Below are 55,685 nucleotides of genomic sequence, written 5' to 3'. Positions count from 1 at the left end.
ACATCCAGCGCGCCGACCTCAACGCGATGGAAGAGGCCTCGGGGTATCGGCAGTTGATGGAACGGTTCGGCCACACGCAGGAAAAACTGGCGGAGGCTCTGGGAAAGAGCCGCAGCCACATCGCCAACCTGCTGCGTTTGCTGACCTTGCCCGAGGATGTGCAGGACCTGGTCAAGTCCGGCGATCTGTCGGCGGGCCATGCACGGGCGTTGATCACCTCGGAAAACCCATCGACCCTGGCCAAGGCGGTTGTGCGGGACGGGCTTTCGGTCCGGGCGACCGAGGCGCTGGCCAAGAAACAGCAGGGGGGGGAGGGCGACGCCCCCGCACCCAGACCTGCGGCCAAAAAGGCGATGGAAAAGGATGCCGATACCAAGGCGCTGGAGGGGGATCTTTCGGCGGTGTTGGGCATGAAGGTGACGATCGACCACAAGCCGGGCGGCGAGGCGGGCGTCATCTCGATCCGCTACGATACGCTCGATCAATTGGACGATCTTTGCGGGCGGCTCAGCCGTTAGGGCGGGTCCAGATGAAAATCAGGACACAGCCAAGGATGACCGCCTGAACTCCGAGGATCAGTGGGCGCACCCCAGCGATCAGCGAGATTGCGAAAACGGCGGCGATCGACAGGGTTGCCAGCCGTTTCGCGCGCGGGCGGATGGCGCCGGAGCGGGTCCAATCCTCGATCATCGGGCCGAAATGCCGGTGCGAGACGATCCAGTTGTGCATCCTGGGTGAGGAATTGGCGAACAGAAACGTGGCGAGCAGCAGGAAGGGGACGGTGGGAAGCAGCGGCAGAAAGGCGCCGACAACGCCGAGGGCGACACAGATCGCCCCTAGTCCCGCCCAGATAAACCGCATGTGTCAGCCCGCCAGCAATTCGCGAATGATCGCGTTCAAGATCGGGCGCCCCTGATCGGTGACAGTCAGCCTGTTGTCCGACAGTGCGATCATACCCAGATCCCTTAGATAAGCGATCTTGTCGGCAGGCAAAGGGTATCCGGCGATTTTCTCGAAACGATCAATATCCAGCCCCTCGCTCAGTCGTATCCCCATCATCAGGTATTCAGACGCCTGATCTTGTGGGTCAAGACAGGTTCTGACAGATTCAGCCGCCCCGTGCTCCACGGCCTGAAGCCAGGCGGCGGGATTCCTGGGGGTTTCCGTGGCATATCGTACATTGTCCAGGGTAACGCGCCCATGCGCGCCGGGTCCGATCCCGAGATAGTCGCCATAGCGCCAGTAAATCAGGTTGTGGCGCGATTCCGATCCGGGCCGGGCGTGATTAGACACCTCGTAGGCGGGCAGCCCGTGCCGGGCGCAGATCTCCTGCGTGGCAAAGTACATGTCCGCCGAGAGGTCGTCATCGGGCAGCCCGCGCAGTTTGCCGGCCTTGTAGCGATCGCCAAAGGCGGTGCCGGGTTCGATGGTGAGCTGGTAGAGCGACAGGTGATCGACCGCCATCTCCAGCGCCTCGCTCAGCTCGCTCCGCCAGGCATCGAGGGTTTGACCCTGCCGCGCATAGATCAGGTCGAAGCTCACCCGGTCGAAACAGCTCCGTGCGATGTTGAAAGCCGCGCGCGCCTCAGCCGCCGAGTGAATTCGCCCCAGCCGCCGCAAATCGTCGTCGTTGAGCGCCTGCACCCCGAGCGAGACCCGGTTGACCCCGGCGTCACCGAACCCTGCGAACCGCCCGGCCTCGACCGAGCCGGGGTTGGCCTCCAACGTGATCTCGATGTCATTGGCAAAGGGCCAGTGGGCGCGGGCGGCCTCGATCACCGCCGCAACGGTGTCCGGCGCCATCAGGCTGGGGGTGCCGCCGCCAAAAAAGATCGACCTCAAAACCCGGCCCGATGTGTCGGCGGCGACCCGTTCAATCTCTTTCAAATAGGCTCTAACCCAGGCGGATTGGTCTATTTCACGGGACACATGGCTGTTGAAGTCGCAATAGGGGCACTTGGCCTGACAGAACGGCCAGTGCAGGTAGAGGCCAAAGCCCCCGTTGCGCCAATCCTCATCCAAAGCAGCCGGCAACAAATTTTTCGACCGCGCGGGCGCGGTGGCTGATCTTGTTCTTTTCCCAGCGGTCCATTTCGCCAAAGGTGATGTCATATCCCTCGGGAACAAAGATCGGGTCATAGCCATGGCCCTGTTCCCCCCGCATCGGCCAGACCACCTGACCGGGCATCACCCCCTCGAACACCTCGTCGTGCCCGTCGGGCCAGGCCAGCACCAGCGTGCAGCGGAACTGCGCGAGGCGGGGATTGGGGGCGCCCTTTGCCTCCAACTCCTCATGGGTGCGGGTCATCGCCATGATGAAATCGCGCCCCTGCGGGGTTTCGGCCCAGTCGGCGGTATAGACCCCGGGCGCACCGTCGAGCGCGTCGATGGTGATGCCGGAATCGTCCGACAGCGCCGGCAGCCCGGTGGCCCGCGCGGCGGCATGCGCCTTGATCCGGGCGTTGCCGACGAAAGTATCCTCGGTTTCCTCGGGTTCCGGCAGGTCCATCTCACCGGCGCCCACCACCGTCACGCCAAAGGGCGCGAGGAGATGCGCCATCTCCTCCAGCTTGCCGGTGTTGTGGGTCGCGACCAGAAGGCGGTCGCCGGTGAATTTCCGGGTCATGCGCAGGCGGCCTTTTGCGCGGCGACCAGTTCTCCCACGCCTTTTTCCGCCAGATCCAGCAGTTCGTTCATTTGCGCGCGGGTATAGGTCGAGCCCTCGGCGGACATCTGAACCTCGATCAAACGGCCAGAGCCGGTCATGATGAAATTACCGTCGACGCCGGCCTCGGAATCCTCGGGATAATCCAGATCCAGCACCGGCTGACCGGCGTAGATGCCGCAGCTGACCGCCGCGACCGGGTCGATCAGCGGATCGGTCAGCACGTCGCCGGCCTTCATCAGCTTGTTCACCGCCAGCCGCAGCGCCACCCAGCCGCCGGTGATCGAGGCGCAACGGGTGCCCCCGTCGGCCTGAATCACGTCACAATCGACGGTGATCTGGCGTTCCCCCAGCGCAACGCGATCAACGCCCGCGCGCAGGCTGCGGCCGATCAGACGCTGAATCTCCACCGTGCGTCCGCCCTGCTTGCCGGCTGCGGCTTCGCGTCGCATGCGGGTGTTGGTGGCGCGCGGCAGCATGCCGTACTCGGCGGTGACCCAGCCGAGGCCGGAGCCCTTGATAAACGGCGGTACGCGATCCTCGATGGTGGCGGTGCACAACACGTGGGTGTCGCCCATGCGGATCATGCAGGAGCCTTCGGCATGTTTGGTTACACCGGTTTCGATTGAAACCGGGCGCAGGTCGCTTAAATCTCGTCCAGAGGGTCGCATGGGAATTCCTTTGTTTTTCGGCGTCGGGATACCGCCGGGCAGGGTATCTGTGCAACCCCGATTGACCTTGGGCCTATGTGGTCTTTAATGGCGCACCGCCAAGGGTGATGCGTATGAATGATGCAAGAAACGTTCTGGACGAGCTGAACGTGCGTTCGCGCGAGGTGTTTCGCCGCGTGGTCGAGGCCTATCTCGACAGCGGCGATCCCGTCGGCAGCCGGACACTGACCCGATCGCTGAGCGAAAAGGTCAGCGCGGCGACGATCCGCAACGTGATGCAGGATCTTGAATACCTTGGCCTGCTGGACAGCCCGCATGTGAGCGCCGGGCGGGTGCCGACGCAGATGGGCCTGCGGATGTTCGTCGATGGCTTTCTTGAGGTGCGCGACCCGGAGGTGGCCGACCGCGAGAAGATCGAGGCGACGGTATCGGGCAGCAATTCGGCCGATGTCGGCGGGCTGCTCGACCGGGTCGGCGCGGCATTGTCGGGGGTGACGCGGGGTGCGTCGCTGGTGCTGGCCCCCAAGCAGGAGGCCGAGATCCGGCATATCGAGTTCGTGTCGCTGGCCCATGACCGGGCGCTGGTGGTGCTGGTCTTTGCCGACGGGCATGTGGAAAACCGTCTGTTCACGCCGCCGCCGGGGCAGACGCCAAGTTCGATGCGGGAGGCGACGAATTTTCTCAACACGCTGATCGAGGGGCGCACGCTGAGCGATGCGCGGGGGGTGATCCGCACCGAGATCGCCGCGCGGCGCCAGCAGATCGACAGCCTTGCGCGCGAGATGGTCGAAAGCGGGCTGGCCGTCTGGGACGATGGCGAGGGGGAATCGGCCCGGCTGATCGTGCGTGGCCGCGCGAACCTGCTGGGCGAGGACGGGTTTGGCGAGGAGCTCGACCGCATCCGCAGCCTGTTCGACGACCTGGAGCGCAAGCGCGATATCGAGCAGTTTCTCGACCTGGCCGAAGAGGGCGAGGGGGTTCGCATTTTTATCGGGTCGGAGAACAAACTTTTCTCACTTTCGGGTTCCTCTTTGGTGGTGTCTCCCTATATGAACGCGGACCGAAAGATCATTGGCGCGGTGGGCGTGATCGGCCCGACGCGTCTGAACTACGGACGTATCGTGCCAATCGTGGATTACACGGCACAGCTGGTCGGAAAACTGATTTCAGACCGGAGTTAGAGGTGAAATATGGCAGAGCCCAAGAACGACGATTTTCTGGATGACATCGAGGCCGCCGAGGCCGAGGAACTGGCCGAGGAGCTGGCCGAGATCGATAGCGAGGCCGCCGAGGTCGATGCGCTGCGGGCCGAGCGCGATGCGCTGAAGGACAAGTTCATGCGCGCGCTGGCGGATGCGGAAAACTCGCGCAAGCGCGCCGACAAGCAACGCCGCGAAGCCGAGCAATATGGCGGGTCGAAATTTGCGCGCGACATCCTGCCGGTCTATGACAACATGAAACGCGCGATAGAGGCCGCGACGGACGAACAGAGGGCAGCCGCCGCGGCGCTGATCGAGGGAATCGAGCTGACCATGCGCGAGCTGCTGAACGTCTTTGGCAAGCACGGCATCGAGCCGGTCTCGCCGCAGGTCGGAGACCGGTTCGACCCGCAGCTGCACCAGGCGATGTTCGAGGCACCGGTGCCGGGCACCAAGGCCGGCGACATCATCCAGGTGGCCGCCGAAGGGTTCCTGCTGCACGACCGGCTGCTGCGCCCGGCGCAGGTGGGCGTGTCGTCAACCCCGGCGTCGTGACCCCGGCGACGCGATGAAACGCGCCCCAAGGGGCGCGTGCCTCCGGCGGGAGTATTTGGAACGAAAAGAAGGGGCGGTCAGGATTTGGCCGCCTCTTTCAGTTTGTAGATCAGGTCGAGCGCGGCGCGCGGGGTAAGCTCGTCGGGGTGAATCTCGCCCAGCATCTCCACCACGGGCGAGGTCACCGGGGCGGGCGGCGGCGGCGCCGGTGTTGCCGCGAAGAGCGGCAGGTCGTCGATCAGCGCCTTTTGCGTCGCACCGCCCTCGCGCTCGCCCTTTTCCAGCGCGTCGAGCACCACGCGGGCGCGCACCACGACCGAGGCGGGCAGCCCGGCAAGCTGCGCCACCTGCACGCCGTAGGAGCGGTCGGCGGCACCCTTGCGCACCTCGTGCAGGAAGATCACCTCGCCCTCCCATTCGCGGACGGCGACGGTGGCGTTGTCGACATGCTCCAGCTTGCCGGCGAGCGCGGTCAGCTCGTGGTAATGGGTGGCGAACAGGGCGCGGGCGCGGTTGACGTCGTGCAGATGCTCCAGCGTGGCCCAGGCGATGGAGAGCCCGTCATAGGTGGCGGTGCCGCGGCCGATCTCGTCGAGGATGACCAGCGCGCGGTCGTCGGCCTGGTTCAGGATCGCGGCGGTCTCGACCATTTCCACCATGAAAGTGGAGCGCCCGCGCGCCAGGTCGTCGGAGGCGCCGACGCGGCTGAAGATCTGGCTGACCATGCCGATCCGGGCGCGGTCCGCCGGGACATAGCTGCCGATCTGGGCCAAGAGCGCGATCAGCGCGTTCTGCCGCAGGAAGGTCGATTTACCGGCCATGTTCGGCCCCGTGAGCAGCCAGACCGCCGCGCCGTCGCCGGCGGTCAGGTCGCAGTCGTTGGCGACGAAGGGCGTGCCGCCCTGCTGCCGCAACGCCTGTTCCACCACCGGGTGCCGTCCGCCGGTGACGTCAAAGGCGCGGCTGTCGTCGACCTGGGGGCGGCACCAGTTTTCGGCGCGCGCCAGATCGGCCAGCGCGGCGGCGAGATCAAGCTCTGCCAGCCCCCGCGCGGCGGCGTTGAGGCGCGGTGCATTCTCGAGAATCGTCTCTGAAAGACCTAGATAGAGCCGCTTTTCAATCTCCAGCGCCCGGCCCCCGGCGTTCAGGATCCGGGTTTCGATCTCGCTGAGCTCAACGGTGGTGAAGCGGATCTGGTTGGCCGTGGTCTGGCGATGGATGTAGCTCTCCGACAGGGGCGGGGTCTGCATTTTTGCGGCGTGGGTGGCGGTGGTCTCGATGAAATAGCCCAGCACGTTGTTGTGCTTGATCTTCAGCGCGGCGATGCCGGTGTGTTCGGTGTATTTGCGTTGCAGCGCCGCGATGACGGAGCGGCCCTCGTCGCGCAGGGTGCGCGCCTCGTCGAGGTCGGCATCGTAGCCCGGCGCGATGAACCCGCCGTCGCGCGCCAGCAGCGGCGGATCGGCGACCAGCGCGGCCTCGAGCAGCGCGGCGAGATCGTCGAACCCGGTCAGCGCCGCCACCGCCTCGGCCAGATGCGCGGGAAGGTCGCGTCCCGAACAGATGTCCGCCAGCGCCGCCGACTGGATCAGGGCGCTGCGGATCGCCGCGAGGTCACGCGGGCCGCCGCGCTCCAGCGCCAGCCGCGAAAGGGCGCGGTCCATGTCCGGGGTCTTGCGCAGGGTGTCGCGCAGAAGATCGGAAAACGCGCTGTCCCCGGCGCAGAAACTGATGGCGTCCTGGCGGGCGTGGATCACGGCAAGATCCCGCGACGGGCTGGACAACCGCTGTTCCAGCAGCCGCGCGCCGCCCGGGGTGACGGTGCGGTCCATCACCGCCAGCAGCGAGCCCGCCTTGCCGCCCGACAGCGAACGGGTCAGTTCCAGGTTGCGCCGGGTGGCAGCGTCGATCTGGACGATGCGATCCTGTGCCTCGCGCTGGGGCGGTTGCAGCAGGGGCAGCTTGCCCTTTTGGGTGATGTCGAGGTAGTCGATCAACGCCCCCATGGCCGAAACCTCGGCGCGGGAGAAACTGCCGAAGGCATCAAGCGCGGAGATCCGGAACAGCTCCATTATCCGTTTTTCGGCGGCGGTGCTGTCGAAACTGGCGCGGGCCAGCGGGGTCAGGGCGATCCCCAGATCAGAGACTAACCCGTGCTTTTCGCCCTCGATCGTATCGGGTAACACCAGTTCCGCCGGGGCCAGACGCGCCAGTTCGGGCGACAATCGCACCGGGGTGAGGGGCATGACGTGGAAATCGCCGGTGGAGATATCGGCCCAGGCCAGCGCCGCCTGGTCGCGGATCTCGGTATAGGCGGCGAGGTAGTTGTGCCGCCTCGCCTCCAAAAGCGCCTCTTCGGTCAGGGTGCCGGGGGTGACAAGGCGCACCACATCGCGCCGCACCACCGATTTGGAACCGCGTTTCTTGGCCTCGGCCGGGCTTTCCATCTGTTCGCAAACCGCGACGCGGAATCCCTTGCGGATCAGCGTCAGCAGGTAGTTTTCGGCGGCATGGACCGGCACACCGCACATCGGGATATCCGCGCCCGCGTGCTTGCCGCGCTTGGTCAGCGCGATGTCCAGCGCCTCGGAGGCCGCCACCGCATCGTCGAAGAACATCTCGTAGAAATCGCCCATGCGATAGAACAGCAGCGCATCGGCGTGCTGTGACTTGATCTCGAGATATTGCGCCATCATCGGCGTGACGGTGGTGGTCAAGCCGGTGTCTCCCCATCCTGCGAACCGGTCGCGACCTTACAAATGACCCGGTGCCGGCGAAAGGCGAAAACGCATTGGCGTTGAGGTGGTCCGCCCCCTAGGCTATGAGGTCGGCGCCCAGCGGAGGAGTGACGCAGCCATGGCGAAGACGAAAATCACCGACGAAGAGGCGCTCGCCTTTCACCTGGAACCGACGCCGGGGAAGTTCGAAGTGCGTGCGACGGTGCCGATGACCACGCAGCGCGATCTGTCGCTGGCCTATTCGCCCGGCGTCGCCGTCCCCTGCGAGGCGATCGCGGCAAATCCGGAGACCGCCTATGATTACACCAACAAGGGCAACCTTGTCGCGGTGATCACCAACGGCACCGCGGTGCTGGGGCTGGGCAACCTCGGCGCGCTGGCCTCGAAGCCGGTGATGGAGGGCAAGGCGGTTCTGTTCAAGCGGTTCGCCGATGTGAACGCCATCGATATCGAGCTGGATACCGAGGATCCCGAGGAGATCATCCGGGCGGTCAAGCTGATGGGCCCGACCTTTGGCGGCATCAACCTAGAAGATATCAAGGCGCCGGAATGTTTCATCATCGAGCAGCAGCTCAAGGAAGAGATGGACATCCCGGTGTTTCACGACGACCAGCACGGCACGGCGGTGATTTGCGCCGCCGGACTGATCAACGCGCTGCACCTGTCGGACAAGAAGATCGAGGATGTGAGGATCGTGCTGAACGGCGCCGGCGCGGCCGGCATCGCCTGTATCGAGCTGCTGAAACGCATGGGTGCGCGGCATGAAAACTGCATCGTCTGCGATACCAAGGGGGTGATCTACCAGGGCCGGACCGAGGGGATGAACCAGTGGAAATCGGCCCATGCGATCACCACGGACCTGCGCACGCTGGACGAGGCGATGAAGGGGGCCGACGTTTTCCTGGGCGTCTCGGCCAGGGGTGCGGTGACGCAGGAGATGGTGGCCTCGATGGCCGACAATCCGGTGATCTTTGCCATGGCCAACCCCGATCCGGAGATCACCCCGGAAGAGGCGCATGAGGTTCGGATGGATGCCATCGTCGCCACCGGGCGCAGCGATTATCCCAACCAGGTCAACAACGTGCTGGGCTTTCCCTATCTGTTCCGCGGGGCGCTCGACATCCATGCGCGGGCCATCAACGACGAGATGAAGATCGCCTGCGCCCATGCGCTGGCCAAGATCGCGCGCGAGGATGTGCCGGACGAGGTGGCGCTGGCCTATGGCAAGACGCTGAGTTTTGGCCGCGATTACATCATTCCCACGCCGTTTGATCCGCGGCTGATCCACCGGATTCCCACCGCCGTGGCGCGCGCGGGCATGGATACCGGCGCGGCGCGGCGGCCGATCATCGACATGGACGCCTATGAGCTGACGCTGAAAAGCCGGATGGACCCGACCGCAAGCATCCTGCGCGGGCTGAACGCGCGCGCGCGCGCGGCGCAGGCGCGGATGATCTTTGCCGAGGGCGACGATCCGCGCGTGCTGCGCGCCGCGGTCACCTACCAGCGGTCCGGGTTCGGCAAGGCGCTGGTGGTCGGGCGACTCGACGACGTGAAGGCCAAACTGGCCGCGGCGGGGCTGGAGGACGCGGTGCGCGAGATCGAGGTGGTGAACGCCGCCAACACCACCCATTTGGACAGCTACAAGGCGCTTTTGTACAAACGCCTGCAGCGCAAGGGGTTCGACCAGAAGGATGTGCACCGGCTGGCCGCACGCGACCGGCATGTGTTTTCGGCGCTGATGCTGGCGCATGGGCATGGCGATGCTCTTGTCACCGGGGCGACGCGCAAATCGGCCCATGTGCTCGACCAGATCAACCACGTCTTCGACGCCGACGCGCAACATGGCGCGGCGGGGGTGACGGCGCTGTTGCACAAGGGGCGGATCGTGCTGATCGGCGACACGCTGGTGCATGAATGGCCCGAGCCCGAGGATCTGGCCAATATCGCCGAGCGTGCAGCCTCGGTCGCGCGCGGGCTGGGGCTGGAGCCGCGGGTGGCCTTCGTTTCCTTCTCGACCTTCGGCTACCCGGTGTCGGAGCGGGCGGAGAAGATGCACCATGCCTCGGACGTGCTGGAGGGTCGCGGCGTCGATTTCGAGTTCGAGGGCGAGATGACCGTCGATGTGGCGTTGAATACCCGGGCTCAGGCCTCCTATCCGTTCTCGCGTCTGACCGGGCCGGCGAACATCCTGGTTGTGCCGGCGCGGCATTCGGCCAGCATTTCGGTCAAGCTGATGCAGGAGATGGGTGAGGCGACGGTGATCGGGCCGATCCTGACCGGCGTGGACAAGCCGATCCAGATCTGTTCGACAGTCTCCACCGCCAACGACATCCTGAACATGGCGGTTCTGGCGGCCTGCGGGATCGGTTGAGACCATGGCGATCTGGAATCTCGGATCGATCAATTCCGACATGATCTATGCGGTGCCGCATCTGCCCGGCCCGGGCGAGACGCTGGCGGCGACCGGGCTGGAGCGGTTCCTGGGCGGCAAGGGCGCCAACATGTCGGTGGCCGCCGCCCGGGCTGCCGCCCATGTGCGTCACGTCGGCGCGGTGGGCGCCGATGGGGCCTGGGCGGTGGAGCGTTTGATGGAATACGGCGTGGACACGCGCCATATCCAGCAGGTTGCCGCGCCCACCGGCCATGCCATCGTGACGGTCGATCCGGATGGCGAAAACCAGATCGTGATCTTTCCCGGCGCCAACAGGGCGATCCCCGAGAGGGCGGTTCAGGCGGCGCTGGCCGAGGCATCGGCGGGCGACAGCCTGTTGATGCAGAACGAGACCAACGCGCAACTGCTGGCCGCGCGGATCGGGCGCGAGCTGGGACTGCGGGTGTGTTACGCCGCCGCCCCGTTTGACGCGGAGGCGGTGCGCGCGGTGTTGCCGTATCTCGATTTCCTGATCCTCAACGCGGTCGAGGCCGAGCAGTTGGAGCAGGCGACGGGCATGGGCCCCGGCGCCCTGCCGGTGCGCGATGTGATCGTGACGCTGGGGGCCGGGGGCGCCCGGCATTTCGACACTAAATCGGGGGAAAGCCGCGTTTTCCCTGCGGTGCCGGTAACGCCGGTGGATACCACCGGGGCCGGGGATACCTTTACCGGCTATGTCCTGGCCGGGCTCGACCGGGGGCTGCCGATGGCGCAGGCGATTGCCCAGGCGATGCGCGCCGCCGCGATCATGGTGACGCGGCACGGCACGGCGGACGTGATCCCGGATCTGAAGGACGTGCAGGCGGCGCGGCCCGGTTAGCTGCCGGCAAAGGGCGCGGCATCGCCCCAGAGCGCCCGAACGCGGGCATCGCGACCGCAGCCCTTGCGATAAAGCTTGTAGGCGACCGACTGGCGTTTCGGCCCGAAGCGGGTGAGGATCAGCTTGGATCCCTTGTAGTAATCCTGATGATAATCCTCGGCCTCATAGAACCGTTTGGCGGGCAGCACCGGGGTAACGATCCGCTGTCCCAGCTCCGTCTGCGCCTTGATGATCGCCGCCTCGGCCAAGGCCTTTTCCGCCTTGTTAGAGACGAAAATTGCCGTGCGATAGCTGTCACCGCGATCGCAGAACTGGCCGCCCGCGTCGGTGGGGTCGACCGAGCGCAGGAACAGCGACAGCAGGGTTTCCCGGCTGATCCGGGACGGGTCAAAGGTGATTTTCACCGCCTCATAATGGCCGGTTCCGCCACGGCTGACCTGTTTGTATGTCGGGTTGTCGATCCTGCCGCCGGTATAGCCCGAAACCGCCTGCTGCACCCCCTTGACCGTCTCGAAGTCGGATTCGACGCACCAGAAGCAGCCGCCGGCGACGACAAGCGTCTCCCTGGCGCCGGCGTGGGCGTGGGTGGAATGAATCAGGCTTGCCAGCACAATGAGTCCGGCAAGCAGGACGGGCTTGAGCGTTTTGAACCCTGACATGGCAAGTCTCCTCAAACTGCGATGGCTGGGTGAGACAGTGCCGCGCGCGCCCGGCCCGGGCAATCGGCTGTCATCAAATGTCACGCGCAGGTGAGCAGGATTTACCAAGTGCGCGAGGATTGTTTCGCTGCCCTGCCAGCGGCGCGAAAAACCGGTTCCCAAGGTTCCGGGCGCGCTCTAGCCTTTGCCGAAAGGAGAGCGCGATGACCGACAAGATCACCACCCACCAGGCGCAGGAGGATGCGCGCAACGAAGCGATCCTTATCTATCTCAACGGCCGCATCGTGCCCAAGGCCAAGGCCGTGGTCAGCGTCTATGACAGCGGCTTTATGCTGGGCGACGGGGTGTGGGAGGGGCTGCGGCTTTACAACGGGACCTGGGCGTTTCTGGAGGCGCATCTCGACCGGCTGTTCGAGGCCGCCAAGGCCATAGACCTGGATATCGGGATGGACCGGGAAGACGTCAAAACCGCCTTGTTAGAGACACAAGCGGCCAACAGGATGGTCACCGATGCCCATGCGCGTCTGATGGTGACGCGAGGCGTCAAGACCCGCCCGTTCCAGCATCCGGCGCTGTCGCAGCAGGGGCCGACCGTGACCATCATCATGGAGCATTCGCGGCCCAGCCTGCCGCGACCGATCCGGCTGGCGACGGTGCCGCATATCCGCGGGCTGCCGATGACGCAGGACCCCAAGCTGAATTCGCATTCCAAGCTGAACTGCATCCTGGCCTGTATCGCGGCGGAAAAGGCCGGCGCCGACGAGGCGCTGATGCTGGATGTGAACGGCTTCGTCAACACCACCAACGCCTGCAACTTCTTCATCGTCCGCAAAGGCGCGGTTTGGACCAGCACCGGCGATTACTGCATGAACGGGATCACGCGGCAAAAGGTGATCGACGTTTGCCGCGCCGATGGCATCCCGGTGTTTGAGCGGAACTATTCGCTGGTCGATACCTATGGCGCCGATGAGGCGTTCCTCACGGGCACCTTTGGCGCGCAAACCCCGGTGGGTGAGGTTGACGGGCGCCAGATCGGAGCCGGAGAGATGGGGCCGATGACGACGCGTATTCGGGGTCTTTACAAGGCGCTGATCGAGCGGGAGTGCGCCTGATGCGGATCGCCATGTGGTCGGGGCCGCGCAACCTGTCGACGGCGATGATGTATGCCTTTGCCGCGCGGGGCGATTGCGCGGTGGTGGATGAGCCGTTCTATGCCGCCTACCTGGCGATGACCGGGCTGACCCATCCGATGCGCGAGGAGATCCTGGCGGTGCAACCGCAGGACCCGGAGGTGGTGGTAGAAGAAATATGTGGCTCTATCCCGGGGGAGATGCCGCATTTCTATCAGAAACACATGACCCAGCACATGATCGAGGGGGTGCCGCGCGACTGGATGCGCGGGGTGCGCAACGTGTTCCTGATCCGGCATCCGGCGCGGGTGATCGCGAGCTATGCCGCCAAGCGCGAGAACCCGGTGCTGGACGATATCGGGTTCCGGCAACAGGCGGAGCTGTTCGACCTGGTCCGGGGCTGGGGCCAGCGCCCGGTGGTGATTGACAGTCATGACATCCGCGCCGATCCGCGCGCGGCGCTGGAGCGGCTTTGCGATGCGATCGGGTTGGAGTTCTCCGCGCGGATGCTGACATGGCCGAAAGGGGGCCATTCCGACGATGGCGTCTGGGCGCGGCATTGGTACGGGGCGGTGTGGAGCTCTACCGGCTTTGCCGATCCCGAGGGGCCGCTGCCGGAGGTGCCGGAGAGATTGCAGGCGGTGCTGGAGGCGGCGATGCCGTTTTATGAGCGGATGCGGGCGGAAAAGCTGTAGCCGTGGCGCCGCAAACGCAAACGGCCCGCCGAGGGGGCGGGCCGTTCGATCGAATTCTTAAGCGTTAGAGCCTATTTCCCGGCGTTGCGCCGATCGCGCATCGCCAGCAGCCGCAGGCGCAGTGCGTTGAGCTTGATGAAGCCGGCGGCGTCCTTCTGATCGTAGGCGCCGGCGTCCTCTTCGAAGGTCACATGCTCTTCGGAATAGAGCGACTGGTCGGACCAGCGGCCGACGGTGGAGGCCAGCCCCTTGTAGAGGCGCACGCGCACGGTGCCGGTGACATGCTGCTGGCTGCGGTCGATGGCGGCCTGCAGCATCTCGCGCTCGGGGGAGTACCAGAACCCGTTGTAGATCAGCTCGGCGTATTGCGGCATCAGCTGGTCTTTCAGGTGCATCGCGCCACGGTCCATGGTGATCGATTCGATGCCGCGGTGCGCCTCGAGCAGGATGGTGCCGCCGGGGGTTTCGTAGATGCCGCGCGATTTCATGCCGACGAACCGCCCCTCGACCAAGTCGAGCCGGCCGATGCCGTGCTTGCGGCCATACTCGTTGAGCTGGGTCAGGATGGTGGCCGGGCTCATCGCCGCGCCGTTGATGCTGACCGCATCGCCCTTGTCAAAGCCGATCTCGATATACTCGGCCTCGTTCGGCGCATCCTCGGGGTGCACGGTGCGCTGATAGACGTAATCGGGCGCCTGTTGCGCCGGATCCTCGAGCACCTTGCCCTCCGACGAGGTGTGCAGCAGGTTGGCGTCGACCGAGAACGGCGCCTCGCCGCGCTTGTCCTTGGCGATCGGGATCTGGTGCGCCTCGGCAAACTCCAGCAGGCGGGTGCGGCTGGTCAGATCCCATTCGCGCCAGGGGGCGATCACCTTGATGTCGGGGTTCAGCGCATAGGCGGCCAGCTCGAAACGGACCTGGTCGTTGCCCTTGCCGGTGGCGCCATGGGCGACGGCATCGGCGCCGGTCTGTTCGGCGATCTCGATCAGGCGTTTGGAGATCAGCGGGCGGGCGATCGAGGTGCCCAGCAGGTAGAGCCCCTCGTAGACCGCGTTGGCGCGGAACATCGGAAAGACGAAATCGCGCACGAACTCCTCGCGCACGTCCTCGATGAAGATGTTCTCGGGCTTGATGCCCAGCATCTCGGCCTTCTTGCGCGCCGGTTCCAGCTCTTCCCCCTGGCCGAGATCGGCGGTAAAGGTCACCACCTCGCAGCCATACTCGGTTTGAAGCCATTTCAGGATGATCGAGGTGTCGAGGCCACCGGAATAGGCCAGGACGACTTTCTTGGGCGCGGACATGCGGATTTCCTTCTGCGTAGACCGCGACGGGGGTTAGCGGGTTTTCGACGCAGGGGCAAGATGGGGGCGCCTGCGGGCTTGCATCCGGGGTCGAGTTTGGCGAGAGAACCCCATGACGGATCAAAAAGACGCCTTTCACACCGGGGCCCGCGCCGCCACAAGCGCGATGCGCGAGGTTTTCCCGGCCACGCCGCTGCAGCATAACGCGCATCTGTCGGAGAAGTACCAGGCCGACATCTGGCTCAAGCGCGAGGATCTGAGCCCGGTCCGGTCCTACAAGCTGCGCGGCGCGTTCAATGCCATGCGCAAGCAGGCGGGGCAGGACCTGTTCGTTTGCGCCAGCGCCGGCAACCATGCGCAGGGCGTCGCCTATATGTGCAAGCACATGGGCGTGAAGGGGGTGATCTTCATGCCGGTGACGACGCCGCAGCAGAAGATCCAGAAGACCCGGATTTTTGGCGGCGACCGGGTCGAGATCCACCTGGTGGGCGATTATTTCGATGACACGCTGGCGGCGGCTCAGACGTGGTGCGCGCGCGAGGGCGGGCATTTCCTGTCGCCCTTCGACGATATGGACGTGATCGAGGGGCAGGCCTCGATCGGGGTGGAGATCGAGGAACAGCTGGGCCGGATGCCCGATCACGTGATCCTGCCGGTGGGCGGCGGCGGCATGTCGTCCGGCGTGTCGACCTGGTTCGGGGATCGGACCCATTGCGTTTTCGTCGAGCCCGCCGGCGGCGCCTGTCTGCGCGCGGCGCTGAGCGCGCGGCACCCGGTGACGCTGGACCATGTCGACACCTTCGTCGATGGGGCCGCGGTGGGGCGGATCGGGGAAAAGACCTTTGAAATGCTGCGCGATGCCCGGTTGTCGGACGTGCTGGTGCTGGGCGAGGACCGCATCTGCACCACCATCATCGAGATGCTGAACCTGGAGGGAATCGTGCTGGAGCCGGCCGGGGCGATGTCGGTCGAGGCGTTGGGGGATATCGCAAGCTTCGTGCGCGGGCGGACGGTGGTCTGCGTCACCTCGGGCGGCAATTTCGATTTCGAGCGGCTGCCCGAGGTCAAGGAGCGTGCCCAGCGTTACAGCGGGGTCAAGAAATACTTTATCCTGCGCCTGCCGCAGCGGCCCGGCGCGCTGAAGGATTTCCTGGAGATTCTGGGTCCCGAGGACGATATCAGCCGTTTTGAGTACATGAAGAAATCGGCCCGCAACTTTGGCTCGGTCCTGATCGGGATCGAGACGCAGCGGCCCGAGAACTTCGCCCACCTGTTCGCGCGGTTGGATGCGGCCGGTTACACCTATACCGACATCACCACCGACGAGACCCTGGCGCAATTCGTGATCTGAGCACCCCAGTCGAGGCTCCGGTTATGGCAGCGGGTCACGCGGCGAGGTGGTCGCGCATCCCGTCCAGAAAGCTGGCCTTTGACCGGTCGTAGCCGTCGACAATCGCGGCGAGGTCCACGGTATCCGCCTTTCCCTGCGCCGCGAGCCGTTCGCCATCCTGGCACAGGTCGGAAAAGGTTCCGAAGCCGAGATTGAGCGCGCTGCCCTTGAGGAAATGGAGATCCTGTTCCAGCTGCACGCGGTTGGTGCCGGCGCGCAGCCTTTCGATCACCTCCTCGACCTCGTCGAGGAACAGCTCGACCACCTCCTTGAAATCCTCTGTGCCGACCTCTTCGCGCAACTCGTTCACGCGTGACCATAGAATCATGATGCACCCACATTTCTGAACCCCGACCCGGCTGAAACGCTAGGGCCGGGGCGTAAACACCGGGTTAAGCCATGCGGAAAGGCCCGGCAGGGGCCGGTTTCACCGCCTGTTAATCGCTTGCGCCGAAAATGCGGAGGGGTCGGTTGGTTGGCAAAGGGTTCGATGCAAAGGTGATGCCTGAGCGCATGGTGGAAACGAACGGGCCCCACTTGGCCACGGATGCGATCCGGCGCGTTCTGGTGGTGGACGACAGCCGGTTGCAGCGTCACATCCTGATATCGACCCTGACGAGATCGGGGTTCGAGGTGATCGAGGCCGACAGCGGCGAACGGGCGATGGAGATTTGCCGCGATGCCCCGCCCGATCTGGTCCTGAGCGACTGGATGATGCCGGGGATGAGCGGGCTGGAGTTCTGCCGCGCTTTCCGGGCCCTGCCGACCGACGGCTATGGCTATTTCATCCTGCTGACCTCGAAGAGCGACAAGCACGACATCGCCAAGGGGCTGGATGCCGGGGCCGACGATTTCCTGACCAAACCGGTGAACGCGCATGAGCTCAGGGCGCGGATCTCGGCCGGGGCGCGCATCCTGAGCATGCAGCGGGAGCTGTCGCAGAAGAACCGGGTGATCTCGGACACGCTGGACAAGCTGCGCAAGGCACATGACGCCATCGACCGGGATCTGATCCAGGCGCGCCGAATCCAGCAATCCCTGGTGCCGGAACTGACACGAGATTTCGGCGCCTCGCGGGTGAGCCTGCTGCTCAAGCCCTGCGGTCATATTGGCGGCGACCTTGTGGGCATGTTCTCACCGGGGGGAACGCGGATCGGGTTCTATGCCATCGACGTGTCGGGTCATGGCATCACCTCGGCGATGGTGACCGCGAAACTGGGCGGTTACCTGTCGAGCACCTATTTCGACCAGAACGTCGGGCTGGAAAAGCGGCACGAAAGCTTTTTCGCCCTGCGTCGGCCGAGCGAGGTGGCGCGGATCCTGAACGAACGTTTCATCGCCGACACCGGTGTGGACGAATATTTCACCATGGTCTATGGCACCGCCGATCTGCGCAACGGGCAGGTGCAGATGGTGCAGGCGGGGCATCCGCATCCGCTGCTCTTGCGGCGTGACGGCGAGGCGGAGTTCCTGGGCGCGGGCGGAGTGCCGGTCGGTCTGCTGCCCGACCAGGCCTATACCCAGTTCGAAACCGTGATGGCGCCCGGTGATCGGTTGCTGTTCTATTCGGACGGGTTCACCGAGTTTCGTCTGGCAGGCGGGCACATGCTGGAAAGCGAGGGGTTCCTCGACCTGGTGCGGTCCTGTGACACCGGGCGGGGCGGTCAGCCGCTTTTGGAGGATCTGTTCGGGCGCCTGCGAGAGATGATGGCACCCGGGCAGAGCATGGAGGACGACATCTCGGCCACGCTATTCGAGTATAACGGGCCATAGCGGGGCGCTGATGCGGCGCGGTCAGATCATGCCGCGGACCAGCCGGGCGGCGAAATGGCGGTCTCCGGCATTTCCGAGGCGTTGCGCGGCCTCCTCGGGGCGCAGAAAAAGGGCGGTATGACCCGGCTCGCTCGGCGGTCCCATCGGGCGGACCGGGCGGGCGATGTAGATCAGGCAGATCTTTTCGGCCCAGAGATCGTATTCCGGCATATAGGCAAAGCGGCGGAATGCGCCGACGCGGCGCGGTGCCGCGATGCGCCAGCCGGTTTCCTCGCGAACTTCGCGGTGCAGCGCGGCCAGTGGCGATTCGCCGGGGTCGATGCCGCCGCCGGGCAGTTGCAGATCGGGGCCGGGATCGTCCTGCAGCGTGAGCAGAAGATGCCCGTCAAGCGGCAGCAGGGCATAGGCGCCGGGCCGACGGCGATAGCTTTGCCGCGGGTCGGGCGGGGTGCCGAACCGTCTGATCATGGCGCTGCCCCTTTCATCGCGGTCTGTTCCGACTATATTGCGCGACGTATGCCAACCCGCGGCGCATAAGGAAACCCCATGACCATCGGATCGAAACTCGCGTGGGACGACACCGTCCTGCCCTTCCAGCTTGACGTTTCGGACATGCGCGGGCGCGTGGCCCGGCTGGACGGCGTGTTGGACGGGATTCTGAAACAGCACGACTACCCGCCGCAAGTCGAGGCGCTGGTGGCCGAGATGGCGCTTTTGACCGCGCTGATCGGCCAGACCGTCAAGCTGCGCTGGAAGCTGTCGCTGCAGGTGCAGTCCAACGGGCCGGTGCGGATGATCGCCACCGATTACTATGCCCCCACGACCGAGGGCGAGCCAGCCAGGATCCGCGCCTATGCCAGCTATGACGAAGAGCGGCTGCAGGGATCGGACCCCTTCGCGCAGATCGGAGCGGGGTATTTCGCAGTCCTGATCGATCAGGGCAAGGGCACGGCACCCTATCAGGGGATCACGCCGCTGGCGGGCGATTCCCTGCGGCGCTGCGCCGAGGATTACTTTGCCCAGTCAGAGCAACTGCCGACCCGGTTCAAGCTGCGCTTTGGCAAATCCACCGAAAAGGGCGGGGTCGAGCATTGGCGCGCCGGTGGCGTGATGTTGCAGCACATGCCCAAGGCCTCGCCCTTCATGGCGCAGGGCGAGGGGGGCGGCGACATCCTGCGGCCCGCCGATCTGATCGACGGAGAAGAGGGCGAGAACTGGAACCGGGTGAACATCCTGCTCGATTCGGTCGAGGAGATGGAGCTGGTCGGCCCGGTCGTCACGCCGACCAGCCTGCTGGTGCGGCTGTTTCACGAGGAACAGCCGCGCGTGTTCGACGCGCAAGCCGTGCGGTTCGGCTGCACCTGTTCGGAGGACCGCGTGCGCCAGAGCCTGTCGATCTATTCCGCCAAGGACATCGGCACGATGACCACGGATGACGGCATCGTCACCGCCGATTGCCAGTTCTGCGGCGCGCATTACGAGCTTGACCCGGCCAGCGTGGGCTTCGAGGCCGGGCAAGACGGCGATGCGTGATCCGGTCGCGCGGCTGCGCGCGGCGCTGGACCGGACCGGCGCGGAATCCTCGGACTTCGACCTGAACCCGGACTTCAGGCTGCCGGAGGGGCGCAGGCTGCGCCCGGCCGGGGTGCTGGTGCCGGTCACGCTGACCGGTGGCGCGCCGCGCCTGATCCTGACCAAGCGGTCGTCGGCGCTGAAACACCACCCCGGACAGATCGCCTTTCCCGGCGGCAAGCAGGAGGAGGCGGACGCCGACGTGACCGCCGCCGCCCTGCGCGAGGCGGAAGAGGAGATCGGCTTGCCGCGCGACATTCCCGCCGTTCTGGGCACCCTGCCGGAGCATGAGACGGTGACCGGGTTCAGGGTGACGCCGGTGGTGGCGGTTCTGGAGCGCGGGTTTGATCCGGTGCCCGAACCCGGCGAGGTCGAGGAGGTATTCTCGGTACCGCTCGGACACGTTCTGGACCCGGCGAATTACCTGATCGAATCGCGGCGCTGGCAGGGAAAGCGGCGGCATTACTTTACGGTACCCTTCGGGCCCTATTACATCTGGGGCGCGACGGCGCGGATGCTGCGCGGGCTGGCGGCGCGGATGGAGGCATGACCCGGATCACCGAAGATTGGCTGAGCGACCCGGCGACCCAGGCGGTTTGCGCGGCGCTTGCGGCGGGCGGCGCGCAGGCGCTGTTCGTCGGCGGCTGCGTGCGCAACGCGCTGATGGGGGTGCCGGTGCGCGACATCGACCTGTCCACCGACGCGGTGCCCGAGCGGGTGATCGCCCTGGCCAGGGCCGCCGGGATCAAGGCGGTGCCGACCGGGATCGAACATGGCACCGTGACGCTGGTCAAGGACGGGATCGGCCATGAGGTAACCACCTTTCGCAAGGACGTGGAAACCGACGGGCGGCGCGCGGTCGTGGCTTATTCCACCCGCGTGGAGGAGGACGCGGCGCGGCGCGATTTCACCATGAACGCGCTTTACGCCCGATCCGACGGCACCGTGCTCGATCCGCTCGGGGGGCTGGCGGACCTGCAGGCGCGGCGGGTGCGCTTCATCGGCAACGCGAGTGACCGCATCCGCGAGGATTACCTGCGCAGCCTGCGTTATTTCCGCTTTCACGCCTGGTATGGTTGTGACGACCTGGGATTCGACCCCGAGGCGCTGGCGGCAATCGCCGACAACCTCGACGGGCTGTCGACGCTGTCGCGCGAACGGGTGGGGGGCGAATTGCTGCGCCTTCTCGCCGCGCCCGATCCGGCGCCGGCGGTGGCGACGATGCGCTCAACCGGGGCGCTGGGGCAGGTGTTGCCCGGGTCCGACGACCGGGCGCTTGCCCCGCTGGTGCATCTGGAGGCGCAGACCGGCGCATCGCCGGACGGGTTGCGGCGGCTGGCGGCGCTGGGTGGGGTCGACGTGGAAGAGACGCTGCGCCTGTCCCGGGCGCAGACCCGCGCGCTCGACCGGATGCGCGAAGCGGCCGCCGGTGTCATGGCCCCGGCCGAACTGGGCTATCGGTTGAAGGAAGAGGCAGCGCGCGATGCGCTGCTGTTGCGCTGCGCCTGGTCGGAACAGCCCTGGCCCGAGGCGGCGGAGGAGGCCATCGCGCAGGGCGCCGCGGCGCGGTTCCCGGTCACCGCGCGCGATCTGATGCCGGGCCTTGCGGGCGCGGCGCTGGGCGAGAAGCTGGCGGAGCTGGAGGCGGTCTGGATCGCCTCGGGCTTCTCGCGGGACAAGGCGTCGTTGCTTTCGGGTGACAGCGGGGCCGATTAAGTGCATGCGAAAAGCATGTAACGGGTGACAAGCCGGGCCTGATCCGGTAGCCACCCCACCGAAACCTTGTTGGAGCGATGCGCATGTATCACGGGATCTGGAACAGCCTTAGCTGAGCGACCGGCCCCCGTGCGGGTGGTGTTCGGCGCCACCCTCATTGCATCTGCATTCACTTTCGTTTCTCGGAGTCCTCCGACATGTTTCGTTTCTTTGAAAATCTCGTCGATCCCTATTGCGATTATCCGCAGGAGGATCGCCCGCCCACCCGGCTCTGGCCGTTTCTGCGGGCCTATGCGCAGCCGTTCCGCCGGGTGTTCGCCTGGGCCGGGCTGATGTCGATCGCCGTCGCGGCGATCGAGGTCGGGCTGATCTACTACATGGGGCGGGTGGTCGATCTTCTGGGCGGCGACCCGGCCCAGGTCTGGGCCGACTACGGGTTTGAACTGATCCTCGTGGCCCTCTTCATCCTGTTGCTGCGGCCGCTGGTCCAGCTGCTCGATGTGCTGCTTTTGAACAATGCGATCCTGCCCAATTTCGGCACGCTGATCCGTTGGCGCGCGCACAAGCATGTGCTGCGCCAGTCGGTGGGCTGGTTCGAGAACGATTTCACCGGGCGCATCGCCAACCGGATCATGCAGACCCCGCCGGCGGCGGGCGAGGTGGTGTTCCAGGTGTTCGACGCGATCTCGTTCTCCATCGCCTATTTCATCGGCGCCGGCATCCTTCTGGTGACAGCCGATCCGCGGCTGATGCTGCCGCTGGCGCTCTGGCTGGTGCTCTACGCGCTGCTGATCAACTGGACGGTGCGGCGGGTCGGCCCGGCGTCCAAGGCGGCCTCGGACGCGCGCTCGGCGATCACCGGGCGGGTGGTGGACAGCTATACCAACATCCATTCGGTCAAGATGTTCGCCCATGACGACCGGGAACTGTCCTTTGTCAAGGAGGCGATCGACCGATCGCGCCGCACCATTCAGGTGGAGATGCGGATCTTCACCGTGATGGACGGGGCGCTGGTGATGCTGAACGGGCTGTTGATCGTCGGCGTCGTGGGCTGGGCGTTCTGGCTCTGGATGCAGGGGCAGGCCAGCGTCGGCGTGGTGGCGGCGGCGACCGCGCTGACGCTGCGGCTGAACGCGATGACCGGCTGGATCATGTGGGCGCTGACCACGTTCTTCCGCCAGCTGGGCGTGGTGGCCGAGGGGATGGAGACGATTGCCCAGCCCATCGACCTCGTGGATGCGCCGGATGCAAAACCGCTGGCGCTGGGCGCCGGCGGGATCGAGCTGCGCGGGGTGTCGCATCACTATGGTCGTGGCGCCGGCGGGCTGGACCGGATCGACCTGGTGATCGCGCCGGGCGAGAAGGTCGGGCTGATCGGACGCTCGGGCGCGGGGAAATCGACCCTGGTCAAGCTGCTGCTGCGGTTCTACGACACCGAGACCGGGCAGATCCTGATCGACGGGCAGGACATCGCCCGCGTCACCCAGGACAGTCTGCGCAGCAAGATCGGCATGGTCCAGCAGGACAGCGCGCTGCTGCACCGCTCGGTGCGCGACAACCTGCTTTACGGCCGCCCCGATGCGAGTGAGGCGCAGGTGATCGCTGCCGCCAAACAGGCCGAGGCGCATGAGTTCATCCTGGATCTGACCGATCCGCAGGGGCGCGCCGGATATGACGCGCATGTGGGCGAACGCGGCGTGAAACTGTCGGGCGGGCAGCGCCAGCGGGTGACGCTGGCGCGGGTGATCCTCAAGGACGCGCCGATCCTGCTGCTGGACGAGGCGACCTCGGCACTGGATTCCGAGGTCGAGGCGGCGATCCAGGACACGCTTTATGGCATGATGCGGGGCAAGACCGTCATTGCCATCGCGCACCGGCTTTCTACCATTGCCCAGATGGACCGTATTCTGGTGATGGATCAGGGCCGGATCGTGGAGCAGGGCCGGCACGAGGATCTTCTGTCCTCCGGCGGGCTCTACGCCCGGTTCTGGGCGCGGCAATCGGGCGGGTTTCTCAACCCGGAGGCGGCGGAATGAGGATCGGGCACTGGATCGACCCGTTCCGCCCGGTCGAAGGGCCGCCGCCGCAGACGCTGCTGGCGTTCATCCTGTGGTGTCTCAGCGGCGCCTGGCCCACGCTTATCTTTGCCACCGTGGTTTCCTGCGCCGCCGGCGCGCTGGAGGCGGGCACCGCCTTTATCCTCGGGCTGGTGGTCGATACCGCAGTCGGCAGCGGGCCGGAGAACCTGTTCACCCCCGCCAACCTGCTCAAGCTCGGTGCGGCGGCGGGGTTCTTCCTGGTGGTGCGGCCGGTGCTGTTCGGGCTGTCCTCGGCGGCCAACTCCATCGCCGTCGGGCCGAACGTGAACCCGATGGTGCTGGCGCGACTGCACCGCTGGACGCTGGGCCAGTCGGTGCAGTTCTTTGACGATGATTTCGCCGGTCGCATCGCGCAGAAACAGATGCAGGCGGCCAACGCCGTGACCAACGTGGCGGTGGAATCAATCAACGTGGTCGCCTTTGCGCTGGCCTCCATCGTCGGATCACTGGTGCTGATGACCGCGATCGGCTGGCATGTGACGCTGGTGTTCCTGGTCTGGTTCGCCGCCTATCTGCTGACGATCCGCTGGTTCCTGCCGCGGGTGCGCGAACGCGCGGCGGGCCGGGCCGGGGCGCGGGCGGTGGTCTCGGGGCAGATCGTCGACACCATCACCAACATCAAGACGGTCAAGCTCTTTGCCCACGCCGATCACGAGGATCGCGCCGCGCTGGGCGCGTTGCAGGGGTTCCGCGACCGGGCGCTGGGGTTCGGCCGGCTGGCGGCCCTGTTCCGCTTCTGCCTGATGTGCCTGGCCGGGCTGCTGCCGGTGCTGCTGATCGGCGCCACGCTGCTCCTGTGGCAGCAGGGGCAGGCGAGCGAGGGGAACATCGTCGCCGCCGGTGCGGTGGCGATCCGGCTGTCGCAGATGACCGGCTGGGTCAGTTTCGCGCTGATGGGGATCTATTCCGATATTGGCGAGGTCGAGGACGGGATGCGCACGCTGACCCCGCCCGTGCGGCTGCAGGATGCGCCGGATGCGCAGCCGTTGCAGGTGCCGGAGGGCGAGATCGTCTTTGATCACGTGAATTTCGCCTACGGGCGCGCGGTCGGCGGGGTTTCCGACGTCGATCTGACCGTACGCGCGGGCGAAAAGCTGGGCATCGTCGGTGCCTCTGGCGCAGGGAAATCGACTCTGGTTTCGCTTCTGTTGCGGCTCTATCAACCGGAATCGGGCCAGATCCGCATCGACGGCCAGCCGGTGGAAGAGGTCACCCAGGAAAGCCTTCGCCGCCAGATCGGGATGGTCACGCAGGAAACCGCGATGTTCAACCGCTCGGCGATGGACAATATCCGCTATGGCCGGCCAGAGGCCGCCGACGACGAGGTGCGCCGCGCCGCCGAAAAGGCCGAGGCGCATGGCTTCATCGGCGATCTTCAGGACCATGCGGGGCGCAAGGGGTATGATGCGCACCTGGGTGAACGGGGCGTGAAACTGTCCGGCGGGCAACGGCAGCGAATCGCGCTGGCCCGCGCGATCCTGAAGGACGCGCCGATTCTGGTGCTGGACGAGGCGACATCGGCGCTGGATTCCGAGGTCGAGGCGGCGATCCAGACCGCGCTGGGCCGGGTGATGCGGGGCAAGACGGTGCTGGCCATCGCGCACCGCCTGTCGACCCTGTCGGAGATGGACCGGATCATCGTGCTCGATCAGGGCCGCATCGTGGAAAGCGGCACCCATGACGCGCTGCTGGCCTCCGGCGGCCTCTATGCGCAGTTCTGGGCGCGACAGTCGGGCGGATTTCTGCAGACCGACGCGGCGGAATAAGCTTTTTCCGGGTCGCTGGCCCGGGTATCAACCGGGAATGGCCGAGCAATTCATCATCGAGCGACTGGGACATCAGGGCGACGGTGTCGCGCCGGGGCCGGTCTTTGTGCCGCGCGCCCTGCCAGGGGAGGTCGTCGAGGGGGTGCGCGCCGGCGATCGCCTGGGCGAGGTGCGGATCGTGGCGCCCTCGGCCGACCGGGTGAAGGCGCCCTGCCGCCATTACCAGGGCTGCGGCGGTTGCGCCCTGCAGCACGCCAGCGACGATTTCGTCGCCGCGTGGAAGGTGGATGTGGTTAGAAAGGCGTTAACCGCCCAGGGACTCGAGGCGGTTTTCCGTACAATCCGGACCTCGCCCGCGCGGTCCCGGCGCCGCGCCACCTTCGCCGCGCGGCGCACAAAGAAGGGGGCGCTGGTCGGCTTTCACGGCCGCGCCTCGGAGACCATCGTCGAGATCCCAGATTGCCAGTTGCTCGATCCGGCGCTTTTGGCGGCGCTGCCGGTGGCCGAGGCGCTGGCGATGGCCGGTGGCAGCCGCAAGGGCGTGCTTTCGGTTACCGCCACCCTGTCCGAGGTCGGGCTTGACCTTGCGGTGAGCGGGGGCAAGCCGCTGGACGGGCCGCTGCAACAGGCGCTGGCGCAACTGACCGAGCGGCACGGGCTGGCGCGGCTGGCCTGGGACGGCGAGGTGATCGCCATGCGCGCCCCGCCGGTGCAGCGGTTCGGCGCCGCGTCGGTGGTGCCGCCGCCGGGGGCCTTTCTGCAGGCCACGCGGTCGGGCGAGGCGGCGCTGTTGGAGGCAGTGCGCGAGGCGGTGGGCGATGCACGGCGCATCGTCGATCTGTTTGCGGGTTGCGGCACCTTCTCGCTGCCGTTGGCGGAGCGGGCCGAGGTGCATGCGGTCGAGGGCGACCGGGCGATGACCGCCGCGCTGGATGCCGGTTGGCGCAAGGCGCAGGGATTGAAGGCGGTGACCACCGAGGTGCGCGACCTGTTCCGCCGTCCCCTGATGCCCGATGAGCTGGCGCCCTTCACCGCCCCGTTCGAGGCCGCCGTTCTGGACCCGCCGCGCGCCGGTGCCGAGGCGCAGGTGGCCGAGCTGGCCAAGGCGCGATTGCCGAAGATCGCCTATGTGTCGTGCAACCCGGTGACCTTCGCGCGCGACGCGGCGCGGCTGATCGCGGCCGGCTATCGCCTGAATTGGGTGCAGGTGGTCGACCAGTTCCGCTGGTCGGCGCATGTGGAGCTTGCGGCGGCGTTCACGCTGGCGGATACCACAGGCAACTAGGCAGGAGACAGGGATGTTTTTCAGGACCCGACTCGAGCGCTTTCTCGAACACCCGCGTTTCGGGCAGTTCATCACCGGGGTGATCGTGGTCAACGCGGTGCTTCTGGGGATGGAAACCTCCGATACGCTGATGGTGCGCGCCGGGCCGATGATCGAGGGGCTGGACAAGCTGTGCCTGGCGATCTTCGTGGTCGAGATCGCGATGAAGATGGTGGCGCAGAACTGGCGGTTCTTCACCTTTGGCTGGAACCTCTTTGATTTCTTCATCGTCGGCATCTCGCTGGTGCCGGGGGCGCAGGGGCTTTCGGTCCTGCGGGCGCTCAGGATCCTGCGGGTGCTGCGGGTGATCTCGGTGGCGCCGCGATTGCGCCGCGTGGTCGAGGGGTTCATCACCGCGCTGCCGGGCATGGGCAGCGTGTTCTTCCTGATGGCGATCATCTTTTACATCGGGTCGGTGATCGCGACCAAGCTGTTCGGACCGGCGTTTCCCGACTGGTTCGGCACGCTGGGGCTGAGCGCCTATTCGCTGTTCCAGATCATGACGCTGGAAAGCTGGTCGATGGGGATCGTCCGCCCGGTGATGGAGGTGTTCCCGCATGCCTGGGCGTTTTTCGTGCCCTTCATCATGGTCACCACCTTCGCGGTGGTGAACCTTCTGGTGGGCCTGATCGTGAACTCGATGCAGGACGCGCACCAGCAAGAGGCCGGAGACCGCACCGACGCCTATCGCGACGAAGTGCTGGCGCGGCTGGATGCGATCGAGCGGCGGCTGGGCAAAAATGCCGAGTCGGGGGATAAAAAGTGACTTTGAGATTGTGCCGGCCGAGGGTATTTTTCCGGCGGAGCCTTGAGGCAGAGAAAACGAGATGAAACGACGTACCTTTACATTCGGAGCGGCCGCGTCGCTGGCGCTGGCGGGCTGTTCGAGCAGCAAGTTCCTGACCTATCGCGGCCCGGAGGTGACCTCGGTCGTGGTGAACAAGGGTGCGCGCAGCATGTACCTGCTGCACCACGCCGAGATCCTGAAAAGCTACGCCGTCGATCTCGGCTTTGCCCCGGTCGGCCACAAGACATTCGAGGGCGACGGCAGGACGCCCGAGGGCACCTATTTGATCGACCGGCGCAATCCCAACAGCGATTTTCACCTGTCGCTGGGTATATCCTATCCGAATGAGCAGGACGTGGCGCGCGCGCGGGAGATGGGCAAGCGACCGGGCGGGGACATCTTCATTCACGGCCAGCCGCTGGCGTTTCGCCCGAAGGGGCCGGACTGGACCGCCGGCTGCATTGCGGTGAAGAACCGCGAGATCGAGCTGGTTTACGCCATGGTTCGCGAGGGCACCCCGATCACGCTGAGGGCATGATCGGTCGGGCCGGTCAGCCGCCCATGACCAGCGTCCACCAGATCTTGCCGTTCGGCTCCTGGAACCAGGCAAATCCCATGTCGGTCGCGCGTTTTTCAAGGATCACCGACCGTGTTCCAGGCTCTTCCATCCAGGCGGCGAGGGTTTCCAGCTCGGTCTCGTAGGTTTCCGAGATGTTCTCTCCCAGCATGGCGCCGTCGTATCCGGCCCGCTGCACCCGGTCGAGCGGCGAGGAGCCGTCGGAGCCGAAATGCCAGGGGCGATTCTGCACCGACATGTCACGCGAATGGGTCGCGGAGGCGGCGTTCAGCCGCGCATTCAACTTTACCGGCGGCACGCCGGCCGCCGAACGTAGCGCATTGACCGAATCGAGCATCCGGTACTCCACCTTCGAGGAGTCGCCCTGACGGATGCGGTAGACCTTGGTCGACAATCCGCTGGCGCTGGTTCCCGTGCCTTGCGTGTCATAGCCCGTGTCACAGGCTGCAAGGACCAGGAAACCGGCAAAAAGGAGCATGAAAAAACGCACGGCAGTCCACCCTGACAATTGCTGTTTCCCTAGCACTTATCGCGCCGTTGCAGCCGGCGCAAACGGACAAGGCCGCCGATTGGGCCATTTTCAACGGTTTGGTTTGCGACTGCGGCATTCACGCCATATCATGGTGGGCATTGGGGACTAAAGAGCAAGGGATAACATGTCATGTCGAAATCCTCATTCCTGACGCCCAGCCGCAGGGCGTTTCTGGCCGGAAGCGCGGCCTTGATCGGCACTCCTGCCCTGGCGACCGAGGAGGACGCGGAATACGATCCTCTGCGCCCGCCGCCCGAACCGGAACCCGCAGTACGGCGCAACATCTCGAGCTTCCGTTCGTTGAGCTGGCAGCCGTACTTCAGCCACCTGCGCAAGGGCGCGATCCTTGTCGACACGCGGTCAAGGGCGCTGCACTACTGGTCAGAAGACCACACGACCTACAAACTCTATCCATCGAGCGTTCCGCTCACCGATGAATTGACCCGTCGCGGACGCACCAGCGTGATACGCAAGGTGGTGGGCCCGAGCTGGTCGCCGACCCCTTCTATGAAGAAGCGGAATCCGGAGTGGCCGGACTATATTCCCCCCGGCCCGGACAATCCGCTTGGAACGCACGCATTGTACCTGAGTTGGAAATACTATCGCATCCATGGAACCCATGACACGCGCAAGATCGGGCGGCGATCGTCGAACGGGTGCATCGGGCTTTACAATGAACATATTGCGGACCTGTTCGGGTTCGCGAAAGTGGGCACTCAAGTGTTGCTAATTTGACGACATCACGACGCTGCAAGCGCGAAAGGCCGAAACAAGAGTTTGCATTCCGGCCGGTTAGCTGCTTAAAAAATTCCACGAGGTAAGTCTTGGGTGCGCAAGCTCGCATTGGAGGTTTGCGCAAAATCTGGAGGTTAACATGAAGAAACTCGTTCTCGCCGCTGCCCTGGCCGCTGCCGCTTCGACCGCAACTGCCGGCACCCTGGCCGAGCCGATGGTGGAAGCACCGGTGATCGTCGAAGAAGCAAGCAGCTCTTCGTCGGGCATCCTGCTGCCCCTGCTGCTGCTGGTGCTGGTTGGCGCCGCCGTTGCAGGCAGCTAAGCCAAAGCAATACGAATACAGAGAAGGCGGTGGGGTTTCCCACCGCCTTTTTTGTTGCGCAGAGGGTCGGAGGCGGACTGAACGGGCTCAGGCGACCCAACCGGACAGGTTCTCGTCGATGACCGCGCAGAGCGCATCGACATGCGCGTCGTCATCGTTCAGGCAGGGGATGTAGGCAAACTTTTCGCCGCCGGCCTCCTCGAAGCTTTCCTTGATCTCCTCGTTGATCTCTTCCAGCGTCTCGATGCAGTCGGCCGAGAACGCCGGGGCGATCACCGCGATGTTCTTTTTGCCCTGCCGTGCCAGGTCCGCCACGTGTTCGACGGTATAGGGTTTCAGCCACTCCTCCGGGCCGAACTTGGACTGGAAGGTGGTGACCAGATCGCTGTCGTGCCATCCCAGCCGCTCCTTCAGCAGCCGCGTCGTCTTCTGGCACTGGCAATGATAGGGGTCGCCCTGCATCAGGTAGCGCTGGGGCATGCCGTGGTAGGAGCAGACCAGGATATCGGGTTTCCGCGCCATCCCGGCATAGGCCCGTTCGACCGACTGGGCGAGCGCGTCGATGTATTTCGGATGGTCGAAATAGGCCGGTACGGTGCGGCTGGCGGGCTGCCAGGCCTCGTCCATCAACGCGCGAAAGAACTGGTCGTTGGCGGTGGCCGATGTGGCCCCGGCATAGTGCGGGTAAAGCGGAAAGAACAGGATGCGCTGGCATCCCGCGGCCACCATCTCGCGCACCTTGGAGCGGGTCGAGGGGTTACCGTAGCGCATGCAGAAATCGACCATCAGCCCATCGCCGTGCCGGGCCTTGAGCGCGGCGGCGATCCTGGATGTCTGGGCCTTGGTGATCGTCATCAGGGGGCTTTCGTTCTGCTCCTCGTTCCAGATCGATTTATAGGCGGCGCCGCTGGAAAACGGCCGCTTGGTCAGGATGATGAGTTGCAGCAAGGGTTGCCATTTCCACGCCGGGTAGTCGATGACCCGCTGATCCGAGAGAAACTCGTTCAGATAGCGGCGCATCGGCCAGTAGGAATAATGATCCGGCGTGCCGAGGTTGGCGAGCAGGACGCCGGTTTTCGGCGCGGGGATCTTGGGGTGATCGGCGGGGGCGTGCGCGGGGCGGGCTGCGTCGGTCATGGGGCGATCCTGATTACGGGGGTCAAAGGCTCAGATAACGGGATTTGGCCACCCGTCAATCTGCCAGCGGGTTTTCGGTCGTATTCAGCGCATCGGCCAGCCGCGCCTGCGCCGATCCGGGGCGCAGCGGTTTGGGCTGGCTGTCCGAGGGCGCCCAGCCGGTCAGGCCGACCAGTTCGAAACTGGCGCGCAACCGCCCCTGCGGCGTGCGGAAATGTTGGGCATAAAGCGCGCCGGCACGGGCAAAGACGGCGCGCCGGGTGGGGCGGCGCAGCCGGCCCGTCAGCACGTTGGTTTCCCCCATGCCGCGCAGGTCGTGCATCAGGTGGGTCAGGTCACGGTATTCGGCGGTGAGCGTCATGCTGTCGGCAACCGGCAGCGCCAGCCCGGCGCGTTGCAAGAGCGCGCCGAGGTCGCGAATCTCGGCCATCGGTGCAACCCGGGGCGACAAGCCGCCGGTGATCTCGGTTTCGGCCTGTCCAAGAACCGCGCGCAGTTCCTGCAGGGTTTCGCCGCCCAGCAGGAAGACGAGCAGGAGCCCATCCTCCTTCAGCGCGCGGCGGCATTGGATCAGCTGGCCGACCGGGTCATTGGACATGTGCAGGCACATGGCGTGGATCACCAGGTCCTGCGCGCCGGGCTCCAGATCGAGCGTGTCGTCGTCCCCGACGATGCGCGCATCCGGGAAGGCGGGCTGCCACAGAGCCGGGAACGGGGTGACGATGGCCGGCGCCGTAAAGGTTCTCTTAACCAACGAAAGGCGATCCTGAGCCTCGTCCAGTGCCGCGCGGTGCAGGAACAGGCTGGCCTCGCTTGCGCGGGCGCGGCGGGCGGACAGGGTGGACCTGTCGAACAGGGGGGGCGCGGATGTCATGGGCGCAAACTAGGGTGTTGCGCGCGGGGATACAAACCGCTGTCGCACTGATCTACCCGCCGCGCTGCCTTGGTTGCGGTTCCCAGGTGGAGAGCGATTTCGGCCTTTGCAGCGCCTGCTGGCGTGACACCCCGTTCATCGACGGCACCGTGTGCGAGGGCTGCGGCATTCCGCTCCAGGGGGTGGCGGACGGTCATCGGATCGAGTGTGACGACTGCATGCAGACCCCGCGGCCCTGGCGGCAGGGGCGGGCGGCGCTGCTCTATGCCGACCGGGCGCGGCAGCTTGTTCTGGCGCTGAAACACGGCGACCGCTCCGATATTGCCCGCCCGGCGGGGGGTTGGATGGCCCGTGCGGCACGCCCGTTGTTGGGGCCCGACACGCTGATCGCGCCGGTGCCGCTGCATTGGACGCGGCTCGTGCGGCGGCGTTACAACCAGGCGGCACTGCTGGCCCGGGCGCTGGCGCAGGAAACCGGGGCAGAGCTTTGCCCGGATTTGCTGGTCCGCATCCGCCGCACCCGCATGCTTGACGATGCCACCGCCGAGGAGCGGCTGGAAATCCTGCGCGGGGCGATCGCGGCGCACCCCTGGCGGCGGCTCAGAATGGTCGGGCGCCCGGTGCTTCTGGTCGATGACGTGATGACCTCGGGGGCGACCCTGGCGGCCTGCACGGCGGCCTGTCACGCCGCCGGGGCGGGGTCGGTCGATGTGGTGGTACTGGCACGCGTTGCAAAGGATGACTAAATCCAGCACAAACGACGTATCCAGAGGATGAGATATGAAACCGGTCGAGATCTATACTTCCCCCATGTGCGGATATTGCCACGCGGCCAAGCGGCTGCTGACGCAAAAGGGCGTGTCCTTTTCCGAAATCGATGTCTGGGCCAGCCCGGACCGCAAGCCGGAGATGATCCAGCGCGCCGGCGGACGGCGTACCGTGCCGCAGATCTTTGTCGGGGAAACCCATGTGGGCGGCTGCGATGAGCTTTATGAGTTGGAGCAAGACGGTAGGCTCGACCCGCTTCTGGCCGTGTCATGAAGACCGCGCTGGCGCAGATGACCTCGGGCGACGATCCCGGCGACAACCTCCGGCAGGTCCAGTGGATGCTGGCCGAGGCGGCGGCGGAGGGGGCGGAGTTCGTGCTGACGCCGGAGGTGACCAACTGCGTCTCGGCCAGCCGCAGCCAGCAGAACGAGGTCCTGCGCCCGGAGGCCGAGGACCCGACGCTGGCCGCACTGCGCCAGCAGGCCGAGGAGCTGGGCATCTGGCTGCTGATCGGATCTCTGGCGTTGAAGACCGACGACCCGGACGGGCGCTTTGCCAACCGGTCGTTCCTGATCGGGCCGGATGGCGGCATCCGCGCGCGCTATGACAAGATCCACATGTTCGACGTGCAGGTCACGCCGGAGGAAACCTATCGCGAATCCGATGGCTTCCGGCCGGGCGACCGCGCGGTACTGGCCGAAACCCCGTTCGGCGCGGTGGGGATGACGGTGTGCTATGACGTCCGTTTCCCGCATCTGCATCAGGCATTGGCCCGTGCCGGGGCCGAGATCCTGACCGTTCCGGCGGCTTTCTCGCCGGTGACCGGCGCGGCCCATTGGGAGGCGCTTTTGCGCGCCCGGGCGATCGAGACCGGCTGTTTCGTCTTGGCCCCGGCCCAGACCGGGACGCATCCGGCGACCCGGGGCAAGGCGCGGCGCACATACGGGCACAGCATGGCAATCTCACCCTGGGGCGAGGTTCTGGTCGATGGCGGGACCGAGGCCGGCATCCACGTCTTTGACATGGACCGGGCGCTGGTGGAGGATGCCCGCGCCAAGGTGCCCGCATTGACGCATATCCGGGACTTTCAAGGTCCGTAACCGCAGAACCCGATGACCGAAGACAGCAACAACCCCCTTGCGGTGGCCCTGTTCAGCGAGTTGCTGACCGCCGACCAGCTTTTGCGCAACCGGCTCAGCCGGGTGTTGCCCAAGGGCATGGAAATCTCGCATTTCTCGGTGCTCAACCACCTGATCTTCGTGCATGACGAGCGGACCCCGGCGCAGCTGGCCGATACCTTTCACGTCACCCGCGGGGCGATGACCAACACGTTGAACAAGCTGGAATGGGCCGGTTACGTGCATATCCGCCCCGACTGGGACGATGCGCGGCGCAAGATGGTGGCGATCAGCCCGGCAGGAAAACAGGCGCGCGACCAGGCGGTGGCGGCGATTGCCCCGATGATCAACCGGGTGGTGGGCGAGCTGGGCGCGGACAAGGTGCGCGCGGTGTTGCCGGTGCTGCGCGAATTGCGCGTCAAACTGGAACAGGGTGATTAGGCACGCGGGCGGCTCAGTCCGCCGCGATTTCAGCCCCGCTTCACGCTTGCCGTGACGTAGTTCACGCTCAGGTCGCGGTCGGAAATGCTCCAGCTCCAGCCGACCGGGTTGAACACGAAGCCCTTGCGGTCCACGGGTTCCACCCCGGAATTCGCCAGCAGCTCGAACAGCTCGTCCGGGGTGATGAACTTTGACCACTCATGGGTGCCGCGCGGCAGCCAGCGCATCACCACCTCGGCCCCGAGGATGGCGACGGCGTAGGATTTCGGGTTGCGGTTGATGGTCGAGCAGATGTGCAGCCCGCCCGGTTTCAGCAACTGCCGGCAGGCGGTGAGATAGGACAGCGGGTCGGCCACATGTTCGACCACCTCCATGTTCAGCACCACGTCGAACTGTTCCCCTGCCGCGGCCATCGCCTCGGCGGTGGTGTGGCGATAGTCGATCCGGAGTCCCGATTGCTCGGCGTGGATGCGCGCGACGGGCAGGTTGCCCTCGGCCGCGTCGGCACCCACCACCGTGGCGCCCAGCCGCGCCATCGGTTCGGAAAGCAGCCCGCCGCCGCAGCCGATATCGAGGATCCGAAGCCCCTCGAACGGGCGCTGCGCCGCAAGATCGCGGCCGAACTCCCCCGCGATCTGGCCGGTGATATAGTCCAGCCGGCAGGGGTTGAGCATGTGCAGGGGCTTGAATTTACCCGACGGATCCCACCATTCCGCAGCCATCGCTTCGAATTTCGCGATTTCAGACGGGTCGACCGTGGTTTGAGACACTTGCATTCCGATCACCGTTCGATCTTTATTCCGAGACGTTATATAGGGCTGTAATGGACAAATTCCCGGATCAAAAGCGCGCAGTGCAGTATCTTTACCCGCCGTTCGACCCGTTCGATCAGCGGATGGTCGATGTCGGGCAAGGCCACAGCGTCTATGTCGAGCAATGCGGCAACCCCAAGGGCATACCCGTCGTGGTGCTGCATGGCGGCCCGGGGGGCGGCTGCAGCCCGGCGATGCGGCGCTATTTCGATCCCGAGATCTACCGGGTGGTGCTGTTCGACCAGCGCGGCTGCGGCCGGTCGCGGCCGCATGCCTCGATCACCGACAACACCACCTGGCATCTGGTGGCGGATATCGAGCGGATCCGGGTTCTGTTGGGAATCGAGGAGTGGATCGTTTTTGGCGGCAGCTGGGGGGCGACGTTGTCGCTGATCTATGCCGAGACGCATCCAGAGCGGGTCACGCAGCTGGTCCTGCGCGGCGTGTTCCTGATGACGCAGGGCGAGCTGGACTGGTTCTATGGCGGCGGCGCCGGGCGGTTCTGGCCCGAGACCTGGGCGCGGTTCGTGGCGCCGATTCCCGAGAACGAGCGTGGCGACATGATCGCGGCGTACAATCGGCGGCTGTTTTCGGGCGATCTGAACGAGGAAACCAAATACGCCCGGGCCTGGTCGGCCTGGGAAAACGCGCTGGCCTCGATCCAGTCCAACGGCCGGTCGGGCGAAAGCCCGGGCCACTACGCCCGCGCCTTTGCCCGGCTGGAGAATCACTATTTCGTCAATGCGGGGTTCCTGGAGTTCGACGGGCAGATCCTGGCCAACATGGGCCGCATCTCGCATATTCCGGGGGTGATCGTTCAGGGCCGCTATGACATGATCTGCCCGCCCAGCGCAGCCTGGAAGCTGAACGAGCTTTGGCCGATGGCAGAGTTGAAGATGGTGCGCAATGCGGGGCATGCTTTGTCCGAGCCCGGAATCAGCTCCGAACTGGTGCGGGTGATGGATCGGATCGCGGAGGCGATGGCATGACACGTCTGGACCGGCGCGCACTGTTCACATCGGGTGCGGCCGCCGCCCTTTTGGCGGCGACCGGCGTGTCGCTGGAGGCCGCGCCGCGACCGGGCGGGCGTCTGCGTCTGGCGGTGCCGCGCGACGGCAGCCTGGAGCAGGTGGCGCGCGGGGCGCTCTACGACGGGCTGACCGAGATTGGCCCGGACGGGGTGCTGCGCGCGGAACTGGCGGAAAGCTGGCACGGCGGCGCCGACGCCCGCGACTGGCGGTTCGACCTGCGCGGCGATATTCCCTTTCACGACGGCCGGATGCTGGGCGCCGGGGATGCGGTGACCTCGGTCCTGGCCTGGGATGTGCCGGGCGTGCTGCGGGTCGAGGCGACCGGACCGCTGTCGCTGCGCATCGAACTGGCCGAGGGCAATCCGGACCTGCCCTATCACCTTGCCGCGCCGGGCCGGATCGTTGCCCCCGGAGGCGGGATCGAGGTGCCGCTTGACCGGGCGGTGGGCACCGGAGCCTACCGGGTGGAGCGGGCGCAGGCGGGCCGACATTTCCGCGCCACCCGGGTGACGGATCATTACAAGGCCGGCCGCGCCGGCTGGGCTGACAGCATCGAGGTGCTGGTGATTCCCGACGAGGTCGTGCGCGCCGAGGCGCTGCGCGACGGCTTCGTCGATGTGGCGGCACTGCCGGCGCCCGAGGGCCTGCTGGGGCGGGGCGAGTTCCGTTATCACCCCTCGGTCGAGGAGATGGCGCTGGCGGCGCATCGCGGCGTGGGCATTCCCGGCAAGATCGGCACAAGGGCGGCGCTGGACGACGGGCGGATCGCCGAACGGTGGTGGATCGCGTGACGCCCTGACCGGTCCGATTCCCGGGAAATCGCGCGACCCTCAAGAGAAGGCTTGAAGACTCGGGGCATGCGGCGTATATGCCCCTCAACAGCGGCGCGTCAGGCTCTGGCCTGGGGCACCACCGGAATTATTTGACGGGCCGCGCGCCCGTTTTTTTGTGTTTGGACGATATGAGCAACGATCTGATAGCAAAGGCCGCGATCGACCGGCGCCTGGCCGAGATCATCACCCCCGCGATCGAGGATCTGGGGTTTGAGCTGGTGCGCGTCCGGCTGATGTCGGGCAAGTCCACCACGCTGCAGGTGATGGCCGATCGGCCCGATGGCGGCATCGAGGTGGACGATTGCGCCGAGATTTCCAACGCGGTCAGCGCGGTTCTGGATGTCGAGGATCCGATCCTGGATGCCTATACGCTGGAGGTGTCCAGCCCCGGCATCGACCGGCCGCTGACCCGGCTGAAGGATTTCGAGACCTACGAGGGCTACGAGGCCAAGCTGGAAACCGCAGAGCTGATCGACGGCCGCCGCCGCTTCAAGGGGATGCTGGCCGGGGTCGAGGGGGACGAGGTTCTGATCAACATCGACGAGGACGGTGCGCCGGTGACGATCGGGCTGACCTTCGACTGGCTGAGCGACGCCAAGCTGGTCCTGACCGACGACCTGATCAAGGAAATGCTGCGCCAGCGCAAGGCGGCCGGCGCCCTGGACGAAGACAAATTCGACGAAATCGAGACCGAAGGGTCCGTTGAGGAGGACATGTGATGGCAATCACTTCCGCAAACCAGCTTGAGCTTCTGCAGACCGCCGAGGCGGTGGCCCGCGAAAAGATGATCGACCCCGGGCTGGTGATCGAGGCGATGGAAGAGAGCCTCTCGCGCGCGGCCAAGAGCCGGTACGGCGCCGAGATGGACATTCGCGTCGCCATCGACCGCAAGACGGGCCGCGCGAGCTTTACCCGCGTGCGCACCGTGGTCGAGGATGAAGAGCTGGAGAATTACCAGGCGGAAATGACCGTCGAACAGGCCAAGCAATACCTTGACGCCCCCGCAGTCGGCGACGAGTTTGTCGAAGAAGTGCCCCCGGTTGAAATGGGCCGGATCGCCGCCCAGTCGGCCAAGCAGGTGATCCTGCAAAAGGTGCGCGAGGCCGAGCGGGACCGCCAGTTCGAAGAGTTCAAGGACCGTGCCGGAACCATCATCAACGGCGTCGTCAAGCGCGAGGAATACGGCAACGTCATCGTCGACGTGGGCACCGGCGAGGGTATTCTGCGCCGCAACGAGAAGATCGGCCGCGAAAGCTATCGCCCCAACGACCGTATCCGCTGTTTCATCAAGGACGTGCGCCGCGAACCGCGCGGGCCGCAGATCTTCCTGTCGCGCACGGCGCCGGAATTCATGGCCGAGCTGTTCAAGATGGAAGTGCCGGAGATCTACGACGGCATCATCGAGATCAAGGCGGTGGCCCGCGATCCGGGCAGCCGCGCCAAGATCGCGGTGATTTCCTATGACAACTCGATCGACCCGGTCGGCGCCTGCGTCGGCATGCGCGGCAGCCGGGTGCAGGCGGTGGTGAACGAGCTTCAGGGTGAAAAGATCGACATCATCCCGTGGTCCGAGGATATGCCGACCTTCTTGGTGAACGCGCTGCAGCCGGCCGAGGTGTCGAAGGTGGTGCTGGACGAGGAAGCCGGCAAGATCGAGGTCGTGGTTCCCGAGGAGCAGCTGAGCCTGGCCATCGGCCGGCGCGGCCAGAACGTGCGGCTGGCCAGCCAGCTGACCGCGCTCGACATCGACATCATGACCGAGGAAGAGGAAAGCGCGCGCCGCCAGAAGGAATTCGAGCTGCGCACCGGCCTGTTCATGGAAACGCTGGACCTGGACGAGTTCTTTGCCCAGCTTCTGGTCTCCGAAGGGTTCACCAACCTCGAAGAGGTTGCCTATGTCGAACAGGACGAGTTGCTGGTGATCGACGGGGTCGACGAGGGCACCGCCGAGGAGCTTCAGGCGCGCGCGCGCGACTATCTGGAGGCCCAGGCCAAGGCCGCGCTGGAGAATGCCCGCGCCCTGGGTGTCGAGGACAGCCTGGTTGAATTCGATGGCCTCACACCCCAGATGATCGAGGCGCTGGCCAAGGACGACATCAAGACGCTGGAAGATTTCGCGACCTGCGCAGACTGGGAACTGGCCGGCGGCTGGACCACGGTCGAGGGAGAGCGGGTCAAGGATGACGGCCTTCTCGAACCTTTCGACGTGTCGCTGGAAGAGGCGCAGAACCTGGTCATGACGGCGCGTATCCAGCTTGGCTGGGTCGATCCCGAGGAGCTTTTGGCAGAGGACGCCGAGACCGGGGACGACGACGGCGATACCGCGGCAAACCCGGAGGCCGGGGCCTGATCTCAGGCCCCGTTGGGTCCGACATGGGTCGCGGTGGCGCCTCGAAAGACCGGCAGGACGGTCCCGAGCGGAAGTGCATCGCCACAGGCGAGGTGCAGCCGAAGGGCGGTCTGATCCGTTTCGTGATGGGACCGGACGGCGAGGTGGTGCCAGATATACTGGAAAAACTTCCCGGTCGGGGTGTATACGTTGCCGCCGACCGGGCGGCGCTACAGCGGTCGGTTGACAAGAACCTGTTTGCCCGCGGGCTGAAGCAGAAGGTCAAGGTGCCGCCGGATCTGATCGATGTGGTTGAGCGGCAATTGGTCCGGCGGGTGATCGACCTGATCAGCCTGGCGCGCAAATCCGGCGCTGCGGTGTCGGGTTATGAAAAGGTGAAATCCTGGCTCGACAGGGAGGACGCCGAAGTGCTGATCCAGGCAGTCGATGGATCGGGACGGGGAAAATCGAAGCTCAGCACACCGCATTTTGGCCGCTACATCGGCTGGCTGACGGCGGATGAGCTGGGCATGGCCTTTGGTCGTGAAACTGTGATACATGCCGCGCTGGCCTCTGGTGGACTCGGCAAACGTGTTGTAGAGGAAGCGCAACGCTTGCGAGGATTGCGCGAAACGAACGACGGCACCGGCCGTCGGGAAGGAAAATAAGCTTTATGAGCGATAATGACGGCAAAAAGACATTGGGTTTGCGTAGCGGGTCCCGTCCGGGGAACGTGAAGCAGAGTTTCAGCCACGGCCGGACCAAGAACGTCGTGGTGGAAACCAAGCGCAAGCGCGTTGTCGTGCCCAAACAGGGTCCGGCCAAATCGGCCGGAGGCGGGTCGGCCAAGACCGGCGATCCGTCGCGTCGCCCCGCCGGTATTTCCGATGCGGAGATGGAGCGCCGGCTGAAGGCGCTTCAGGCTGCCAAGGCACGAGAGGTCCAGGAGGCCCGCCAGCGCGAGGAAGACGAGCGTCAGCGCGCCGAGGACCGTGAACGCCGCCGCGCCGAGGCCGAGGCCAAGGAGCGCGAACAGCGCGAGGCCGAAGAGCGCGCGCGCCAGAAAGCCGAGGACGAGGAACGCAAGAAGCGCGAAGCCGAGGAGGCCGCCAACAAGGCCGCCGCCGCGCCGGCGCAACCGTCCGAACCGGAACCGGTCCGCGGCAAGCCCGCCCTGCAACCCGTGCGCAAGGTCGAGCGCGAGCAGCCCGCCCGGGCACCGCGCAAGGGCCGCGACGATGGCGGCCGCCGTGCCGGCAAGCTGACGCTGAACCAGGCGCTTTCGGGCGGCGAAGGTGGTCGGCAACGGTCGATGGCCGCGATGAAGCGCAAGCAGGAGCGCGCCCGTCAAAAGGCCATGGGCGGCGCTGTCGAGCGCGAAAAGGTCGTGCGTGACGTTCAGCTGCCCGAAACCATCGTGGTCAGCGAGCTGGCCAACCGCATGGCCGAGCGCGTCGCAGATGTGGTCAAGTCGCTGATGAACATGGGGATGATGGTCACGCAGAACCAACCGATCGACGCCGACACCGCCGAACTGATCATCGAGGAATTCGGCCACAGGGTGGTGCGGGTTTCCGATGCCGACGTCGAGGACGTGATCAAGGAGGTCGAGGACAACCCCGAGGATCTCAAGTCGCGTCCGCCGGTCATCACCATCATGGGCCATGTGGACCACGGCAAGACCTCGCTGCTCGACGCGGTGCGCGACACCAGCGTGACCTCGGGCGAGGCCGGCGGGATCACCCAGCATATCGGCGCCTACCAGGTGAAGACCAAGGACGGCGCAAAGCTGACCTTCCTCGATACGCCGGGCCACGCGGCCTTTACCTCGATGCGGTCGCGCGGGGCGCAGGTGACGGATATCGTCATCCTCGTCGTTGCCGCCGACGATTCGGTCATGCCGCAGACGATCGAGGCGATCCACCACGCGAAAGCGGCCGGCGTGCCGATGATTGTGGCGATCAACAAGATCGACAAACACTCGGCCGATCCCGACAAGGTGCGCGCCGAATTGCTGCAGCACGAGGTGATCGTCGAAAAGATGTCCGGCGAAGTGCAGGATGTCGAGGTTTCGGCGATAACCGGTCAGGGCCTGGACGAGCTTCTGGAAGCAGTCGCGCTGCAGGCCGAGATCCTTGAACTCAAGGCCAACCCGGAGCGCGCTGCGCAAGGTGCGGTGATCGAGGCCAAACTGGACGTGGGCCGTGGCCCGGTCGCCACGGTTCTGATCCAGCAGGGCACGCTGCACCAGGGCGACATCTTTGTCGTCGGCGAGCAGTACGGCAAGGTCCGCGCGATGGAGAACGACCGCGGCGAACGTGTCAAGGATGCGGGTCCGTCGGTTCCGGTCGAAGTGCTGGGTCTCAACGGCACGCCGGAAGCCGGTGATGTTCTGAACGTGGTCGACACCGAGGCGCAGGCCCGCGAGATCGCCGAGTACCGTCACGAACAGGCCAAGGAAAAGCGTGCCGCGGCCGGTGCGGCGACGACGCTGGAACAGCTCATGCAGAAGGCCAAGGACGACGAGAACGTGGCCGAACTGCCGGTTCTGGTGAAGGCCGACGTGCAGGGCTCTGCCGAGGCCATCGTTCAGGCGCTGGAAAAGGTCGGCAACGACGAGGTGCGGGTGCGCGTGCTGCATTCGGGCGTCGGCGCCATCACCGAAACCGACATCGGCCTGGCCGAGGCCTCGGGCGCACCGGTGATCGGCTTCAACGTGCGGGCCAATGCGCCGGCACGGAACGCGGCCAACCAGAAGGGCGTCGAGATCCGCTATTACTCGGTGATCTATGACCTGGTGGACGATGTGAAGGCCGCGGCCTCGGGCCTGCTGTCGGCCGAGGTGCGCGAAAAGTTCATCGGCTATGCCGAGATCAAGGAAGTGTTCAAGGTCACCGGCGTCGGCAAGGTTGCCGGCTGTCTGGTCACCGAGGGCGTTGCCCGCCGGTCGGCCGGGGTTCGCCTCCTGCGCGACAACGTGGTGATCCACGAGGGAACGCTGAAGACGCTGAAGCGGTTCAAGGACGAGGTTGCCGAGGTTCAGTCGGGCCAGGAATGCGGCATGGCCTTCGAGAACTACGACGATATCCGTCCCGCCGACGTGATCGAGATCTTCGAGCGCGAGGAAGTGACCCGGACGCTGGAGTGATTCGGCCAGAAGACGGAACCAGGAACGAAAAGGGGGGACGGCAGATCATTGCCGTCCCCCCTTTCTTCATGGTCGGGAAATTTCTGGCGGCCTAAGCGGCGGCCTCAACTGGCTTGCCTTGATAGATTTTCTTGCCGACTCGAACTGCGATTCGGCCGTCCGACAACGCGCGGACAAAAATTCCTTGTACCGAAACACAGCTACCTACTGTGATGGTCCGAAGCACGTCAGTTCCTCCCTGAACAGTTGCGACACTTCAATGCTACACCACAAGTGGGACAGACACCTATACACAAAAGGCTCACATATTGTGCAACAAACTGTCACACTCCACAAAATGTACGCATTTCCTGTTCAAGAACAGGTGCTTTTGACCCCATCCGCCACGCAATTGCGCCGCCCGGCGTTACAGCAAGTCGCGTAAGACCGGGATCAGCGGCAAATCCGCGGGCGGCATCGGATAGTCGCGCAAGTCGCGCGCCCGCACCCATTTGAGCGTCTGCCCCTCGCGCGCGACGGGCTGGCCCTGCCACTTTCGGCAGGCAAAAAGCGGCATCAGCAGGTGAAAATCCTCGTAGGCATGGCTGGCAAAGGTCAGCGGCGCCAGGCAGGAGGCCCAGGTGTCGATCCCCAGCTCCTCCTCCAACTCGCGAATCAGCGCCGCCTCCGGTGTTTCGCCGCGCTCGACCTTGCCGCCCGGAAACTCCCACAGCCCGGCCATCGACTTTCCCTCGGGCCGCTGCGCCAGCAACACCCGCCCGTCAACGTCAATGAGCGCGACGGCCGAGACCAGAACCGTTTTCACGACCGGTAATCCGCGTTGATCGAGATATATCCGTGGGTCAGGTCGCAGGTCCAGACCGTGGCGCGCCCGTCGGCGAGGCCAAGATCGACGGCGATCACCAGGTCCTGCCCCTTCATGTAGGCGGCAGCGTCGGCCTCCCGGTAGTGGGGGGAAACCCAGCCCTTTTCGGCCACCAGGATCTCGCCAAAACGGATGCTGAGCAGGTCGCGGTCGGCGGCGGCGCCGGACTTGCCGATGGCCATAACCACGCGCCCCCAGTTGGGATCCTCGCCGGCGATGGCGGTCTTGACCAGCGGCGAGTTGGCGATCGAGAGCCCGTGCGTCTTGGCATCGGCGTCGTTGGCCGCACCCGTCACCCGGACCTCGACGAACTTGGTCGCGCCTTCGCCATCGCGCACGACCTGCTGGGCAAGGTCCAGCATCACGCCATGCAGCGCGGATTCGAACGCCGCGTTTCCGGTGGCGTCGACCCCCGCGGCGCCGGTGGCGCAGAGTATCAGGCTGTCAGAGGTCGAGGTATCGCTGTCGACGGTGATGCAATTGAAGGTGGTACCGGTCAGTTTCGACAGCAGCGTCTGAAGCGCGCCCTGGTCAAAACCCGCGTCGGTAAAGATGTAGACCAGCATCGTCGCCATGTCCGGCGCAATCATCCCCGAGCCCTTGGCGATGCCGGCGATGTTTACCGGCGTGCCGTCGATCTCCAGCGTGGCGCAGGCGCCCTTGGCAAAGGTGTCTGTGGTCATGATCGCGCGCGCGGCGGGCTCGATGGCCGCGTCGCTGAGTGTACCGGCCAGATCGTCAAGCTTGGCGGTGATTCGCTCATGCGGCAACGGCTCGCCGATCACGCCGGTCGATGCGGTAAAGACCCGCCCGGGTGCAACCCCGGTCGCCTTGGCCACCGCCGCGGTCACAGCCGCAACCGAGGTTTGACCGTAATGCCCTGTAAAGGCGTTGGAATTGCCCGAGTTGACCAGGATCGCGGCGGGCCCGTCGGAGGCGCCGCCCAGCTTGGCCTGGCAATCCAGAACCGGGGCCGAGCGGGTGGCGGAGCGGGTGAACACCCCGGCCACCGCGGTCCCCGGGCGCATCACCGCCAGCATCACGTCATCGCGACCCTGGTAGCGGACCCCGGCCGCCCCGGCGGCGAACCGCACGCCGCCGATCCGCGGCATCTGCGGAAACCCGGCGGGGGCAAGCGGCGATACATGGTCGATCTTGGCCAATTCTCAATTCTCCAAAAGGTCGAGGGTTCCGATCACACCGGGGTCCAGCCCCTCGATCTCGGGGCGCTCGACGGTGGCCTCGGCCACCAGGGCGTCAGCCCGTTCCGCGACCGCCTTCTGGCGCAGTTCTCCGGCCAGCTCCTCGCGCACGTCATCGAATGCGGGGGGCGCCTTGGCGCGGGTTTCGTTCAGCTTGACCACGTGCCAGCCGAACTGGGTTTTCACCGGGTCCGAGATCTGGCCCGGTTCCAGCGCCATGACCGCCGCCTCGAACTCGGGCACCATCATGCCCTTTTCGAACCAGCCCAGCGCTCCGCCGTTTGGGCCCGAGGGGCCGGTGGATTTCTCCTTGGCAAGCGCGGCGAAATCGGCGCCGGATTCGAGCTCGGAGGCGATCGCCTTGGCCTCCTCCTCGGTCTCGACGAGGATGTGGGCTGCGTTGAACTCCTGCGCGTCGTAGTCGGCGCCGTAGGTCGTGTCATAGGCGGCCTTCAGATCGGCGTCGCCCGCCGCCCCGGCCATGATCCGCTCGATCTCTTCGCCGGCCAGAAGCGAGCGGCGCTCATTTTCAAGCGACAGCGCGACCCGCTTCGGCACCTCGCCGGCAAAGGCCTGCTCCAGGGCGCTTTGCTGGATCAGCTGCTCGACGATGGCATCGTAAAGCACCTCGGGCGGCAGCTGCTGGTACTGCTGCGGTAGCGCGGCGCGGGCGATGATGACGTGGCCCAGCTTGATCTCCTGCCCGTTGACCCGGGCGACAATGGTGTCGGCGCTGGGCGGTTCTGCCCGGACCGGCAGCGCCATCGCGGCGGCAATCGCAAGGGCAGGCAGGAAAGTGAAACCTTTGGGCATTGAATCATCCTAACGTTGGACCGCGACCGGGCGCGGCGTTGACACTGTTTCAACCGCCCCTTACATCGCCTTAAGGCCGACGTCAGGACCGTCTTTCCCCCCGTATCTATGGGTTGTGCGCAGGGCGGGCAAGCCTGACAAAACCACGAAAAGTCAGAGCCGCTGGAGAAGACATGCTGGGTATCGGAACACTCGCCAAAAAGGTATTCGGCACGCCGAACGACCGCAAGATCAAGGCGACACGCCCGCTGGTCGAGAAGATCAACGCACTGGAGCCCGAGTTTGAAAAGCTCAGTGACCAGGGGCTCAAGGACAAGACCGAGGAGTTGCGCAAGCGCGCGCAGGAGGGCGAGGGCCTCGACGACCTTTTGCCAGAGGCCTTTGCCAACGTGCGCGAGGGCGCCAGGCGCGCCCTGGGCCTGCGGGCCTTCGACACCCAGCTGATGGGCGGCATCTTCCTGCACCAGGGCAACATCTCGGAAATGAAGACGGGCGAGGGCAAGACGCTTGTCGCCACCTTCCCGGCCTACCTCAACGCGCTGGTGGGCAAGGGCGTGCATGTGGTCACGGTCAACGACTACCTGGCCAAGCGCGACTCCGAATGGATGGGCAAGGTCTTCGAGGCGCTGGGCATGCGGGCCGACGTGATCTGGTCCGGCATGGGGCCGGAAAACAAGATCCGCGCCTACGAGGCCGACGTGACCTATGGCACCAACAACGAGTTCGGCTTCGACTACCTGCGCGACAACATGAAGTCCGAGCTCAAGGACCTGTTCCAGAAGCATCACTATTACGCGATCGTCGACGAGGTCGACAGCATCCTGATCGACGAGGCGCGCACGCCGCTGATCATCTCCGGCCCGGCCGACGACCGGTCCGAGCTGTACAGCACCATCGACGCGATCATCCCGCTGCTGTCTGACGATCACTATGAGCTCGACGAGAAGACCCGTGGCGTGACCTTTACCGAAGAGGGCAACGAGTTTCTCGAGGAACAGCTTCACGCCCGCGGGCTGCTGGACGAGGGCCAGACGCTGTACGACCCGGAAAGCACGACCATCGTGCACCATGTCAACCAGGGCCTGCGCGCGCACAAGGTGTTCCAGAAGGACAAGGACTATATCGTGCGCGATGGCGATGTGGTCCTGATCGACGAATTCACCGGCCGGATGATGCCGGGGCGCCGCCTGTCCGAGGGGCTGCACCAGGCCATCGAGGCCAAGGAACAGGTCGAGATCCAGCCCGAAAACGTGACGCTGGCCAGCGTCACCTTCCAGAACTTCTTCCGGCTCTACGAAAAGCTCGCCGGGATGACCGGCACCGCGGCGACCGAGGCCGATGAATTCGCCGAGATCTACGGCCTTGGCGTGGTCGAGGTTCCCACCAACCGGCCGATTGCGCGGATCGACGAGGACGATCAGGTGTTCCGCACAACCGCGGAAAAGTACAAGGCCATCATCGAAGAGATCGGCAAGGCCCACGAAAAGGGACAGCCGGTTCTTGTCGGGACTACCTCGATCGAAAAATCCGAAACGCTGTCGAAGATGCTGGATGAGGCGGGGATCACCCACAACGTGCTGAACGCCCGCCAGCACGAGCGCGAGGCCGAGATCGTCGCGGATGCGGGCCGTCTCGGTTCGGTGACCATCGCCACCAACATGGCCGGTCGCGGCACCGACATCCAGCTTGGCGGCAACATCGACCTGAAGGTGATGGCCGCGCTGGAGGAGAACCCGGAGGCCGACCCGGCCGAACTGCGCGCCGCGGAAGAAGCCAAGCACGCAGCGGAAAAACAAAAGGTGATCGAGGCGGGCGGGCTGTTCGTGATCGCCTCGGAACGCCACGAAAGCCGCCGCATCGACAACCAGCTGCGCGGCCGCTCCGGCCGCCAGGGCGACCCGGGCCGGACCGTCTTTTTCCTCAGCCTCGAAGACGATCTGATGCGTATCTTCGGCTCCGAGCGGCTGGACCGGGTGCTCAAGACGCTGGGCCTGAAAGAGGGCGAGGCCATTATCCACCCCTGGGTCAACAAATCGCTGGAGCGCGCCCAGGCCAAGGTCGAGGGTCGCAACTTCGACATGCGCAAGAACATCCTCAAGTTCGACGATGTGATGAACGATCAGCGCAAGGTGATCTTTTCCCAGCGGCGCGAGATCATGGCCGCCGAGGATCTCTCGGATATCGCGGGCGACATGCGCCACCAGGTCATCGATGATCTGATCGATGCCTACATGCCGCCGAAATCCTATGCCGACCAGTGGGAGACCGAGGCGCTTTACGCGCAGGTGATCGAAAAGCTGGGCCTTGACGTTCCGGTGATCGAATGGGCCGCCGAAGAGGGCGTCGACGACGAGGAAATCCGCGAGCGCCTGGTCAAGGCCAGCGACGAGATGATGGCGAAAAAGGCGGTCGATTTCGGCCCCGAGAACATGCGGCAGATCGAAAAGCAGGTTCTTTTGCAAACGATCGACACCAAATGGCGCGAACACCTGGTGACGCTGGAGCACCTGCGTTCGGTCATCGGGTTCCGCGGCTATGCCCAGCGCGATCCGCTGAACGAGTACAAGACCGAGAGCTTTCAGCTGTTCGAAGGCATGCTCGACGGGTTGCGTGAAACCGTGACCCAGCAGTTGGCCCATGTACGCCCGCTGACCGAGGAAGAGCAGCGCCAGATGATGGCGCAGATGGTCGATCAGGAGGCAAAGCTTCAGCAGCAGGCCGATGTCGCCGAGGCTGAAGCCAAGGGAGAGCCGGTCGCAAGCGACGGTGCTGTCCCCGGGTTCGTCGAGGACGACCCGAGCACCTGGGGCAACCCCGGCCGAAACGAGAAATGCCCCTGCGGCAGCGGCAAGAAATTCAAGCATTGCCACGGGCGGCTGACCTGACCCGCGACATGAAGTTGCCAGAATGACTCCCACGCGTGGCCACATGATGGCCGCGTTTTCCGGGCACATCTGACCAGACCCGAATGGTGACGGAGGATGTGATGTCCAAACTGCGTTTGATTGGCCTGGCTGGCGGCACCCTTGCCTGTGCGCTTGGTATCGGCCACGTGATGCAGCGCGGGCAACCCGCGCCGACTTACACGCCCGCCCCGGCTTCGGCCAAGGACGCGCCCGCCGCGTCACCGCGCCCCGATGTGGTGCGCATCGCCGAGGTTTCCGCGCTGGATATCGAGAAGATCGCGCTGACCGCGGCCCGAACCGATGACGATGTGACGCGAAATCGTCCAAACGCCCCGTCTCTCCCCGCCCCCGTGGCCGCATCCACCCCCGACACTGTGCTGCCGACCACCCCGAAAGATCCCGAGGTGCCCGAACTGGGCTGCGCCGTGACGGCCCGGGCAACACCCGGCCCGATGGCGATGGTCGATCTTGCGGTCGCCGCACCCTGTCTGGGCAATTCGCGCCTGGTGGTGCACCACAACGGCATGACCTTCACCGCCATCACCGACGTACAGGGCAACCTTGACGTGACCGTGCCGGCGCTGGCGGAACGGGCCGTTTTCATCGCCGCCTTCGACAATGGAGAGGGCGCCGTCGCCACCGCGCGGGTGGAGGATATCGCCGATTTCGACCGGATCGTCCTGCAATGGCAGGGAGAGGCCGGGTTCCAGATCCACGCGCTCGAATTCGGCGCAAGCTATGGCGAGCCGGGCCATGTCTGGTCCGGGGCCAAGGCTCAGGGCGCGGCCGGCCGCACCACCGGATCGGTGATCCGCCTGGGCGAGGGCGATGCGCTTTCGCCGCTTCTGGCCGAGGTCTACACCTTTCCCGTGGCCCGCGCCGACCGCGCCGGCGACATTGCACTGAGCGTCGAGGCCGAGGTGACGCCGGGCAACTGCGGTCGCGACATTTCCGCCCAACTGCTTGAGCGCAAGGGAAAGGGCCGGGTTCAGACGCGGGAGCTTGACCTCTCGGTGCCGGGTTGCGATGCGGTTGGTGATTTTCTGGTGTTGAACAATCTGCTGGATGACCTGAAGATCGCGGCAAAGTAATCCGCGGATGAATCAAGGGCACTCATGAATTGGTCTCGTGCGGCGGCAATCGCCGCACTCTTTCTTTTTTCGCTTTCTGCTCCCTTGCTGGCGCAGGACATCACGTTGACATCGCCAGACGGTGCTGTGGAAATTTCCGGCACGCTGTTGGGGTTCGACGGCGAATTCTACCGTGTCGACACCAAGTTCGGCGAGTTGACGGTGGACGGCTCTGGCGTGTCCTGCGACGGGCCGGGATGCCCCAGCCTGACCGACTACGTGGCAGAACTGTCGCTGTCGGGCTCATCGACCATGGCGGAGGTTCTGTTGCCGGCGCTGGTCGAGGGGTTTGCCCTGCGCAACGGATGGCGCGCCGCGCGCGAAACCCTGGATGGAAGCCACTTCCGCTACAGCCTGCTGCGCCCCGAGACCGGCGCACCGATGGCCTATTTCACCTTTCGCGTCAGCACCACCGACGAAGGGTTCGCCGATCTTCTGGCCAACGAGGCCGACATCGTCATGGCCATGCGCGAGATTCGCAAGGATGAACGCCGCCGCGCCTTCGAGGCCGGGATGGGCGACATGACCGACATCAACCGAAGCCGCGTTCTGGCGCTGGATGCGATGGTGCCGATCGTGGCGCCGGGAAACCCGGTGCGGCGGATCTCGACGCCGGAACTGGCCCGGATCTTTTCCGGAGAGATTATTAACTGGTCCGAGCTGGGCGGACCGGACGCGCCGATCGACCTGCATTTGCCCGATGCGGGCACGGGCCTTGCGCAGGCGGTGGAGGACAGGCTTTTGCATCCTGCGGGCCTTGACCGTGCGAAAGAAGTGCAACGCCACGCCCGCAGCAGCGATCTGGCCCGCGCGGTCAGCGCCGATCCCTTTGCCATCGGCATCGCCAGCTTTGCCGAGACCGGCGCGGCCCGCGCGCTGACCCTGACCGGAAGCTGTGGCTTCTCGCTCGCTGCCAGCCGACGCACGATCAAGACCGAAGATTATCCGCTGACCTCGCCGATGTTCCTCTACCTCCCGGCGCGGCGGTTGCCCAAGGTCGCGCGCGAGTTTCTGCTCTACGTTCAAAGCCCGGCGGCACAGATCGTGATCCGGCGCGCGGGGTTTGTCGATCAGGCGCCGGAACGGATTTCCCTCAACACCCAGGGCGACCGGCTGTCGAACGCGATCGCCGCGGCCGGGGAAGAGATTCCGCTGGACGAGTTGCAGCGCATGATCGCAACGCTGGGGCCGCTGGCGCGACTATCGACGTCCTTTCGGTTCGAAACCGGCTCGGTCCGGCCCGATGCGCAATCGCGCGCCAATATCGCCCAACTGGCCCGCGCCATCGAGATCGGCGCATATGATTCGGCGACACTCCTTTTCGTCGGGTTCAGCGACGGGCAGGGGCCGGCTTCGGCGAACCGCCGCATTGCCATGAAACGGGCCGAGGCGGTACGCGACGCGGTGCGACAGATGGCGCAAACACCGGGCGAACCGCGGGTCGAGATGGCGGTGGAGGCCTTTGGCGAGGCGCTGCCGATGGCCTGTGACGACAGCGACTGGGGCCGTCAGGTGAATCGGCGGGTCGAGGTCTGGGTGAAGTGAGCCTATAAAAGGCCCTCGGCCCGGAAACTGATTTCGCGCGACTTGCCGATGATCAGATGGTCGTGCAGCGTGATCCCCAGCGCGGCGCAGGCCGCGTTGATCTTTTCGGTCATGCGGATGTCGGCCTCCGACGGGCTGGGATCGCCCGAGGGGTGGTTGTGCACAAGGATCAGCGCCGAGGCGTTCAACTCCAGCGCGCGCTTGGCCACTTCGCGCGGATAAACGGGCACGTGATCCACGGTGCCGCGTCCCTGTTCCTCATCCGCGATCAAGGTGTTCTTGGTATCCAGGTAAAGCACGCGGAATTGTTCCGTATCCCGATGCGCCATCGTGGTGCGGCAATAATCCAGAACCGCGTCCCAGCTTGAAATCACGTGCCGCTTTAACACCTTGGCGCGTGCCATCCGGTGCGCGGCGGCCTCGACGATCTTCAGGTCGGCGATTACCGACGGGCCGATTCCGTCAACCTTGACCAGCCGCTCGGGCGCGGCGGCGAGGACGCGGTTGAAATCGCCGAACTGGTCCAGCAGGGCGCGCGCCAGCGGTTTCACGTCACGCCGCGGGATCGAGCGGAAGAGCAAGAGCTCCAGCAATTCATAATCCGGCATCGCACCGGCGCCGCCGGTCATGAACCGGTCGCGCAATCGTTGCCGGTGATCGCGGATGTATGAGGGCAGCCGCCCCGCCGGCAACGGCATCTCCGGCGCCTCGTCCGGGGAAAAGAGAGAACCGGAAGCTTCGTGAAAGGCGGGCGGCTGGGTCATGCGGGAGAGGCTGCGGCCGGCGCGGTAAACGCGGGGTTAACGAATGAGAGCGGAGTGCCCGGTCATCCCGGCGCAGGCGGGGATCGTTCAGACCCTGCGCCAATCCAGGGAGGTCCCCGCTTTCGCGGGGATGACAGGGGGAGTTGTGATCAATGGGGACCGCCGGAAAAGGAAAAAGGCGCCCCAAGAGGCGCCTTTTTCTCTACTATAGCGAGTGGTCGGGGCTCCGCCCGTTCGGCGCTGAAAAATGTCCACCGGACCTTTTTCCGGGCGCGCCTCACCCCTTCATGCTGTCCCAGAAGGATTTGACCGACGAGAAGAAGGTCTTGCTCTCCGGGTTGTTGTCCTCGCTCAACGCGTCGAACTCCTTCAGGATCTCCTTCTGGCGGCCGGTCAGGTTCACCGGGGTTTCCACCGCCAGTTCGATGAACATGTCGCCGTGCCCGCCACCGCGCAGCGGCGGCATGCCCTTGCCGCGTAGGCGCATCTGCCGGCCGGACTGGCTGCCGGCCGGGATCTGCACCCGCCCGCGTCCACCATCGATGGTCGGCACCTCGATGGCGCCGCCCAGCGCCGCCGTCGACATGCTGACCGGAACCCGGCAATAGAGGTTGACCCCGTCGCGCTCGAACAGCTCATGCGGCGCGACCTCGACGAAGATATAGAGATCGCCGGTCGGGCCGCCGCGCATCCCGGCCTCGCCCTCGCCGGCCAGCCGGATCCGGGTGCCGGTTTCCACGCCCGCAGGGATGTTCACGCTCAGCGCGCGGTCCTTCTCGACCCGGCCGGCACCGCCGCAGGCCTTGCAGGGGTTCTTGATGATCTGGCCCATGCCCGAGCAGGTCGGGCAGGTGCGTTCGACGGTAAAGAAGCCCTGCTGTGCGCGGACCTTGCCCATGCCGGAACAGGTGGGGCAGGTGGAGGGCTCGACCCCGCCCTCGGCGCCGGTGCCCTCGCAGACCGAACAGGCCACCGAGGTGGGCACGTTGATGGTTTTCTGGATGCCGGAATAGGCCTCTTCCAGGGTCACCCGCAGGTTATAGCGCAGGTCCGAACCGCGCGTCGCACGCTGCCGGCCGCGCTGGCCGCCCATGAAGTCGCCGAACAGATCGTCGAACACGTCCGAGAACGCGCTGGAGAAATCGCCGCCGCCACCGCCGCCGCCGAATCCGGGGCCGCCGGGGCGCTGTCCGCCGCCCATCCCGCCTTCGAAGGCGGCATGGCCGAAGCGGTCGTAGGCGGCCTTTTTCTCGGCGTCCTTCAGGATCTCATACGCCTCGTTGGCCTCCTTGAATTGCGCCTCGGCCTCGGGGTTGTCCTTGTTGCGGTCCGGGTGAAGCTCCTTGGCCTTGGTGCGGTAGGCTTTCTTGATCTCGTCGGCCGATGCGCCCTTGGACACGCCCAGAACGTCGTAAAAATCACGTTTTGACATCGGTCATTATCCTTTTCCCGGAACGCATGCGGGCCGGTCCGGAGACCGGCCCGGCCCGTCATTGTCCGGTGTTACACCTCAGGAACGCTTGTCGTCGTCGAGGTCTTCGAACTCGGCATCGACGATGTCATCTTCGCCCGGACCGGCATCGGCCGCGCTGGGCTCCTCGCCGGCCTCTTCCTGGCTGGCCTTGTAGATGGCCTCGCCAAGCTTCATCGCAGCCTCGGTCACGTTCTGCAGGCCCGACTTGATCTTGTCGGCAGTGACATCTTCCTTCTCAAGGTCGTCCTTGAGCGCGGCCATGGCCAGTTCGATCGCCTCGACGGTCGTGGGATCGACCTTGTCGCCATGCTCCTCGACCGATTTCTCGGTCGAATGGATCAGGCTTTCGGCCTGGTTCTTGGCTTCGATCAGCTCGCGGCGGGCCTTGTCCGCCTCGGCGTTCTCCTCGGCGTCCTTGACCATCTTGTCTATGTCCTCGTCGGACAGACCGCCCGACGCCTGGATGGTGATCTTCTGCTCCTTGCCGGTGCCCTTATCCTTGGCGGAAACCGACACGATGCCGTTGGCGTCGATGTCGAATGTCACCTCGATCTGCGGCATGCCGCGCGGCGCCGGCGGGATGTTCTCCAGATTGAACTGGCCGAGCATCTTGTTGTCGGCGGCCATTTCCCGTTCGCCCTGGAACACGCGGATGGTCACCGCGCCCTGGTTGTCCTCGGCGGTCGAGAAGACCTGGCTTTTCTTGGTCGGGATGGTGGTATTGCGATCGATCAGCCGGGTGAATACGCCGCCCAGGGTCTCGATCCCCAAGCTCAGCGGCGTCACGTCGAGCAGCACCACGTCCTTGACGTCGCCCTGCAGAACGCCGGCCTGGATGGCGGCGCCCATGGCGACAACCTCATCCGGGTTCACACCCTTGTGCGGCTCTTTCCCGAAGAACTTGGTCACTTCCTCAAAGACCTTCGGCATCCGGGTCTGACCACCGACCAGAACCACCTCGTCGATGTCCGAGGCCGACAGGCCGGCATCTTTCAGCGCCGCGGCGCAAGGCTTGAGCGAAGCCTTGATCAGATCGCCAACCAGGCTTTCCAGCTTGGCGCGGGTCAGTTTCATGACCATGTGCAGCGGCGAGCCGTCCGACCCCATCGAGATGAAGGGCTGGTTGATCTCGGTCTGCGACGAGCTTGACAGCTCGATCTTGGCCTTTTCGGCGGCTTCCTTCAGCCGCTGCAGCGCCATCTTGTCCTTGGTCAGGTCGACGCCATGCTCTTTCTTGAACTGGTCGGCCAGGTAATTGACGATCCGCATGTCAAAGTCTTCGCCGCCCAGGAAGGTGTCGCCGTTGGTCGACTTCACTTCGAACAGCCCGTCATCGATCTCCAGGATGGTCACGTCGAAGGTGCCGCCGCCAAGGTCGTAGACGGCGATGGTGTGGCTTTCGCTCTTGTCGAGGCCATAGGCCAGCGCGGCCGCGGTCGGCTCGTTGATGATGCGCAGGACCTCAAGCCCGGCGATCTTGCCGGCGTCCTTGGTCGCCTGGCGCTGGGCGTCGTTGAAATAGGCGGGAACCGTGATGACGGCCTGCGTCACCTCTTCGCCGAGATAGCTTTCGGCGGTTTCCTTCATCTTGCCCAGAATGAAGGCGGAGATTTGCGACGGGCTATATTTCTCGCCCTTGGCTTCGACCCAGGCGTCGCCATTGCCGCCGTCGATGATGTTGTAGGGGACGATCTTCTGGTCTTTCGTCACTTCCGCATCGGTGGTGCGGCGGCCGATCAGGCGCTTGACGGCGAAGATGGTGGCGTCGGGGTTGGTGACGGCCTGGCGTTTCGCCGGCTGGCCGACCAGCCGCTCGTTGTCGGTGAAGGCGACGATCGAGGGGGTCGTGCGGGCCCCTTCGGCATTTTCGATGACCTTGGGTTGCGCGCCGTCCATGATGGCGACACAGCTGTTGGTGGTTCCCAGGTCGATCCCGATTACTTTGCTCATGCGTTTCGATCCCTTTTCAATTTCAAGGCGATTACCCGAGGCCTGAACCCGTTACGGCATCCCGGCCCCGATGATGTGGCACGGCGGTGGTGCGTCGTGCGTCCCGGCGTATATAGGGAGCAGGAAAAGCCCCTGCAACCGTCCTTGACGGCCGGTATTCACGAATTTGTGAGTGATTTCTGCTGCGATCTGAGGGGGCTGGGCTGACAGGGGGCGTTGTGATGACCCGGCTTTCGATCCGCGATGTCGAGATCGCGAAATCCTATCTTGACGCGGCGGCCCAGGCGGCACTGATCGAGGCATTGCGCCCGGTGCTCAAGGCGGCACCGCTCTTCACGCCGGAAACCCCGTCCGGCCGCAAGATGTCGGTGCGGATGACCTCGGCCGGACGGTTCGGCTGGGTCTCGGACCGTAAGGGGTATCGCTATGCACCGCACCATCCCGGCGGCGCGGACTGGCCGCCGATCCCGCGAGAGGTGCTGGAGATCTGGCGCGACGTGACCGGACTGGAAAGAGACCCCGATTGCTGCCTGATCAACTACTACGGCGAAGGCGCGCGCATGGGCCTGCACCAGGACAAGGACGAGGCGGACTTTTCCTTTCCCGTGGTCTCGGTCAGTCTCGGCGACGACGGGTTGTTTCGCATCGGCAATCCCACCCGTGGCGGCCGGACGGAAACGGTCTGGCTGAACTCCGGCGACGTGGTGGTGATGGGCGGACCGGCGCGGCTCACCTATCACGGGGTGGACCGGATCCGGTTCAAATCCTCGCGGCTGCTGCCAAGGGGCGGGCGTCTGAATCTGACCCTGAGGGTGGCGACCTGACCCGCTAGCGCCGCGCGCTCCAGCTGAGCGAGGCATGGCGGCGGGTATAAAACTCGCCCATCAGCCCGATCATCAGCAGGACGATGCCCACCCATGCCGCGTATTGCCAGCTGCTGTTCATCGGGTTGTAGTTGAGAAAGACGAAGCCGCGCGACTGGTCGATGCTGTGAAACAGCGGATTCCAGGAAAAGATCGGCAGCATGAAGCCGGGCAGCGAATTGGCAAGGAACATCTTGCCCGAGGCGATCATGTTGGCGCGCT

The 55,685-nt window shown here is 65.4% G+C and carries 52 protein-coding genes and 1 pseudogene (1 of these 53 running past the window's edge); 33 read left to right on the top strand and 20 right to left on the bottom strand.

Annotated features, from left to right (window positions below; all coding sequences use genetic code 11):
• On the top strand, positions 1-518 hold the 3' portion of the coding sequence (locus tag P1U75_RS07745; protein ID WP_300241730.1) for a ParB/RepB/Spo0J family partition protein. It extends 382 nt beyond the left edge of the window; only the last 518 of its 900 coding nucleotides appear in the window; its start codon lies off the left edge, out of view; its stop codon occupies positions 516-518.
• Here P1U75_RS07745 and P1U75_RS07740 read toward each other — a convergent pair.
• From P1U75_RS07740 to rph, 4 genes are read right to left on the bottom strand one after another with little or no spacing between them, the layout of a single operon-like run.
• Positions 508-861 carry a YbaN family protein gene (locus P1U75_RS07740; RefSeq protein WP_300241728.1) on the bottom strand — a complete coding sequence of 118 codons (354 nt, stop codon included), beginning with the start codon at positions 859-861 and terminating at the stop codon, positions 508-510. The genes P1U75_RS07745 and P1U75_RS07740 overlap by 11 nt on opposite strands.
• Positions 862-864: 3 nt before the next feature.
• Positions 865-2,022 carry a radical SAM family heme chaperone HemW gene (gene hemW, locus P1U75_RS07735; protein ID WP_300242186.1) on the bottom strand — a complete coding sequence of 386 codons (1,158 nt, stop codon included), beginning with the start codon at positions 2,020-2,022 and terminating at the stop codon, positions 865-867.
• On the bottom strand, positions 2,015-2,626 hold the full coding sequence (gene rdgB / locus P1U75_RS07730; RefSeq protein WP_300241725.1) for an RdgB/HAM1 family non-canonical purine NTP pyrophosphatase: 612 nt from the start codon (positions 2,624-2,626) through the stop codon (positions 2,015-2,017). The genes hemW and rdgB overlap by 8 nt, the downstream gene beginning before the upstream one ends.
• Positions 2,623-3,336: a ribonuclease PH gene (gene rph / locus P1U75_RS07725; protein ID WP_300241723.1), complete on the bottom strand. Its 714-nt coding sequence runs from the start codon at positions 3,334-3,336 to the stop codon at positions 2,623-2,625. The genes rdgB and rph overlap by 4 nt, the downstream gene beginning before the upstream one ends.
• Positions 3,337-3,449: 113 nt before the next feature.
• On the opposite strand from rph, the gene hrcA reads away from it, so the two are divergent.
• A complete protein-coding gene (gene hrcA, locus P1U75_RS07720; protein WP_300241721.1) occupies positions 3,450-4,517 on the top strand; it encodes a heat-inducible transcriptional repressor HrcA in 1,068 nt (355 codons plus the stop codon).
• A gap of 9 nt (positions 4,518-4,526) precedes the next feature.
• Complete coding sequence (locus P1U75_RS07715; protein WP_300241719.1) at positions 4,527-5,090, top strand: nucleotide exchange factor GrpE; 564 nt, start codon at positions 4,527-4,529, stop codon at positions 5,088-5,090.
• A gap of 77 nt (positions 5,091-5,167) precedes the next feature.
• Here the strand turns inward: P1U75_RS07715 and mutS are convergent, their stop codons facing one another.
• Entirely contained in the window at positions 5,168-7,786 is a 2,619-nt protein-coding gene (gene mutS, locus P1U75_RS07710) for a DNA mismatch repair protein MutS (RefSeq protein WP_300242183.1), read from the bottom strand.
• Between the two features lie 160 nt (positions 7,787-7,946).
• Here mutS and P1U75_RS07705 point away from each other — a divergent pair, with 160 nt between their 5' ends.
• Positions 7,947-10,202 carry an NADP-dependent malic enzyme gene (locus tag P1U75_RS07705; RefSeq protein WP_300241717.1) on the top strand — a complete coding sequence of 752 codons (2,256 nt, stop codon included), beginning with the start codon at positions 7,947-7,949 and terminating at the stop codon, positions 10,200-10,202.
• 4 nt (positions 10,203-10,206) lie between these two features.
• A complete protein-coding gene (locus P1U75_RS07700) occupies positions 10,207-11,082 on the top strand; it encodes a ribokinase (protein WP_300241714.1) in 876 nt (291 codons plus the stop codon).
• Here the strand turns inward: P1U75_RS07700 and msrA are convergent.
• On the bottom strand, positions 11,079-11,741 hold the full coding sequence (msrA, locus tag P1U75_RS07695; protein WP_300241711.1) for a peptide-methionine (S)-S-oxide reductase MsrA: 663 nt from the start codon (positions 11,739-11,741) through the stop codon (positions 11,079-11,081). The genes P1U75_RS07700 and msrA overlap by 4 nt on opposite strands.
• A 203-nt stretch (positions 11,742-11,944) precedes the next feature.
• Here msrA and P1U75_RS07690 point away from each other — a divergent pair, with 203 nt between their 5' ends.
• Both P1U75_RS07690 and P1U75_RS07685 read left to right on the top strand, forming a co-directional pair.
• A complete protein-coding gene (locus tag P1U75_RS07690; protein WP_300241709.1) occupies positions 11,945-12,853 on the top strand; it encodes a D-amino acid aminotransferase in 909 nt (302 codons plus the stop codon).
• Complete coding sequence (locus tag P1U75_RS07685; protein WP_300241706.1) at positions 12,853-13,566, top strand: HAD family hydrolase; 714 nt, start codon at positions 12,853-12,855, stop codon at positions 13,564-13,566. Before P1U75_RS07690 ends, P1U75_RS07685 begins: the two co-directional genes overlap by 1 nt.
• Before the next feature lie 71 nt (positions 13,567-13,637).
• Here the strand turns inward: P1U75_RS07685 and P1U75_RS07680 are convergent, their stop codons facing one another.
• The gene (locus P1U75_RS07680; protein WP_300241703.1) at positions 13,638-14,867 is read right to left on the bottom strand and encodes an argininosuccinate synthase; all 1,230 of its coding nucleotides are present in this window, start codon (positions 14,865-14,867) and stop codon (positions 13,638-13,640) included.
• A 112-nt stretch (positions 14,868-14,979) separates the two neighbouring features.
• On the opposite strand from P1U75_RS07680, the gene ilvA reads away from it, so the two are divergent.
• A complete protein-coding gene (gene ilvA, locus P1U75_RS07675) occupies positions 14,980-16,218 on the top strand; it encodes a threonine ammonia-lyase IlvA (RefSeq protein WP_300241700.1) in 1,239 nt (412 codons plus the stop codon).
• Between the two features lie 34 nt (positions 16,219-16,252).
• Here ilvA and P1U75_RS07670 read toward each other — a convergent pair whose 3' ends face one another.
• A complete protein-coding gene (locus tag P1U75_RS07670; protein WP_300241698.1) occupies positions 16,253-16,585 on the bottom strand; it encodes an Hpt domain-containing protein in 333 nt (110 codons plus the stop codon).
• 209 nt (positions 16,586-16,794) lie between these two features.
• Between P1U75_RS07670 and P1U75_RS07665 the strand changes: the two genes are divergently transcribed.
• Positions 16,795-18,030 carry a PP2C family protein-serine/threonine phosphatase gene (locus P1U75_RS07665; RefSeq protein WP_300241696.1) on the top strand — a complete coding sequence of 412 codons (1,236 nt, stop codon included), beginning with the start codon at positions 16,795-16,797 and terminating at the stop codon, positions 18,028-18,030.
• Between the two features lie 21 nt (positions 18,031-18,051).
• Here P1U75_RS07665 and P1U75_RS07660 read toward each other — a convergent pair whose 3' ends face one another.
• Complete coding sequence (locus P1U75_RS07660; protein ID WP_300241694.1) at positions 18,052-18,498, bottom strand: NUDIX hydrolase; 447 nt, start codon at positions 18,496-18,498, stop codon at positions 18,052-18,054.
• Positions 18,499-18,576: 78 nt separating this feature from the next.
• On the opposite strand from P1U75_RS07660, the gene P1U75_RS07655 reads away from it, so the two are divergent.
• The 8 genes from P1U75_RS07655 to P1U75_RS07620 all read left to right on the top strand — a co-directional run bounded on the left by P1U75_RS07655 (position 18,577) and on the right by P1U75_RS07620 (position 27,832).
• Complete coding sequence (locus P1U75_RS07655; protein WP_300241692.1) at positions 18,577-19,563, top strand: Hsp33 family molecular chaperone HslO; 987 nt, start codon at positions 18,577-18,579, stop codon at positions 19,561-19,563.
• On the top strand, positions 19,556-20,152 hold the full coding sequence (locus tag P1U75_RS07650) for a CoA pyrophosphatase (protein WP_300241690.1): 597 nt from the start codon (positions 19,556-19,558) through the stop codon (positions 20,150-20,152). Before P1U75_RS07655 ends, P1U75_RS07650 begins: the two co-directional genes overlap by 8 nt.
• Positions 20,149-21,318: a CCA tRNA nucleotidyltransferase gene (locus P1U75_RS07645; RefSeq protein ID WP_300241687.1), complete on the top strand. Its 1,170-nt coding sequence runs from the start codon at positions 20,149-20,151 to the stop codon at positions 21,316-21,318. Before P1U75_RS07650 ends, P1U75_RS07645 begins: the two co-directional genes overlap by 4 nt.
• 197 nt (positions 21,319-21,515) lie before the next feature.
• Positions 21,516-23,354: an ABC transporter ATP-binding protein gene (locus P1U75_RS07640; RefSeq protein WP_300241685.1), complete on the top strand. Its 1,839-nt coding sequence runs from the start codon at positions 21,516-21,518 to the stop codon at positions 23,352-23,354.
• Complete coding sequence (locus P1U75_RS07635; RefSeq protein WP_300241682.1) at positions 23,351-25,183, top strand: ABC transporter ATP-binding protein; 1,833 nt, start codon at positions 23,351-23,353, stop codon at positions 25,181-25,183. The genes P1U75_RS07640 and P1U75_RS07635 overlap by 4 nt, the downstream gene beginning before the upstream one ends.
• Positions 25,184-25,220: 37 nt before the next feature.
• The gene (locus P1U75_RS07630; protein WP_300241680.1) at positions 25,221-26,468 is read left to right on the top strand and encodes a class I SAM-dependent RNA methyltransferase; all 1,248 of its coding nucleotides are present in this window, start codon (positions 25,221-25,223) and stop codon (positions 26,466-26,468) included.
• Between the two features lie 13 nt (positions 26,469-26,481).
• Positions 26,482-27,273: an ion transporter gene (locus P1U75_RS07625; RefSeq protein WP_300241678.1), complete on the top strand. Its 792-nt coding sequence runs from the start codon at positions 26,482-26,484 to the stop codon at positions 27,271-27,273.
• A 61-nt stretch (positions 27,274-27,334) separates the two neighbouring features.
• Positions 27,335-27,832, top strand: a complete 498-nt coding sequence (locus P1U75_RS07620; RefSeq protein ID WP_300241676.1) for a L,D-transpeptidase family protein — start codon at positions 27,335-27,337, stop codon at positions 27,830-27,832.
• A 13-nt stretch (positions 27,833-27,845) separates the two neighbouring features.
• Here the strand turns inward: P1U75_RS07620 and P1U75_RS07615 are convergent, their stop codons facing one another.
• Entirely contained in the window at positions 27,846-28,349 is a 504-nt protein-coding gene (locus tag P1U75_RS07615) for a CAP domain-containing protein (protein WP_300242181.1), read from the bottom strand.
• Positions 28,350-28,532: 183 nt separating this feature from the next.
• On the opposite strand from P1U75_RS07615, the gene P1U75_RS07610 reads away from it, so the two are divergent.
• Together P1U75_RS07610 and P1U75_RS07605 are read left to right on the top strand one after the other, a co-directional pair.
• Complete coding sequence (locus tag P1U75_RS07610) at positions 28,533-29,138, top strand: L,D-transpeptidase (RefSeq protein ID WP_300241674.1); 606 nt, start codon at positions 28,533-28,535, stop codon at positions 29,136-29,138.
• A 139-nt stretch (positions 29,139-29,277) separates the two neighbouring features.
• Positions 29,278-29,460, top strand: a complete 183-nt coding sequence (locus P1U75_RS07605) for a hypothetical protein (protein WP_300241671.1) — start codon at positions 29,278-29,280, stop codon at positions 29,458-29,460.
• 87 nt (positions 29,461-29,547) lie between these two features.
• On the opposite strand, the gene hemH is transcribed toward P1U75_RS07605, so the two are convergent.
• The gene (hemH, locus tag P1U75_RS07600) at positions 29,548-30,597 is read right to left on the bottom strand and encodes a ferrochelatase (protein ID WP_300241668.1); all 1,050 of its coding nucleotides are present in this window, start codon (positions 30,595-30,597) and stop codon (positions 29,548-29,550) included.
• A gap of 55 nt (positions 30,598-30,652) precedes the next feature.
• The gene (locus P1U75_RS07595; RefSeq protein ID WP_300241666.1) at positions 30,653-31,471 is read right to left on the bottom strand and encodes a methyltransferase domain-containing protein; all 819 of its coding nucleotides are present in this window, start codon (positions 31,469-31,471) and stop codon (positions 30,653-30,655) included.
• Between P1U75_RS07595 and P1U75_RS07590 the strand changes: the two genes are divergently transcribed.
• The 4 genes from P1U75_RS07590 to P1U75_RS07575 are packed head-to-tail and all read left to right on the top strand — an operon-like array spanning position 31,465 to position 33,798.
• Entirely contained in the window at positions 31,465-32,217 is a 753-nt protein-coding gene (locus P1U75_RS07590; protein ID WP_300241664.1) for a double zinc ribbon domain-containing protein, read from the top strand. The genes P1U75_RS07595 and P1U75_RS07590 overlap by 7 nt on opposite strands.
• A 34-nt stretch (positions 32,218-32,251) precedes the next feature.
• On the top strand, positions 32,252-32,512 hold the full coding sequence (gene grxC, locus P1U75_RS07585; RefSeq protein WP_300241662.1) for a glutaredoxin 3: 261 nt from the start codon (positions 32,252-32,254) through the stop codon (positions 32,510-32,512).
• Positions 32,509-33,339 carry a carbon-nitrogen hydrolase family protein gene (locus P1U75_RS07580; protein WP_300241660.1) on the top strand — a complete coding sequence of 277 codons (831 nt, stop codon included), beginning with the start codon at positions 32,509-32,511 and terminating at the stop codon, positions 33,337-33,339. Before grxC ends, P1U75_RS07580 begins: the two co-directional genes overlap by 4 nt.
• A 12-nt stretch (positions 33,340-33,351) precedes the next feature.
• Positions 33,352-33,798 (top strand): MarR family transcriptional regulator, encoded by a 447-nt coding sequence (locus P1U75_RS07575; protein ID WP_300241658.1) that lies wholly within the window; start codon positions 33,352-33,354, stop codon positions 33,796-33,798.
• A 29-nt stretch (positions 33,799-33,827) separates the two neighbouring features.
• Here the strand turns inward: P1U75_RS07575 and ubiG are convergent, their stop codons facing one another.
• On the bottom strand, positions 33,828-34,574 hold the full coding sequence (gene ubiG, locus P1U75_RS07570) for a bifunctional 2-polyprenyl-6-hydroxyphenol methylase/3-demethylubiquinol 3-O-methyltransferase UbiG (RefSeq protein WP_300241656.1): 747 nt from the start codon (positions 34,572-34,574) through the stop codon (positions 33,828-33,830).
• Positions 34,575-34,621: 47 nt separating this feature from the next.
• Here ubiG and pip point away from each other — a divergent pair, with 47 nt between their 5' ends.
• The 6 genes from pip to infB all read left to right on the top strand — a co-directional run bounded on the left by pip (position 34,622) and on the right by infB (position 41,951).
• A complete protein-coding gene (gene pip, locus P1U75_RS07565) occupies positions 34,622-35,599 on the top strand; it encodes a prolyl aminopeptidase (protein ID WP_300241654.1) in 978 nt (325 codons plus the stop codon).
• On the top strand, positions 35,596-36,432 hold the full coding sequence (locus tag P1U75_RS07560; protein ID WP_300241652.1) for an ABC transporter substrate-binding protein: 837 nt from the start codon (positions 35,596-35,598) through the stop codon (positions 36,430-36,432). Before pip ends, P1U75_RS07560 begins: the two co-directional genes overlap by 4 nt.
• A gap of 170 nt (positions 36,433-36,602) precedes the next feature.
• Positions 36,603-37,193 (top strand): ribosome maturation factor RimP, encoded by a 591-nt coding sequence (gene rimP, locus P1U75_RS07555; RefSeq protein ID WP_300241650.1) that lies wholly within the window; start codon positions 36,603-36,605, stop codon positions 37,191-37,193.
• A complete protein-coding gene (nusA, locus tag P1U75_RS07550) occupies positions 37,193-38,824 on the top strand; it encodes a transcription termination factor NusA (RefSeq protein ID WP_300241648.1) in 1,632 nt (543 codons plus the stop codon). The genes rimP and nusA overlap by 1 nt, the downstream gene beginning before the upstream one ends.
• Positions 38,825-38,847: 23 nt before the next feature.
• Positions 38,848-39,471, top strand: coding sequence for an RNA-binding protein (locus P1U75_RS07545; RefSeq protein ID WP_300241644.1), 624 nt, complete (start codon positions 38,848-38,850; stop codon positions 39,469-39,471).
• Positions 39,472-39,476: 5 nt separating this feature from the next.
• Positions 39,477-41,951 (top strand): translation initiation factor IF-2, encoded by a 2,475-nt coding sequence (gene infB, locus P1U75_RS07540; RefSeq protein ID WP_300241642.1) that lies wholly within the window; start codon positions 39,477-39,479, stop codon positions 41,949-41,951.
• Positions 41,952-42,357: 406 nt separating this feature from the next.
• Here the strand turns inward: infB and mutT are convergent, their stop codons facing one another.
• From mutT to P1U75_RS07525, 3 genes are read right to left on the bottom strand one after another with little or no spacing between them, the layout of a single operon-like run.
• The gene (gene mutT / locus P1U75_RS07535) at positions 42,358-42,756 is read right to left on the bottom strand and encodes an 8-oxo-dGTP diphosphatase MutT (RefSeq protein WP_300241640.1); all 399 of its coding nucleotides are present in this window, start codon (positions 42,754-42,756) and stop codon (positions 42,358-42,360) included.
• Positions 42,753-43,979: a bifunctional glutamate N-acetyltransferase/amino-acid acetyltransferase ArgJ gene (argJ, locus tag P1U75_RS07530; RefSeq protein WP_300241638.1), complete on the bottom strand. Its 1,227-nt coding sequence runs from the start codon at positions 43,977-43,979 to the stop codon at positions 42,753-42,755. The genes mutT and argJ overlap by 4 nt, the downstream gene beginning before the upstream one ends.
• A 3-nt stretch (positions 43,980-43,982) precedes the next feature.
• On the bottom strand, positions 43,983-44,831 hold the full coding sequence (locus tag P1U75_RS07525) for a peptidylprolyl isomerase (protein ID WP_300241636.1): 849 nt from the start codon (positions 44,829-44,831) through the stop codon (positions 43,983-43,985).
• A gap of 173 nt (positions 44,832-45,004) precedes the next feature.
• On the opposite strand from P1U75_RS07525, the gene secA reads away from it, so the two are divergent.
• From secA to P1U75_RS07510, 3 genes are all read left to right on the top strand, one after another.
• A complete protein-coding gene (gene secA / locus P1U75_RS07520; protein WP_300241634.1) occupies positions 45,005-47,716 on the top strand; it encodes a preprotein translocase subunit SecA in 2,712 nt (903 codons plus the stop codon).
• A gap of 101 nt (positions 47,717-47,817) precedes the next feature.
• Positions 47,818-48,828, top strand: a complete 1,011-nt coding sequence (locus P1U75_RS07515) for a hypothetical protein (RefSeq protein WP_300241632.1) — start codon at positions 47,818-47,820, stop codon at positions 48,826-48,828.
• Between the two features lie 24 nt (positions 48,829-48,852).
• Positions 48,853-50,412, top strand: a complete 1,560-nt coding sequence (locus P1U75_RS07510; RefSeq protein ID WP_300241630.1) for a phosphate ABC transporter substrate-binding/OmpA family protein — start codon at positions 48,853-48,855, stop codon at positions 50,410-50,412.
• Between the two features lie 2 nt (positions 50,413-50,414).
• On the opposite strand, the gene radC is transcribed toward P1U75_RS07510, so the two are convergent.
• The 3 genes from radC to dnaK all read right to left on the bottom strand — a co-directional run bounded on the left by radC (position 50,415) and on the right by dnaK (position 54,600).
• Entirely contained in the window at positions 50,415-51,176 is a 762-nt protein-coding gene (gene radC / locus P1U75_RS07505) for a DNA repair protein RadC (RefSeq protein ID WP_300241627.1), read from the bottom strand.
• Between the two features lie 277 nt (positions 51,177-51,453).
• A complete protein-coding gene (dnaJ, locus tag P1U75_RS07500; RefSeq protein ID WP_300241625.1) occupies positions 51,454-52,608 on the bottom strand; it encodes a molecular chaperone DnaJ in 1,155 nt (384 codons plus the stop codon).
• Between the two features lie 78 nt (positions 52,609-52,686).
• Complete coding sequence (gene dnaK, locus P1U75_RS07495; protein WP_300241622.1) at positions 52,687-54,600, bottom strand: molecular chaperone DnaK; 1,914 nt, start codon at positions 54,598-54,600, stop codon at positions 52,687-52,689.
• A 221-nt stretch (positions 54,601-54,821) separates the two neighbouring features.
• Between dnaK and P1U75_RS07490 the strand changes: the two genes are divergently transcribed.
• Entirely contained in the window at positions 54,822-55,424 is a 603-nt protein-coding gene (locus P1U75_RS07490; protein ID WP_300241619.1) for an alpha-ketoglutarate-dependent dioxygenase AlkB, read from the top strand.
• A 4-nt stretch (positions 55,425-55,428) separates the two neighbouring features.
• Here P1U75_RS07490 and P1U75_RS07485 read toward each other — a convergent pair.
• Positions 55,429-55,685, bottom strand: a pseudogene (locus P1U75_RS07485) (ABC transporter permease); the annotation flags it as partial.

It is taken from the genome of Antarcticimicrobium sp., assembly GCF_029212575.1.
In the GTDB taxonomy this organism is placed as follows: Bacteria; Pseudomonadota; Alphaproteobacteria; order Rhodobacterales; family Rhodobacteraceae; genus Antarcticimicrobium.
The sequence above is the reverse complement of the archived record's forward strand: the minus strand, read 5'-3'. Positions and strand labels throughout refer to the sequence as shown.

What these genes read in the sequence shown, in the direction of transcription:
- P1U75_RS07740 (WP_300241728.1), bottom strand. Translation starts at nt 861, where the DNA reads ATGCGGTTTATCTGGGCGGGACTAGGGGCGATCTGTGTCGCCCTCGGC.
- rdgB (WP_300241725.1), bottom strand. Translation starts at nt 2,626, where the DNA reads ATGACCCGGAAATTCACCGGCGACCGCCTTCTGGTCGCGACCCACAAC.
- rph (WP_300241723.1), bottom strand. Translation starts at nt 3,336, where the DNA reads ATGCGACCCTCTGGACGAGATTTAAGCGACCTGCGCCCGGTTTCAATC.
- hrcA (WP_300241721.1), top strand. Translation starts at nt 3,450, where the DNA reads ATGAATGATGCAAGAAACGTTCTGGACGAGCTGAACGTGCGTTCGCGC.
- P1U75_RS07715 (WP_300241719.1), top strand. Translation starts at nt 4,527, where the DNA reads ATGGCAGAGCCCAAGAACGACGATTTTCTGGATGACATCGAGGCCGCC.
- mutS (WP_300242183.1), bottom strand. Translation starts at nt 7,786, where the DNA reads ATGATGGCGCAATATCTCGAGATCAAGTCACAGCACGCCGATGCGCTG.
- P1U75_RS07705 (WP_300241717.1), top strand. Translation starts at nt 7,947, where the DNA reads ATGGCGAAGACGAAAATCACCGACGAAGAGGCGCTCGCCTTTCACCTG.
- P1U75_RS07700 (WP_300241714.1), top strand. Translation starts at nt 10,207, where the DNA reads ATGGCGATCTGGAATCTCGGATCGATCAATTCCGACATGATCTATGCG.
- msrA (WP_300241711.1), bottom strand. Translation starts at nt 11,741, where the DNA reads ATGTCAGGGTTCAAAACGCTCAAGCCCGTCCTGCTTGCCGGACTCATT.
- P1U75_RS07690 (WP_300241709.1), top strand. Translation starts at nt 11,945, where the DNA reads ATGACCGACAAGATCACCACCCACCAGGCGCAGGAGGATGCGCGCAAC.
- P1U75_RS07685 (WP_300241706.1), top strand. Translation starts at nt 12,853, where the DNA reads ATGCGGATCGCCATGTGGTCGGGGCCGCGCAACCTGTCGACGGCGATG.
- P1U75_RS07680 (WP_300241703.1), bottom strand. Translation starts at nt 14,867, where the DNA reads ATGTCCGCGCCCAAGAAAGTCGTCCTGGCCTATTCCGGTGGCCTCGAC.
- ilvA (WP_300241700.1), top strand. Translation starts at nt 14,980, where the DNA reads ATGACGGATCAAAAAGACGCCTTTCACACCGGGGCCCGCGCCGCCACA.
- P1U75_RS07670 (WP_300241698.1), bottom strand. Translation starts at nt 16,585, where the DNA reads ATGATTCTATGGTCACGCGTGAACGAGTTGCGCGAAGAGGTCGGCACA.
- P1U75_RS07660 (WP_300241694.1), bottom strand. Translation starts at nt 18,498, where the DNA reads ATGATCAGACGGTTCGGCACCCCGCCCGACCCGCGGCAAAGCTATCGC.
- P1U75_RS07655 (WP_300241692.1), top strand. Translation starts at nt 18,577, where the DNA reads ATGACCATCGGATCGAAACTCGCGTGGGACGACACCGTCCTGCCCTTC.
- P1U75_RS07650 (WP_300241690.1), top strand. Translation starts at nt 19,556, where the DNA reads ATGCGTGATCCGGTCGCGCGGCTGCGCGCGGCGCTGGACCGGACCGGC.
- P1U75_RS07645 (WP_300241687.1), top strand. Translation starts at nt 20,149, where the DNA reads ATGACCCGGATCACCGAAGATTGGCTGAGCGACCCGGCGACCCAGGCG.
- P1U75_RS07640 (WP_300241685.1), top strand. Translation starts at nt 21,516, where the DNA reads ATGTTTCGTTTCTTTGAAAATCTCGTCGATCCCTATTGCGATTATCCG.
- P1U75_RS07635 (WP_300241682.1), top strand. Translation starts at nt 23,351, where the DNA reads ATGAGGATCGGGCACTGGATCGACCCGTTCCGCCCGGTCGAAGGGCCG.
- P1U75_RS07630 (WP_300241680.1), top strand. Translation starts at nt 25,221, where the DNA reads ATGGCCGAGCAATTCATCATCGAGCGACTGGGACATCAGGGCGACGGT.
- P1U75_RS07625 (WP_300241678.1), top strand. Translation starts at nt 26,482, where the DNA reads ATGTTTTTCAGGACCCGACTCGAGCGCTTTCTCGAACACCCGCGTTTC.
- P1U75_RS07620 (WP_300241676.1), top strand. Translation starts at nt 27,335, where the DNA reads ATGAAACGACGTACCTTTACATTCGGAGCGGCCGCGTCGCTGGCGCTG.
- P1U75_RS07615 (WP_300242181.1), bottom strand. Translation starts at nt 28,349, where the DNA reads ATGCTCCTTTTTGCCGGTTTCCTGGTCCTTGCAGCCTGTGACACGGGC.
- P1U75_RS07610 (WP_300241674.1), top strand. Translation starts at nt 28,533, where the DNA reads ATGTCGAAATCCTCATTCCTGACGCCCAGCCGCAGGGCGTTTCTGGCC.
- P1U75_RS07605 (WP_300241671.1), top strand. Translation starts at nt 29,278, where the DNA reads ATGAAGAAACTCGTTCTCGCCGCTGCCCTGGCCGCTGCCGCTTCGACC.
- hemH (WP_300241668.1), bottom strand. Translation starts at nt 30,597, where the DNA reads ATGACCGACGCAGCCCGCCCCGCGCACGCCCCCGCCGATCACCCCAAG.
- P1U75_RS07590 (WP_300241664.1), top strand. Translation starts at nt 31,465, where the DNA reads ATGTCATGGGCGCAAACTAGGGTGTTGCGCGCGGGGATACAAACCGCT.
- P1U75_RS07595 (WP_300241666.1), bottom strand. Translation starts at nt 31,471, where the DNA reads ATGACATCCGCGCCCCCCCTGTTCGACAGGTCCACCCTGTCCGCCCGC.
- grxC (WP_300241662.1), top strand. Translation starts at nt 32,252, where the DNA reads ATGAAACCGGTCGAGATCTATACTTCCCCCATGTGCGGATATTGCCAC.
- P1U75_RS07580 (WP_300241660.1), top strand. Translation starts at nt 32,509, where the DNA reads ATGAAGACCGCGCTGGCGCAGATGACCTCGGGCGACGATCCCGGCGAC.
- P1U75_RS07575 (WP_300241658.1), top strand. Translation starts at nt 33,352, where the DNA reads ATGACCGAAGACAGCAACAACCCCCTTGCGGTGGCCCTGTTCAGCGAG.
- ubiG (WP_300241656.1), bottom strand. Translation starts at nt 34,574, where the DNA reads ATGCAAGTGTCTCAAACCACGGTCGACCCGTCTGAAATCGCGAAATTC.
- pip (WP_300241654.1), top strand. Translation starts at nt 34,622, where the DNA reads ATGGACAAATTCCCGGATCAAAAGCGCGCAGTGCAGTATCTTTACCCG.
- P1U75_RS07560 (WP_300241652.1), top strand. Translation starts at nt 35,596, where the DNA reads ATGACACGTCTGGACCGGCGCGCACTGTTCACATCGGGTGCGGCCGCC.
- rimP (WP_300241650.1), top strand. Translation starts at nt 36,603, where the DNA reads ATGAGCAACGATCTGATAGCAAAGGCCGCGATCGACCGGCGCCTGGCC.
- nusA (WP_300241648.1), top strand. Translation starts at nt 37,193, where the DNA reads ATGGCAATCACTTCCGCAAACCAGCTTGAGCTTCTGCAGACCGCCGAG.
- P1U75_RS07545 (WP_300241644.1), top strand. Translation starts at nt 38,848, where the DNA reads ATGGGTCGCGGTGGCGCCTCGAAAGACCGGCAGGACGGTCCCGAGCGG.
- infB (WP_300241642.1), top strand. Translation starts at nt 39,477, where the DNA reads ATGAGCGATAATGACGGCAAAAAGACATTGGGTTTGCGTAGCGGGTCC.
- P1U75_RS07525 (WP_300241636.1), bottom strand. Translation starts at nt 44,831, where the DNA reads ATGCCCAAAGGTTTCACTTTCCTGCCTGCCCTTGCGATTGCCGCCGCG.
- secA (WP_300241634.1), top strand. Translation starts at nt 45,005, where the DNA reads ATGCTGGGTATCGGAACACTCGCCAAAAAGGTATTCGGCACGCCGAAC.
- P1U75_RS07515 (WP_300241632.1), top strand. Translation starts at nt 47,818, where the DNA reads ATGTCCAAACTGCGTTTGATTGGCCTGGCTGGCGGCACCCTTGCCTGT.
- P1U75_RS07510 (WP_300241630.1), top strand. Translation starts at nt 48,853, where the DNA reads ATGAATTGGTCTCGTGCGGCGGCAATCGCCGCACTCTTTCTTTTTTCG.
- radC (WP_300241627.1), bottom strand. Translation starts at nt 51,176, where the DNA reads ATGACCCAGCCGCCCGCCTTTCACGAAGCTTCCGGTTCTCTCTTTTCC.
- dnaJ (WP_300241625.1), bottom strand. Translation starts at nt 52,608, where the DNA reads ATGTCAAAACGTGATTTTTACGACGTTCTGGGCGTGTCCAAGGGCGCA.
- dnaK (WP_300241622.1), bottom strand. Translation starts at nt 54,600, where the DNA reads ATGAGCAAAGTAATCGGGATCGACCTGGGAACCACCAACAGCTGTGTC.
- P1U75_RS07490 (WP_300241619.1), top strand. Translation starts at nt 54,822, where the DNA reads ATGACCCGGCTTTCGATCCGCGATGTCGAGATCGCGAAATCCTATCTT.